48 protein-coding genes and 2 tRNA genes (2 of these 50 only partly in view) are annotated in these 57,671 nt (G+C 69.7%); 34 read left to right on the top strand and 16 right to left on the bottom strand.

Annotated elements, in window-relative coordinates; genetic code table 11:
• Positions 1–786: the 3' portion of an adenylyltransferase/sulfurtransferase MoeZ gene (moeZ, locus tag OG246_RS01510; RefSeq protein ID WP_266454646.1), read on the top strand. Its footprint begins 393 nt before the window's first position; the window shows 786 of its 1,179 coding nt (coding positions 394–1,179); the start codon falls outside the window, past its left edge; its stop codon occupies positions 784–786.
• A 98-nt stretch (positions 787–884) separates the two neighbouring features.
• Here the strand turns inward: moeZ and OG246_RS01505 are convergent, their stop codons facing one another.
• The 3 genes from OG246_RS01505 to OG246_RS01495 all read right to left on the bottom strand — a co-directional run bounded on the left by OG246_RS01505 (position 885) and on the right by OG246_RS01495 (position 7,058).
• Positions 885–2,438, bottom strand: a complete 1,554-nt coding sequence (locus OG246_RS01505) for an alpha/beta hydrolase (RefSeq protein ID WP_266454644.1) — start codon at positions 2,436–2,438, stop codon at positions 885–887.
• A gap of 115 nt (positions 2,439–2,553) precedes the next feature.
• Positions 2,554–4,098, bottom strand: a complete 1,545-nt coding sequence (locus OG246_RS01500) for an alpha/beta hydrolase (RefSeq protein WP_266454642.1) — start codon at positions 4,096–4,098, stop codon at positions 2,554–2,556.
• A gap of 134 nt (positions 4,099–4,232) precedes the next feature.
• A complete protein-coding gene (locus OG246_RS01495) occupies positions 4,233–7,058 on the bottom strand; it encodes a lysylphosphatidylglycerol synthase domain-containing protein (protein WP_266454640.1) in 2,826 nt (941 codons plus the stop codon).
• A gap of 186 nt (positions 7,059–7,244) precedes the next feature.
• Here OG246_RS01495 and OG246_RS01490 point away from each other — a divergent pair, with 186 nt between their 5' ends.
• From OG246_RS01490 to nudC, 5 genes are all read left to right on the top strand, one after another.
• Complete coding sequence (locus tag OG246_RS01490; RefSeq protein ID WP_323178272.1) at positions 7,245–7,610, top strand: MGMT family protein; 366 nt, start codon at positions 7,245–7,247, stop codon at positions 7,608–7,610.
• Positions 7,611–7,858: 248 nt separating this feature from the next.
• Positions 7,859–11,317, top strand: coding sequence for an ATP-dependent DNA helicase (locus OG246_RS01485; protein WP_266454631.1), 3,459 nt, complete (start codon positions 7,859–7,861; stop codon positions 11,315–11,317).
• Between the two features lie 180 nt (positions 11,318–11,497).
• Positions 11,498–14,998 (top strand): ATP-dependent DNA helicase, encoded by a 3,501-nt coding sequence (locus tag OG246_RS01480; RefSeq protein WP_266454628.1) that lies wholly within the window; start codon positions 11,498–11,500, stop codon positions 14,996–14,998.
• A 10-nt stretch (positions 14,999–15,008) separates the two neighbouring features.
• A complete protein-coding gene (locus OG246_RS01475) occupies positions 15,009–16,421 on the top strand; it encodes a dipeptidase (protein ID WP_266454625.1) in 1,413 nt (470 codons plus the stop codon).
• Between the two features lie 121 nt (positions 16,422–16,542).
• Positions 16,543–17,490 carry an NAD(+) diphosphatase gene (nudC, locus tag OG246_RS01470; RefSeq protein WP_266454622.1) on the top strand — a complete coding sequence of 316 codons (948 nt, stop codon included), beginning with the start codon at positions 16,543–16,545 and terminating at the stop codon, positions 17,488–17,490.
• Positions 17,491–17,533: 43 nt separating this feature from the next.
• Here the strand turns inward: nudC and OG246_RS01465 are convergent, their stop codons facing one another.
• On the bottom strand, positions 17,534–17,776 hold the full coding sequence (locus OG246_RS01465; RefSeq protein ID WP_266454614.1) for a mycoredoxin: 243 nt from the start codon (positions 17,774–17,776) through the stop codon (positions 17,534–17,536).
• Positions 17,777–17,961: 185 nt separating this feature from the next.
• Here OG246_RS01465 and OG246_RS01460 point away from each other — a divergent pair, with 185 nt between their 5' ends.
• The 5 genes from OG246_RS01460 (at position 17,962) to OG246_RS01440 (ending at position 21,858) form a co-directional block, all read left to right on the top strand.
• Complete coding sequence (locus OG246_RS01460; RefSeq protein ID WP_266454611.1) at positions 17,962–20,160, top strand: ATP-dependent DNA helicase UvrD2; 2,199 nt, start codon at positions 17,962–17,964, stop codon at positions 20,158–20,160.
• A 162-nt stretch (positions 20,161–20,322) separates the two neighbouring features.
• The gene (locus OG246_RS01455) at positions 20,323–20,649 is read left to right on the top strand and encodes a hypothetical protein (protein WP_266454608.1); all 327 of its coding nucleotides are present in this window, start codon (positions 20,323–20,325) and stop codon (positions 20,647–20,649) included.
• Between the two features lie 174 nt (positions 20,650–20,823).
• Positions 20,824–21,192 carry a WhiB family transcriptional regulator gene (locus tag OG246_RS01450; protein WP_266454605.1) on the top strand — a complete coding sequence of 123 codons (369 nt, stop codon included), beginning with the start codon at positions 20,824–20,826 and terminating at the stop codon, positions 21,190–21,192.
• A complete protein-coding gene (locus OG246_RS01445) occupies positions 21,189–21,512 on the top strand; it encodes a hypothetical protein (protein ID WP_266454602.1) in 324 nt (107 codons plus the stop codon). The genes OG246_RS01450 and OG246_RS01445 overlap by 4 nt, the downstream gene beginning before the upstream one ends.
• Before the next feature lie 121 nt (positions 21,513–21,633).
• Complete coding sequence (locus OG246_RS01440; protein WP_266454599.1) at positions 21,634–21,858, top strand: hypothetical protein; 225 nt, start codon at positions 21,634–21,636, stop codon at positions 21,856–21,858.
• Positions 21,859–21,869: 11 nt separating this feature from the next.
• Here the strand turns inward: OG246_RS01440 and OG246_RS01435 are convergent, their stop codons facing one another.
• Together OG246_RS01435 and OG246_RS01430 are read right to left on the bottom strand one after the other, a co-directional pair.
• On the bottom strand, positions 21,870–23,234 hold the full coding sequence (locus OG246_RS01435) for an AarF/ABC1/UbiB kinase family protein (protein ID WP_266454597.1): 1,365 nt from the start codon (positions 23,232–23,234) through the stop codon (positions 21,870–21,872).
• Positions 23,227–24,408, bottom strand: coding sequence for a TOMM precursor leader peptide-binding protein (locus OG246_RS01430; RefSeq protein ID WP_266454594.1), 1,182 nt, complete (start codon positions 24,406–24,408; stop codon positions 23,227–23,229). The genes OG246_RS01435 and OG246_RS01430 overlap by 8 nt, the downstream gene beginning before the upstream one ends.
• A gap of 218 nt (positions 24,409–24,626) precedes the next feature.
• On the opposite strand from OG246_RS01430, the gene OG246_RS01425 reads away from it, so the two are divergent.
• From OG246_RS01425 to OG246_RS01410, 4 genes are all read left to right on the top strand, one after another.
• Positions 24,627–25,223, top strand: coding sequence for a M48 family metallopeptidase (locus tag OG246_RS01425; RefSeq protein ID WP_266454591.1), 597 nt, complete (start codon positions 24,627–24,629; stop codon positions 25,221–25,223).
• Positions 25,224–25,368: 145 nt separating this feature from the next.
• Positions 25,369–27,087, top strand: a complete 1,719-nt coding sequence (locus tag OG246_RS01420; protein ID WP_266454588.1) for a TerD family protein — start codon at positions 25,369–25,371, stop codon at positions 27,085–27,087.
• Positions 27,088–27,098: 11 nt separating this feature from the next.
• Positions 27,099–27,779 (top strand): AIM24 family protein, encoded by a 681-nt coding sequence (locus OG246_RS01415; protein ID WP_266454585.1) that lies wholly within the window; start codon positions 27,099–27,101, stop codon positions 27,777–27,779.
• Positions 27,780–27,795: 16 nt separating this feature from the next.
• Positions 27,796–28,551 carry an AIM24 family protein gene (locus OG246_RS01410; protein WP_266454582.1) on the top strand — a complete coding sequence of 252 codons (756 nt, stop codon included), beginning with the start codon at positions 27,796–27,798 and terminating at the stop codon, positions 28,549–28,551.
• Positions 28,552–28,608: 57 nt separating this feature from the next.
• Here the strand turns inward: OG246_RS01410 and OG246_RS01405 are convergent, their stop codons facing one another.
• Together OG246_RS01405 and OG246_RS01400 are read right to left on the bottom strand one after the other, a co-directional pair.
• Positions 28,609–29,130: an NUDIX hydrolase gene (locus OG246_RS01405; protein WP_266454580.1), complete on the bottom strand. Its 522-nt coding sequence runs from the start codon at positions 29,128–29,130 to the stop codon at positions 28,609–28,611.
• The gene (locus OG246_RS01400) at positions 29,127–30,584 is read right to left on the bottom strand and encodes a zinc-dependent metalloprotease (RefSeq protein WP_266454577.1); all 1,458 of its coding nucleotides are present in this window, start codon (positions 30,582–30,584) and stop codon (positions 29,127–29,129) included. Before OG246_RS01400 ends, OG246_RS01405 begins: the two co-directional genes overlap by 4 nt.
• A 194-nt stretch (positions 30,585–30,778) precedes the next feature.
• On the opposite strand from OG246_RS01400, the gene OG246_RS01395 reads away from it, so the two are divergent.
• From OG246_RS01395 to OG246_RS01380, 4 genes are all read left to right on the top strand, one after another.
• Complete coding sequence (locus tag OG246_RS01395) at positions 30,779–31,891, top strand: SDR family oxidoreductase (RefSeq protein WP_266454574.1); 1,113 nt, start codon at positions 30,779–30,781, stop codon at positions 31,889–31,891.
• A 425-nt stretch (positions 31,892–32,316) separates the two neighbouring features.
• Complete coding sequence (locus OG246_RS01390; RefSeq protein ID WP_266463756.1) at positions 32,317–32,778, top strand: molybdenum cofactor biosynthesis protein MoaE; 462 nt, start codon at positions 32,317–32,319, stop codon at positions 32,776–32,778.
• A gap of 137 nt (positions 32,779–32,915) precedes the next feature.
• Complete coding sequence (locus OG246_RS01385; protein WP_266464373.1) at positions 32,916–33,155, top strand: hypothetical protein; 240 nt, start codon at positions 32,916–32,918, stop codon at positions 33,153–33,155.
• 86 nt (positions 33,156–33,241) lie between these two features.
• Positions 33,242–34,336 carry a PDZ domain-containing protein gene (locus OG246_RS01380; protein WP_266454572.1) on the top strand — a complete coding sequence of 365 codons (1,095 nt, stop codon included), beginning with the start codon at positions 33,242–33,244 and terminating at the stop codon, positions 34,334–34,336.
• 20 nt (positions 34,337–34,356) lie between these two features.
• On the opposite strand, the gene OG246_RS01375 is transcribed toward OG246_RS01380, so the two are convergent.
• A complete protein-coding gene (locus OG246_RS01375; protein WP_266454570.1) occupies positions 34,357–34,899 on the bottom strand; it encodes a PPA1309 family protein in 543 nt (180 codons plus the stop codon).
• A gap of 164 nt (positions 34,900–35,063) precedes the next feature.
• Between OG246_RS01375 and OG246_RS01370 the strand changes: the two genes are divergently transcribed.
• The 4 genes from OG246_RS01370 (at position 35,064) to OG246_RS01355 (ending at position 40,392) form a co-directional block, all read left to right on the top strand.
• Positions 35,064–37,997, top strand: a complete 2,934-nt coding sequence (locus OG246_RS01370) for a UPF0182 family protein (protein ID WP_266463753.1) — start codon at positions 35,064–35,066, stop codon at positions 37,995–37,997.
• A gap of 43 nt (positions 37,998–38,040) precedes the next feature.
• Positions 38,041–38,114, top strand: a tRNA-Met gene (locus tag OG246_RS01365).
• Positions 38,115–38,343: 229 nt separating this feature from the next.
• Complete coding sequence (locus OG246_RS01360; protein ID WP_266454567.1) at positions 38,344–40,158, top strand: sel1 repeat family protein; 1,815 nt, start codon at positions 38,344–38,346, stop codon at positions 40,156–40,158.
• Between the two features lie 160 nt (positions 40,159–40,318).
• Positions 40,319–40,392, top strand: a tRNA-Met gene (locus tag OG246_RS01355).
• 108 nt (positions 40,393–40,500) lie between these two features.
• Here the strand turns inward: OG246_RS01355 and OG246_RS01350 are convergent.
• A complete protein-coding gene (locus tag OG246_RS01350; protein WP_266454565.1) occupies positions 40,501–40,917 on the bottom strand; it encodes a Fur family transcriptional regulator in 417 nt (138 codons plus the stop codon).
• A 125-nt stretch (positions 40,918–41,042) separates the two neighbouring features.
• Between OG246_RS01350 and OG246_RS01345 the strand changes: the two genes are divergently transcribed.
• Entirely contained in the window at positions 41,043–42,512 is a 1,470-nt protein-coding gene (locus OG246_RS01345) for a catalase (protein WP_323178271.1), read from the top strand.
• A gap of 105 nt (positions 42,513–42,617) precedes the next feature.
• Here the strand turns inward: OG246_RS01345 and OG246_RS01340 are convergent, their stop codons facing one another.
• Both OG246_RS01340 and hisN read right to left on the bottom strand, forming a co-directional pair.
• Positions 42,618–43,016 (bottom strand): cyclic nucleotide-binding/CBS domain-containing protein, encoded by a 399-nt coding sequence (locus tag OG246_RS01340; RefSeq protein ID WP_266454559.1) that lies wholly within the window; start codon positions 43,014–43,016, stop codon positions 42,618–42,620.
• Positions 43,017–43,220: 204 nt separating this feature from the next.
• A complete protein-coding gene (gene hisN, locus OG246_RS01335) occupies positions 43,221–44,021 on the bottom strand; it encodes a histidinol-phosphatase (RefSeq protein WP_266454557.1) in 801 nt (266 codons plus the stop codon).
• 453 nt (positions 44,022–44,474) lie between these two features.
• Here hisN and OG246_RS01330 point away from each other — a divergent pair, with 453 nt between their 5' ends.
• Positions 44,475–45,104: a TetR/AcrR family transcriptional regulator gene (locus OG246_RS01330; RefSeq protein ID WP_266454554.1), complete on the top strand. Its 630-nt coding sequence runs from the start codon at positions 44,475–44,477 to the stop codon at positions 45,102–45,104.
• Positions 45,105–45,107: 3 nt separating this feature from the next.
• Here OG246_RS01330 and OG246_RS01325 read toward each other — a convergent pair whose 3' ends face one another.
• The 4 genes from OG246_RS01325 to OG246_RS01310 all read right to left on the bottom strand — a co-directional run bounded on the left by OG246_RS01325 (position 45,108) and on the right by OG246_RS01310 (position 48,759).
• The gene (locus tag OG246_RS01325; RefSeq protein WP_266454551.1) at positions 45,108–45,431 is read right to left on the bottom strand and encodes a multidrug efflux SMR transporter; all 324 of its coding nucleotides are present in this window, start codon (positions 45,429–45,431) and stop codon (positions 45,108–45,110) included.
• A 148-nt stretch (positions 45,432–45,579) separates the two neighbouring features.
• The gene (gene rsgA / locus OG246_RS01320) at positions 45,580–46,590 is read right to left on the bottom strand and encodes a ribosome small subunit-dependent GTPase A (RefSeq protein WP_266454548.1); all 1,011 of its coding nucleotides are present in this window, start codon (positions 46,588–46,590) and stop codon (positions 45,580–45,582) included.
• A 16-nt stretch (positions 46,591–46,606) separates the two neighbouring features.
• Positions 46,607–47,947 carry a 3-phosphoshikimate 1-carboxyvinyltransferase gene (gene aroA / locus OG246_RS01315; protein ID WP_266454545.1) on the bottom strand — a complete coding sequence of 447 codons (1,341 nt, stop codon included), beginning with the start codon at positions 47,945–47,947 and terminating at the stop codon, positions 46,607–46,609.
• An 89-nt stretch (positions 47,948–48,036) separates the two neighbouring features.
• Positions 48,037–48,759, bottom strand: coding sequence for a M50 family metallopeptidase (locus OG246_RS01310; RefSeq protein WP_266454544.1), 723 nt, complete (start codon positions 48,757–48,759; stop codon positions 48,037–48,039).
• 50 nt (positions 48,760–48,809) lie between these two features.
• Between OG246_RS01310 and OG246_RS01305 the strand changes: the two genes are divergently transcribed.
• From OG246_RS01305 to cyc1, 9 genes are all read left to right on the top strand, one after another.
• Entirely contained in the window at positions 48,810–49,625 is an 816-nt protein-coding gene (locus OG246_RS01305; protein WP_266454542.1) for an SOS response-associated peptidase, read from the top strand.
• Positions 49,626–49,817: 192 nt separating this feature from the next.
• The gene (locus tag OG246_RS01300; protein ID WP_266454540.1) at positions 49,818–50,444 is read left to right on the top strand and encodes an alpha/beta family hydrolase; all 627 of its coding nucleotides are present in this window, start codon (positions 49,818–49,820) and stop codon (positions 50,442–50,444) included.
• 258 nt (positions 50,445–50,702) lie between these two features.
• A complete protein-coding gene (sigR, locus tag OG246_RS01295; protein ID WP_266454537.1) occupies positions 50,703–51,386 on the top strand; it encodes an RNA polymerase sigma factor SigR in 684 nt (227 codons plus the stop codon).
• Positions 51,383–51,685 (top strand): mycothiol system anti-sigma-R factor, encoded by a 303-nt coding sequence (rsrA, locus tag OG246_RS01290; protein WP_266454534.1) that lies wholly within the window; start codon positions 51,383–51,385, stop codon positions 51,683–51,685. Before sigR ends, rsrA begins: the two co-directional genes overlap by 4 nt.
• A gap of 164 nt (positions 51,686–51,849) precedes the next feature.
• A complete protein-coding gene (locus tag OG246_RS01285; protein WP_266454531.1) occupies positions 51,850–53,238 on the top strand; it encodes an HD domain-containing phosphohydrolase in 1,389 nt (462 codons plus the stop codon).
• A complete protein-coding gene (locus OG246_RS01280) occupies positions 53,235–54,482 on the top strand; it encodes an HD-GYP domain-containing protein (RefSeq protein WP_266454528.1) in 1,248 nt (415 codons plus the stop codon). The genes OG246_RS01285 and OG246_RS01280 overlap by 4 nt, the downstream gene beginning before the upstream one ends.
• Before the next feature lie 165 nt (positions 54,483–54,647).
• Positions 54,648–55,628, top strand: a complete 981-nt coding sequence (locus tag OG246_RS01275) for a hypothetical protein (RefSeq protein ID WP_266454525.1) — start codon at positions 54,648–54,650, stop codon at positions 55,626–55,628.
• A 148-nt stretch (positions 55,629–55,776) separates the two neighbouring features.
• Positions 55,777–56,427 carry a peptide deformylase gene (def, locus tag OG246_RS01270; RefSeq protein WP_266454522.1) on the top strand — a complete coding sequence of 217 codons (651 nt, stop codon included), beginning with the start codon at positions 55,777–55,779 and terminating at the stop codon, positions 56,425–56,427.
• 364 nt (positions 56,428–56,791) lie between these two features.
• Positions 56,792–57,671 carry the 5' portion of an epi-isozizaene synthase gene (cyc1, locus tag OG246_RS01265; protein WP_266454519.1) on the top strand. It continues 206 nt past the right edge of the window, so the window shows 880 of its 1,086 coding nt (coding positions 1–880); the start codon lies at positions 56,792–56,794; its stop codon lies off the right edge, out of view.

Here is a 57,671-nt window from a genome sequence, read left to right as displayed (position 1 = left end):
GACCTGATCGTCGACGGCACGGACAACTTCGCGACCCGGTACCTGGTCAACGACGCGGCCGTCCTCCTCAACAAGCCGTACGTATGGGGTTCGATCTACCGCTTCGACGGCCAGGCCTCGGTCTTCTGGTCCGAGCACGGCCCCTGCTACCGCTGCCTCTACCCGGAGCCCCCGCCGCCGGGCATGGTCCCCTCCTGCGCCGAGGGCGGCGTCCTGGGTGTGCTGTGCGCGTCCATCGGCTCCATCCAGGTCAACGAGGCGATCAAGCTCCTCGCAGGCATCGGCGATCCCCTCGTCGGCCGCCTGATGATCTACGACGCCCTGGAGATGCAGTACCGCCAGGTCAAGGTCCGCAAGGACCCGAACTGCGCGGTCTGCGGTGAGAACCCGACCGTCACCGAGCTCATCGACTACGAGGCCTTCTGCGGCGTCGTGTCCGAGGAGGCCCAGGAGGCGGCCGCCGGCTCGACGATCACTCCCAAGCAGCTCAAGGAGTGGATCGACGACGGCGAGAACATCGAGATCATCGACGTCCGCGAGATCAACGAGTACGAGATCGTCTCGATCCCCGGCGCCAAGCTGATCCCGAAGAACGAGTTCCTCATGGGCACCGCCCTGGAGACTCTCCCGCAGGACAAGAAAATCGTCCTGCACTGCAAGACGGGTGTCCGCAGTGCGGAAGTTCTCGCGGTCCTGAAGTCCGCGGGCTTCGCGGACGCGGTGCACGTCGGCGGCGGCGTGATCGGCTGGGTCCACCAGATCGAGCCGGACAAGCCGGTGTACTGACCGATGCACAGGCCGGTGCATCGGCCGATGTACTGAGCAGTGGCTCCGCCGATGGCGGGGGTTCCGGGCGCCGAGGGTGCCCGGAACCCCCGCCATCGTCATGAACAGACCTTGCCGTCCTTCGGCACCGTCCCGTTCAGCAGATAGCCGTTCACCGTGGAGTCGACGCAGTCGCTCCCACTCCCGTACGCGCCATGGCCCTCGCCCTTCCAGGTGAGTTCCACTCCGACGCCCTTGCCCAGTTCGTCGGCCATCTTGCGGGCGCCCTCGTACGGCGTCGCCGGGTCCCCGGTGTTGCCGACGACCAGGACGGGGTCGGCTCCTGGCGCGCTGACCTCCGGGTTGTCGAACTGACCGGCCACCGGCCAGTCGTGGCACCAGCCCGCCGTGTCCCAGCCCAGGAAGTCGCCGAAGACGGGCGAGATCCTCTCGAACTCGGCCAGCTGCTTCTTCGTCTCCTCGGGAGTCGGCCGCTGCTTGTCGTCCAAGCACGATATGACCCGTTGCGAATGCGTCGTCGTGCCGTAGTTCCCCGAGGAGTCACGGTCGTTATAGCCGTCGGCGAGGGCCAGCAGCTCCGAACCGTCTCCGTCCTCGGCCGCGTTCAGCGCGCTGGTCAGCGTCGGCCAGCCCTGCTCGCTGTAGAGCGGCAGCACAATTCCGGTGAGCGCCAGCGACTGTGTGAGCTTGCGTCCGGAAGAGGTCGCCAGCGGATTCGCGTCGATCCTCTCCAGCAGGTCCGCGATCTTCTGGGAACCCTGCTTGGGGTCCTGGCCCGTGGACGTGAGGTAGTTGTCCAGGGCGCGCTGGAAGCCCAGGGCCTGGTTCTTGGCATGGCCCACCGTGTCGGCGCTCGGGTCGACGACGGCGTCCAGCACCAGGCGTCCCACGTTCTTCGGGAACAAGTGCGCGTACACACCGCCGAGTTCGGTGCCGTACGAGATACCGAAGTAGTGCATCTTCTGGTCGCCGAGGACCTGGCGCATCAGGTCCATGTCGCGGGCCGTGTCGGTCGTCGAGACGTGCGACAGCAGCTTGCCCGCGGCCTTCTCGCAGCCCTTGCCGAAGTCGGCGGCGTCCTCGAAGTACGCCGTCTCCTCAGCCGCGTCGTCCGGTGTGGCGTCCACCGACTCGGCGGCCTGGATCTCCTTGTCGCTGCGGCAGCGCACTCCTTCACTGGCGGCGACCCCGCGCGGGTCCCAGCTCACCAGGTCGTACCGATCGTGAAGCTGGCCGACGACACTCTCGTACGAAGGCATCGTGGAGACGCCCGATCCGCCGGGGCCACCGAAGTTGAACAGGAGTGAGCCGATGCGGTCGCCCTGGTCCCCGCTCGCCTTCGAGCGGATCAGTGCGAGGCCTATCGTCTCGCCGTCGGGTTTCGCGTAGTCCAGCGGCACCTTGAGCGTCGCGCACTGCCAGTCGCTTCCTGGCGCGGGAGAGTCCGAAGTGGCCTTGCAACGGCCCCAGTCGAGCTTCTGTGAGGTGAGTGCGGCGGGCAGCCCCGACGGCGTGGCGGAGGAGGGCGCGGCGGCCGACGGGCTGTCGCTGTTCTTTCCCTCGTTCTCGCCGTCGCCGGACGAGCCTCCGCCGCAGCCGGCCACCAGCAACGCGGCGGCGGTCGCGGCCGTCCACCGTGCGAATCGCGTCATGAGCTTCCCCCCTCGCCGTGATCCGCCGGAAGTCGCGGATCACATGCAGGCCATATTAGGCGCCGTCGAGCCGCGACCGTCGCGGCCTGTGGATAACCGTTTGACCTGCGGCTTTCTAGGAGCAGATGGTTCCGGCCGACGGGACGGTCCCCTGCAGCAGATAGCCGTTCACCGCGTCCTGCACGCACTTGTTCCCGCTGTCGTACGCACCGTGCCCCTGGCCCTTGTACGTCAGCTCGACACCGACTCCCTTGCCCAGTGCGTCCACCATCTTCTTCGCTCCCTCGTACGGCGTCGCCGGGTCGCCGGTGTTGCCGACCACGAGGATGGGCGCCGCGCCGGGAGCGCTCACGTCGGGGTGGTCGGCGGCGCCCGCCACCGCCCAGTCGGTGCAGCTGACCATGCCCCAGGCCAGATAGTCGCCGAACAGCGGCGAGGCGGCCCGGAACTCCGGAAGCTTCGACTCCACATAGTCGGCGGTGTAACGCGGTTTGTCGTCCGCGCAGTTGATGGAGATGTTCGCCGCGGTGATGTTGCTGTACTGCCCGTTCTGGTTGCGCCCGTTCATCGAGTCCGACAGCAGCATCAGCACCTTGCCGTCGCCGTCGTACGCCTGTTCAAGTCCCTCCGTCAGGTACTCCCAGAAGTCCTTCGAGTACAGGGCCTGCGCGATGCCGTTGGTCGCGGCGGTCTGGGTGAGCTGCCGCGGGAAGACGCCGGGGATCGGCTTGCTGTCGAGGTCGGCGAGCAGTTTGGCGATGCGGTCCTTGACGTCCTGCGCGGAGTCGCCGATCGGGCAGTCCTCGGTCTTCGAGGTGCAGTCGTCGGCGAAGTTGTCGAGCGCGAGCTGGAAGCCCTCGGCCTGGCCGAGAGAGCCCTGTTCCGAGGTCTGCGTCGGGTCGACGACCGCGTCGAAGACGGCACGTCCCACGTTCTTGGGGAACAAGTGTGCGTAGACGCCGCCGAGTTCGGTGCCGTACGAGATGCCGAAGTAGTACAGCTTGTCGTCGCCGAGAACCTGACGCATCAGGTCCATGTCGCGGGCCGCGTCCGTGGTCCGCAGGTGCGGGAGGGTCTTGCCGGAGTTCTTCTCACAGGCCGCGTTGAACGTCTTGGTGTTGTCCAGCAGTGCCTTCTGCTCGGCGGAGTCGTCCGGGGTGGCGTCCTGCTGGAAGTACTCATCGAGCTGGTCGTCGCTCTCGCATTCCACTCCGGCGCTGCGGCCGACCCCGCGCGGGTCGAAGCTCACCAGGTCGTAGCGGGTGCGCAGTTTCGCGTAGTCCTCGCCGAAGGCCGGCAACGTGGTGACACCGGAGCCGCCGGGACCCCCGAAGTTGAAGACGAGGGAGCCGATGCGCTTGCTCTGGTCGCCGCTCGTCTTGGCCCGGATCAGCGCGAGCTTGATCGTGTCGCCCTTGGGATCGGTCCAGTCGAGGGGTGCCTTCAAGGTGGCGCACTTCCACTTCGTACCGCGCGGCAGAGGTGAGGGAGCATCCCCGCCACCCTCGGACGCGGACGGCGCCGGGCAGTCCTTCCAGCTCAGCTTCTGGGCCGTCAGATCCTCGTCCTTGGAGTCATCGCCGCAGCCCGTCATCAAGGAGGACAACAGGACGGCGGCGACGGTCAAGGCAGCGGCGCGCAGCGGGGGAGGGTTCGGCATGCTCCCCATCCTGCGGTCGTGCGGGGCGGGACGCTCGGGGCGCGAGCCGTGTGGGTGAGGACGCGCTGTGCCGCGTACGAAAGGGCCCCTACGGTGCGCCGTGCCGCTGTGCGAGACGGCCCTGCGTGCCCGGGCTAGAGCGCGCCCTTACGCGTCAGGTGGTTGAAGAACAGCCACCCCGGCAGCACCGGAATCCACAGTGTCAGCAGCCGGTACAGGAGCACGGCGGGCGCCGCGACCTCCTTCGGGAGGCCTACGGCGATCAGGCCGACCGTGAGGGTCGCCTCGACCGCGCCGACGCCGCCGGGAGTCGGTGCCGCCGAGCCGAGCGCGTTACCGGCGAGGAAGACCACGGCCACGCTGGCGAGGCTGAGGGTGTGGGTCTCCTCGTGGCCGAACGCGCGGATCGACGCGTCCAGGCACATCACGAAGCAGGCGGTGAGCAGCAGCATGCCGCCGATGCCGGTGATCAGCTTCTGCGGCCGCTGGAGCACGTCGAGCATGCGCGGCACGACGCCCGCGAACAGCGACCTCACGCGCGTGGAGACGAATTTGCGCAGGAACGGCACCGACGTCACCACGAGGACCAGTACGGCGACGGTGAGCAGACCGGCGATGACCGTGCGGGACGGTGACAGGGAGGGTGTCTTCTCGGTGCCGGTCAGGTAGCCGAAGGAGAGCAGCATCAGGATGTGGCAGCCGAGTCCGAACAGCTGCGAGGCGCCGACGCTGGCCACCGCGAGCCCCGGCCGCACCCCGGAGCGTTGCAGGAAGCGCGTGTTCAGAGCCACACCGCCGACCGCGGCGGGTGCCACGATCTTCACGAACGAGCCCGCCACCTGTGCCGCCACGGTGCGCAGGAAGGGCACCCGCTCGGGCACGAAGCCGAGCAGGCTCATCGCCGCCGCGAAGTAGCTCAGCGCAGAGAACAGCACCGCCGCGGCGACCCAGCCCCACTCGGCGTCGTCGAAGAGGGTGCCGAATTCGATGTGGGTGAGCTGCGTCAGCAGGAAGTACGCGCCGATCGCGCCGGCGATGAAACTGAGCAGCGTGCGCGGCCGGACGCGCTCCAGGCGGACCGGTTCGACGGGTGCCTGGGGCCTGATCAGCAGCACCTGGTGGCGGATCTGGGTGAGCAGATCCTCCTCGCGGGCCTCGTCCAGCGCCTCGTCGATCGCCCGCTTCTCGGCCCGCTGCTCCGCGCGTACGGACTTCTTGGCGGGCTTTTCCAGTACGGGTGTGGTGTCTTCCTTGGTCTCCTCGGCGCGGGCGAGCCTGTCCTGCCGCGAAGCCTCAAGGACCGCGTCGCGCTCGCGCTGTGCGCGCTCCCGGGCGAGTTTTCGCAACGTCGCGCGCGTGGCGCGCGTCAGCGCGATGGGCTGGAGCATCGGCAGACAGTCGGCGACCGTGTCCGGGCCGAGTACGCCGACCGCCGAGGCCACCGCGCGCTCGGCGCCCACGCGAAGCCCCAGCGTGGTGACCAGCTGGGCGATGTCCATGCGCAGCAACAGGTCGCCGGCGGCGATCTCGCCGCCGCGCAGATCGGTGAGGATCACCGTGCCGGAACGATCCACCAGAATCGCGTCACCCGCGAGCCTGCGGTGCGCGATGCGCCGGGACTGCAGCGACTGCACCTGATGCCAGGTCTCGCGCAGGAGATCGTCGGTGATGAGTTCGTCGGGCAGCGAGTCGAGGGTGTGGCCACCGGTGTGCTCGTAGACGAGCATCACGGCGTCCGGACCCAGCTCCGAGGTCGCGATCAGCTTGGGCGCGTTGGCCCCGGCCGCGATGGCCGCGTATGCGAGCAGTGCTTCCTGCTCAAGAGCCTGGCGCAGTGACTGGAGGCTGCGGCGTGTGGTGATGCCGCGCAGCGTGAGCCGGCGCCACGCGCGGTAGAAGAAGCCCTGCGCCTGCTGCTCACGGTCGACCACCGTGACATCCAGAGGTGGGCCGTCCTCCAGGGTGACGAAGTAGCGTCTGCCGCGGTCGCCGCTCTCGGTGGACTCCGGCGCCTCCTCGCGCGCGGCCGTCACCGGGTGGAAGCCGACGTGCCGCAGGCCCGCCATCAGGGTCCGCCCGGTGGGGCGCACGTTCGGCGAGCCGACCGCGTACAACGTCCCGTACGCGACGGTCCAGCCGATCAGCACGGTCAGGATGATCGAGAACGGCGTCGTGTAGCCGGTGACCAGCATCGAGAACGCGTCGAGCATCAGCACCACCCACAGCACCGCCCGCCAGCGCGGTCTGCGGGACATGCCGACGGCCGTCATGTACGCGATGACCGGTGCGAGATAGCCGTGCACCGGGTCGGTGAGGGCGTGGATGTCGCCCGGCGAGGGCTGGGTGAGTGCTTCCTGGATCGAGTTCGGGGCGGCCTGCGCGACCCACAGGTCGGTGGCGAGTGTCACTCCGTGTGCGAGGACCGCGGCGAGGACGCCGTCGGCGATGCGCAGCCCGTCCCGTTTGATCAGCCGCTCGATCGCGAAAGCGACCGGCACCAGGAGGATCGCGATGCTCGAAGCCAGACCCGCGATCTTGATCAGCAGATCGGGTGCCTGGCCCGTGCCCTTGTTGATGTCCTGTTCGAGGCCCGATGTGGTGCCATGCGCGAACGCGGCGATGGCGAGCAGCACGGCGATCGCGAGGATCCCGACCAGGAGGCGCATCAGATCGGACGGACGGTGCACGCGCGCGGGGAGCAGCGGTTCGTCGCCCTCGACCTCGTCGTTGTGGACCTCGTCCGAGCAGTCGGTGTCTCGCTCGACCTGCAGTTTCTCGTTTTCGTACGTCTTAGTGGTGCGCTCGTCGTCCGTCGTGGTCGTGGGCTCTTCGTCGGCCTTGGAGGTGGGCTCGGCGGTCTCCTCGCCGGTGTCCTTCTCGTCGGACCCGCCGGTGTCCGGGCGTGACGAGGCCGCGGAGGTGGTCTCCGCGTTTTCGGGGTGCGCGCCCTGCTGCCTCATCGACTCTTCTTGATCTCGTATCACCGGTCACCGCCCGCACGATGGTGGCATGCCCCACCGACACACGGGGGCATCAGGGTGCAAATGCGGGGGCGCACAGTCTGCCTCACGCGCCGCCGCGGGGCGAGGGCTACCCGCGGTCGTCACCCCGTCACACTGTCGGTGGGGTGGGGCAGGATGGGGCGGATGAGCGAGGAGAGCCTTCCGGCGGACGACCTGCCGGAGTACGCGGAACGGGTCCTTGAGGTCGCCGAGCTGATCCCGCCCGGGCGCGTCATGACGTACGGGGACGTCGCCGAGTGGCTGGAGGAGGGCGGGCCGCGACAGGTGGGCCGCGTGATGGCCCTCTACGGAGGAGCGGTTCCCTGGTGGCGTGTCATACGCGCGGACGGCGTGCTGCTCCCGGGCCACGAACTCGAGGCACTGGCCCACTACCGCACTGAGGGCACCCCCCTGAAGGAGGCGAGCAGAGCCTCCGAGGGGCATCTGCCGCGAGTCGACATGAGACGGGCGCGATGGGACGGCGGCGAACGCGCGGAGAGTCACACCTGACAGCTTCCGGTATCGGACGGGCGGAGGGGGAACCTGTGGCCCGTACGGGGGAAGCGAGGCACGCCCGTGACATGCCGTACGTTCGAGGACCGGGGGACGCACGAGGCCCTCGGGAAGAAGGGGAAGCCCTCCTTCCACCGCGCTCACCGGCGTAGCGTCGACGACGCGCTTCCCTCTCACCCCGCGGCCACCGCACTCAACGCGCGGCAGTCCTCCAACCAGCACGACCACCAGGACCGGCGAACCACTTGAGCTCCTCTTCCTCCACCAGGCGCCTGTCGCACCCCCAGGTGCGACAGGGGACCCGCGGTGCGTACCGACTGGTGCGTACCCCGCCGGTCCGGGTCGATCCCCCTCGTCTGGACGCAGGACAGCGCTCGGTGGTTGACCACAAGGACGGCCCACTGCTCGTTCTCGCAGGTCCGGGCACCGGAAAGACCACCACGCTCGTCGAGTCCGTGGCCGCTCGGATCGCACGGGGCGGCGATCCGGAGCGCGTCCTGGTGCTCACCTTCAGCAGGAAGGCGGCCGTCGAGCTGCGCGACCGCATGGCGTTGCGCATAGGGGCCGCCCGCGCCCCTCAGGCGACCACCTTCCACTCCTTCTGCTACGCCCTGGTCCGTGCCCACCAGGACAGTGACCTGTTCGTGGAACCCTTGCGACTGCTGTCGGGTCCCGAACAGGACGTGGCGGTGCGCGAACTGCTCGCGGGCCAGCCCGACCTGGAGCGCCTCGGTCTCGCGCATGTGCGCTGGCCGGATGAACTGCGCGCCTGTCTGACCACACGCGGCTTCGCCGACGAGGTCCGCGCGGTCCTCGCCCGCAGCCGCGAGCTGGGCCTGAGCCCCGAGGCCCTGGACGCCTTCGCCTCACGCAGCGGCCGCCCCGACTGGGGCGCAGCGGCGGCCTTCCTCGCCGAGTACCTCGACGTTCTCGACATGCAAGGAGTCCTCGACTACGCGGAACTGGTCCACCGCGCTGTGCTGCTCGCCGGCCGCCCCGGTGTCGCCGAACGCCTGGCCGCGCAGTACGACGCCGTCTACGTGGACGAGTACCAGGACACCGACCCGGCGCAGGTACGACTGCTGAGGGCCCTCGCCGGCGGTGGCCGCACTCTCGTCGCCTTCGGCGACCCCGACCAGTCGATCTACACCTTCCGGGGCGCGGATGTGAACGGCATCCTGGACTTCCCCGACGCGTTCCCGCGCGCGGGCGGGAACCCGGCGCCGGTCGAGGTCCTCCGGACGTCCCGCCGCTCGGGCGCCGCCCTGCTCGCCGCCACCCGGCTGCTCACCCAGCGCATGCCGCTGACCCGCCTTCCGGCGGAGAAGGTCCGGGCCCACCGTGAGCTTTCCCCGGTACGGGACGGGGGCCGGACCGAGGTCTACACGTACCCGACCACCGGCACGGAACTGGACAACATCGCCGACATCCTGCGCCGCGCCCACCTCGAGGACGGCGTCCCGTGGAGCGAGATGGCCGTCCTGGTACGCGCCGGCTCCCGCACGATTCCGACGATCCGCCGTGCGCTCACCGCGGCCGGGGTGCCGCTCGACATCGACGGCGACGATCTGCCGCTGCGACACGAGCCGGCGGTGGCACCGCTGCTGACCGCGCTGCGGGCGGTGGCGCGGGCGGAGTTGGGTGCGGACGCGGACTCCCGTGCCGGCACGGACGTATCCGCTGAGGACGCCGCCGCAGGGGAGGTACCCGCTCAAGAAGACGCACCCGCCGAAGGAGCGGAAAGCGCCGACGCCCAAGAGCCCGAAGAGGCCCAAGAGGCCCAAGAGGCCCAAGAGGCCCAAGACCCGGCTGAGTCGGAACCGGAGACCCCCTGGCTCGCCATCGAGACCGCGCTCACCCTGCTCGCCTCGCCTCTCGCGAGCATGGACGCCGCCGATCTGCGGCGCCTGGGACGCGCGCTGCGGGAGGAGGAGCGCGCCGCCGGCAACCACGTACCACCGCCGTCCGACGAACTGCTCGCCCGCGCGCTGGCCGAGCCGGAGCGGTTGGTCGCGCACGACCCGGCGTACGCCCGAGGCGCCCAGCGTCTCGGTGCGCTGCTGCGGAAGGCGCGGGAGCGCCTCGCGGGCGGCGGGACGGCCGAGGAGGCCCTCTGGGACCTGTGGGAGGGCACACCGTGGCCGCAGCGTCTGGAGCGGGCCGCCAGGCGCGGCGGCGCGGCCGGGCGGAACGCTGACCGCGACCTCGACGCCGTGTGCGCGTTGTTCGCGACCGCGACGCGCGCCGAGGAGCGCACCGGCGGCCGCGGCGCCCTCAACTTCCTGGAGGAGATCGAGGCCCAGGACATCGCCGCCGACACACTCACCCGCAGGGTCGTACGCCCCGACGCCGTGCGTCTGATGACCGCGCACCGCTCCAAGGGCCTGGAGTGGCGCCTCGTCGTCGTCGCGGGCGTCCAGGAGGGCCTGTGGCCCGACCTGCGCCGCCGCGGCTCCCTGCTGGAGGCCGACCGCATCGGACGCGACGGCCTCGCCGAACCCCTGACGCCCGGAGCACTCCTCTCCGAAGAACGCCGTTTGTTCTACGTGGCCGCCACGCGCGCGCGTGAACGCCTCGTCGTCACCGCTGTGAAGGCCCCCGCCGACGACGGCGACCAGCCCTCCCGCTTCCTCACCGAACTCGGCGTCGAACCCAAGGACGTCACCGGCCGCCCGCGCCGCCCGCTGTCCGTCGCCGCGCTGGTCGCCGAGCTGCGCGCCACGACCGTCGATCCGCGCGTCTCGGACACCCTCAGGGAGGCCGCGGCCCGCCGTCTGGCCAAACTCGCCGCGCTCGGTGACGAGGACGGCCGCCCTCTGGTGCCGTCCGCGCACCCCTACCGCTGGTGGGGCCTGTACGAGCCGACCGAGAGCAAGATCCCGCTGCGCAACCGCGATCAGCCTGTCGTGCTCTCCGGGAGCGCCCTCGACCAGCTCGCCAACACCTGCGCCCTGCAGTGGTTCCTGGGGCGCGAGGTGAAGGCCGACGCGCCCGCGACCGCCGCCCAGGGCTTCGGCAACGTGGTGCACGTCCTCGCCGACGAGGTCGCCTCCGGACGCACCCCGGCAGACCTGGCCGTCCTCATGGAGCGCCTCGACTCCGTGTGGAACGCGCTCGCCTTCGACGCGCCCTGGAAGTCCGCGCAGGAGAAGGAGCACGCGCGCGTGGCGCTCGAACGCTTCCTGAAGTGGCACGTGTCGGACCGCACCGGGCGTACGCCCGTGGCCAGTGAGCACGACTTCGACGTGACCCTCGAAGCGGGCGACTACGAAGTACGCATCCGCGGCTCCATGGACCGCGTCGAGGCGGATGCCGAAGGCCGCGCCTACGTGGTCGACTTCAAGACCGGCAAGCAGGCGCCGACCGCCGCCGAGGTGGCACACCATCCGCAGCTCGCCGTCTACCAGCTCGCCATCAGCGAGGGCGCCGCCGATGACGCCTTCGACGGCGTCCGGCCCGAACCGGGCGGCGCCGAACTCGTCCAGCTGCGCCAGGGTGCCGCCAAGAAGAACGGGGGCGAGACCCTCCCCAAGGTGCAGGCGCAGGAGCCACTGGAGGGCGAGTGGGTCGGCGACCTGCTCGCCACCGCCGCGGGCAAGGTCCTCGACGAGCGGTTCTCGCCGACGACCGGGCAGCACTGCACGCACTGTGCGTTCCGGGCGTCGTGCAGCGCGCGGCCCGAGGGGCGGCACGTGGTTGAGTGACGGGGGCGCGATCGAGTGACGTGGGTGCGGTCGAGGCACGCGCGTGTGGCCGGGTGACGCCTGCGCGTCGAGTGGTGCGACGTGCGTGACGCATCGCACCACCCGTGCTGACCAGCGCATCCTTGTGCCCCACGGCCGATGTGGCCCCCACTGTCAGTGCGCGCCGCTAGCCTCTCTGACGTGCCAGCCCGTATCACCGACCCCGAACAGCTCAAAGAGCTCCTCGGCATCCCGTTCACCCCGGAGCAGACGGCCTGCATCACCGCACCGCCCGCCCCGCAGGTGATCGTGGCCGGAGCCGGTTCGGGCAAGACCACGGTGATGGCGGCACGCGTGGTGTGGCTGGTCGGCACCGGGCAGGTCGCCCCCGAGCAGGTTCTCGGCCTGACGTTCACCAACAAGGCGGCCGGCGAACTCGCCGAGCGCGTCCGCAAGGCGCTCATCAAGGCAGGCGTCACCGACCCGGACGTGATCGACCCGGACAACCCGCCCGGCGAGCCCGTCATCTCCACGTACCACGCCTTCGCGGGCCGCCTGCTGACCGACCACGGCCTGCGCATCGGGCTCGAACCGACATCCCGCCTGCTCGCCGACGCCACCCGCTACCAGCTCGCCGCCCGCGTGCTGCGCGAAGCACCGGGACCGTACCCGGCGCTGACCCGCTCCTTCCCGGACCTCGTCGGCGACCTCCTCACGCTCGACTCCGAGCTCTCCGAACACCTCGTACGCCCCGAGGACCTGCGCGCCTACGACGCCGAACTGCTGCGCTCCCTGGAGAGCGCCAAACTCACCAACGCCGACCTGCGCAAGGTTCCCGAGGCAGCGGCGGCCCGGCGCGAACTCGCCGAGCTGGTGGGCCGCTACCGCGCGGCCAAACGCGAACGTGACCTCCTCGACTTCGGCGATCAGATCGCCCTGTCGGCCACCCTGGCCCGCACCCGACCCGAGGTCGGAACCATCCTGCGCGACGAGTTCCGAGTGGTCCTGCTGGACGAGTACCAGGACACATCGGTCGCCCAACGTGTCCTGCTCGCCGGTCTCTTCGGCAGCGGCACGGGCCACCCGGTGACCGCGGTCGGCGACCCCTGCCAGGCGATCTACGGCTGGCGCGGCGCCTCCGTCGCCAACCTCGACGACTTCCCCGAGCACTTCGCGCACCCCGACGGCCGTCCAGCGACCCGCCAGGCTCTCAGCGAGAACCGCCGCAGCGGTGGCCGCCTCCTGGAACTCGCCAACGGCCTCGCGGAGCCCCTGCGCGCCATGCACGCGGGCGTGGAGGCACTCCGCCCAGCCCCCGGAGCCGAGCGCGACGGCCTGGTCCGCTGCGCGCTGTTGCGCACCCACGCCGAGGAGATCAACTGGCTCGCCGACTCCATCGCCCATCTCGTACGCACCGGAAAGGCACCCGGCGAGATCGCCGTGCTGTGCCGTACGGCGACCGACTTCGCCGAGATCCAGGGCGCGCTCGTCGCCCGCGACATCCCCGTCGAGGTGGTGGGCCTCTCCGGGCTGCTGCACCTCCCCGAGGTCGCCGATCTCGTGGCCGTCTGCGAGGTCCTCCAGGACCCAGGTGCCAACGCCTCACTCGTCCGCCTGCTCACCGGCCCGCGCTGGCGCATCGGCCCGCGCGACCTGGCCCTCCTGGGGAGGCGCGCCCGCTTTCTCGTGACCCACGCGCGCGTGGGCGCCGACGACGACCCGGACCGTCGGCTCGCCGCGGCCGTCGAGGGGGTCGACCCGGCCGAGGTGATATCGCTCGCGGACGCGCTCGACACGTTCCTGGAGATGCCCATCGAGGCCCAGGGGGACGACGACGGACTGCCCTTCTCACCCGACGCGAGGGTGCGTTTCGCGCGACTCGCCGCCGAACTGCGCGACCTGCGCCGCTCGCTCGCCGACCCGCTGATGGACGTCCTGCACCGGGTGCTCGCCGTCACCGGCCTGGAGGTCGAACTCTCCGCGTCCCCGCACGCGCTGGCCGCCCGCCGACGCGAGACGCTGTCGAACTTCCTGGACGTCGCCGCCTCCTTCGCCGCGGGCGACGGCGAGGCGACCCTGCTGGCCTTCCTCGGTTTCCTGCGCACGGCCGCGCAGTACGAGAAGGGCCTCGACAACGCCCTCCCGGGCGGCGAGAACACCGTCAAGGTGCTCACCGCGCACAAGTCCAAGGGCCTGGAATGGGACGTCGTCGTGGTCCCCGGCCTCGTCACCGGCACCTTTCCCAGCACCCAGGGCCGCGAGAAATGGACTGCCCAGGGCAAGGTCCTGCCGCACGAACTGCGCGGGGACGCCGACACGCTGCCCGACATCGGCGCCTGGGACACCAGGGGCATCAAAGCCTTCCACGAGGCGATGAAGGACCACCAGCACACCGAGGAACTCCGCCTCGGCTACGTCACCTTCACCCGCCCCCGCTCCCTCCTGATCGGCTCCGGCCACTGGTGGGGCCCCTCCCAGAAGAAGCCGCGCGGGCCCTCGGACTTCCTGCACGCCCTGCACGACCACTGCGCGGCCGGACACGGCGAGATCGAGGCCTGGGCGGACGAGCCGGCCGAGGACGACGAGAACCCCGCCCTCCACGAGGCGTCCGCCGACCGCGCGTGGCCGCTCCCGCTCGACGACGCGGCACTCGCCCGCCGCCGCGCGGCCGCGGAGACCGTACTCGCCCACCTGGAGCGGGTCGCGTCCCACGAGGACGCCCATCCAGGGGCCGCCCACGACTCGTCCTCCTACGAGGACCCCGAGTGGCCGCCTCCGCCGGAGGACGAAGAACCGCCGGACCTCCCCGCGGACGACGGCGCCGACTGGGACTCCTGGACGGCGGACCGCCCGACGGTCCCGCATCAGGCACCGGCCCCCGAGGCTCGTCCTCACCCCGAGGACCCGATGCGCCTCACCCCCGAGGAATCCCGCACGCTCGCCTCCTGGGACCGCGACCTGGACGCGCTCACCGGAGAGCTCCTGCGTGCCCGCGCCGGTGTCACGGACGTACCTCTGCCGTCGTCGCTCACCGCGTCGCAGGTGCTGCGCCTGACCGCCGACCCGGACGGCTTCGCGCAGGAGCTGGCGCGCCCCATGCCGCGCCCTCCGCAGCCCGCCGCGCGCCGCGGGACCCGCTTCCACGCATGGGTGGAATCCCGCTTCGAAGAGCTTCGGCTGCCCATGCTCGATCCGGAGGAGCTGCCCGGCAGCGAGGCCGAGATCGCCGACGAGCGTGACCTTGAGGCCCTCAAGGACTCCTTCGAACGCACGCCTTACGCGCACCGCACTCCCTACCGCGTCGAGGTCCCCTTCCAGCTCGCCATTGCCGGACGCGTCGTGCGCGGTCGTATCGACGCGGTCTACAGGGAGGCCGACGGGGACGCGGGGTACCGGCAGGGCGACGAGGACGCGGGACACGGACAGGGTGACGGCAGGACGTACGAGATCGTCGACTGGAAGACCAACCGCAGCCGCACCGCGGACCCGCTCCAGCTCGCGATCTACCGCCTCGCCTGGGCCGAGCAGCAGGGCGTGCCCCTGGAGTCGGTCAAGGCAGCGTTCCTGTACGTCCGTAGCGGCGAGGTGGTCCGACCCGACGGCCTTCCGGACCGGGCAGCACTGGAGCGGCTGCTCATGGAGGGCCCACAGGAAGGGGCATCCGGTGAACCACCGGACGAACACGCCTCTGTGGGCGGATAGGCTCGTGGGCATGAGCAAGCCCGTTGACAACGCCGTCAGCACCGTCCGCGCGTACATCCAGGAGCACCGCGCCGCGTTCCTCGACGACCTCGCGGAGTGGCTGCGGATCCCCTCGGTGTCGGCCCAGCCCGACCACGCGGCGGACGTACGGCGCAGCGCCGACTGGCTTGCCGCCAAGCTTCAGGAGACCGGCTTCCCGACCACCGAGGTCTGGGCCACGGCAGGCGCGCCCGCCGTGTTCGCCGAGTGGCCCTCCGAGGACCCCGAAGCACCCACGGTCCTCGTCTACGGACACCACGATGTGCAGCCCGCCGCCCGCGAGGACGGCTGGGACACCGAGCCCTTCGAGCCGGTGATCCGCGGAAACCGCCTCCACGCGCGCGGGGCGGCGGACGACAAGGGCCAGGTGTTCTTCCACACACTCGGCGTCCGCGCCCACCTCGCCGCCACCGGGCGCACCGCTCCCGCCGTACACCTCAAGCTCCTCATCGAGGGCGAGGAGGAATCCGGTTCCCCGTACTTCCGGCACCTCGTCGAAGCGCACGCGGACCGACTCGCCGCCGATGCCGTGATCGTCTCCGACACCGGCATGTGGTCCGAGGACACCCCCACGGTGTGCACCGGCATGCGCGGCCTCGCCGAGTGCGAGATCGAGCTGTACGGCCCCGACCAGGACATCCACTCCGGGGCCTTCGGCGGAGCCGTGCCCAACCCGGCCACCGCGGTCGCCCGGCTCGTCGCGGCCCTGCACGACGAGCACGCGCGGGTGGCCGTGCCCGGCTTCTACGAAGGCATCATCGAACTCACCGAACGGGAGCGCGAACTCTTCGCCGAGCTGCCCTTCGACGAGGCCGAGTGGCTGCGCACGGCCAGGTCGACGGCCGCTCACGGAGAGGCCGGACACACCACCCTGGAGCGCGTCTGGGCCCGTCCGACCGCCGAGGTCAACGGCATCGGAGGCGGCTACCAAGGCCCCGGCAGCAAGACGATCGTCCCGTCCTCGGCCATGGTGAAGCTCTCCTTCAGGCTGGTCGCGGGCCAGGACCCGGACCACATCGAGAAGGCCGTACGCGCCTGGGCCGTCGAGCAGCTGCCCGCGGGGATCCGGCACGAGATCACGTTCGCCCCGGCCACGCGCCCGTGCCTCACGCCCCTGGACCATCCGGCCCTCCAGTCCGTCGCACGCGCCATGGGCCGCGCTTTCGAGCAGACCATCCGCTTCACCCGCTCGGGAGGCTCGGGACCCGCTGCCGACCTCCAGGAAGTCCTCGGCGCCCCCGTGCTGTTCCTGGGCATCTCCGTCCCGTCGGACGGCTGGCACGCCCCCAACGAGAAGGTCGAACTGGATCTCCTCCTGAAGGGCGTCGAAACCACCGCCTACCTGTGGGGCGATCTGGCCGAGAACTGGCGCGAGGCACATTGAAGAAGGCATCCAGAAGGCATCCACGAAGAAGGCGATCAACGCCCTGAACAGCCCCCGCCACACCCGCCCTGCTGAACCGCCCGCCGAAATAACCGTCACACCGGGGGAGTTGGAAGCACCCGTGACCACCTGGACCGACCACACCGCCGACCGTCCCATCTCGCTCACCGCCCCGAGCGGCATCGACCGGGCCGCCCATCACCGGCTCGACGAGGCCTGGCTCGCCGCGGCGTGGAGCCACCCCACCACCCGCGCCTTCGTGGTCTCCGGCGGCCAGGTCCTGATCGACGAGACGGCGGACGGCAACACCGAACTGGTGATGACCCCCTCCTTCGAGGCCCCGCTCACCGAGGCGCACCGCTACTTCCTGGGCACGGACGACGATGGTGTGAGCTATTTCGCACTCCAGAAGGACGCGCTCCCCGGCCGCATCGACCAGTCGGCTCGCCCGGCGGGCCTGCGCGAGGCGGGACTCCTGCTGTCACCCCGCGACGCGGGCCTCATGGTGCACGCGGTCGCCCTGGAGAACTGGCAGCGGCTGCACCGCTTCTGCTCACGCTGCGGCGAACGCACCGTCATCGCGGCGGCCGGCCACATCCGCCGCTGCCCCGCCTGCGGCGCCGAGCACTACCCGCGCACCGACCCGGCCGTGATCATGGCTGTCACGGACGACGAGGACCGCATCCTGCTCGGCCGCCAGGTGCACTGGCCCGAGGGCCGCTTCTCCACCCTCGCCGGCTTCGTCGAGCCCGGCGAGTCCATCGAGCAGTCGGTGCGCCGCGAGGTCTTCGAGGAGGCCGGCATCACGGTCGGCGCGGTGGAGTACGTCGCCAGCCAGCCCTGGCCGTTCCCCTCCAGCCTGATGCTGGGCTTCATGGCCCGCGCCCAGTCGTCCGAGATCAACGTCGACGGCGAAGAGATCGAAGAGGCCCGCTGGTTCTCCCGCGAAGACCTGCGGGCCGCCTTCGAGTCCGGGGAGGTGCTGCCTCCCTACGGGATCTCGATTGCGGCCCGACTGATCGAGCTCTGGTACGGCAAGCCCCTGCCGACGCGAGGGGCGGCCGCCTGACGCCGGCCGGACGGCCGACGCGGCGGGCGGCCGGATGCGCCGCCTAGGCGCCGATCTTCTGCTTGACCTGCGCCAGCGAAGGGTTCGTCAGCGTCGAACCGTCCGGGAAGAGAACGGTGGGAACCGTCTGGTTTCCGCCGTTCGCCTTCTCCACGAACGCCGCCGACTGCGGGTCCTGCTCGATGTTGATCTCGTTGTACGTGATGCCCTCGCGGTCCATCTGGCTCTTCAGCCGACGGCAGTAGCCGCACCACGTGGTGCTGTACATCGTCACAGTGCCCGGCATGTCGATTGCGCTCCTTTACGGCGTCGGGGTGCGTGGTCGCGTCAGTGGAACGTACGTGACCGGGCCGCCATTCCCGCGGGGGGTACCCCTGCGGGGACGCCACGCCTGCCGCATTAGTACGACTGCGGGTGCCTCCCTGTGGACAACCGACTCATCCGTCCCCGGCGACCTGGCAGCATGGCGGGGTGACAGCAGCAACGCACTCCACCCTCTTCCCGCAGGTTCCGGACACGGCCGACGCGGTGCTCGACGGGCTCGACCCCGAGCAGCGCGAGGTCGCAACCGCCCTGCACGGACCGGTGTGCGTGCTGGCGGGCGCCGGCACGGGCAAAACACGGGCGATCACCCACCGCATCGCCTATGGCGTGCGCGCCGGGATACTGCAGCCCTCCACCGTGCTGGCCGTCACGTTCACCAACCGTGCCGCGGGCGAGATGCGCGGCCGCCTCCGCCAGCTCGGCGCCGGCGGTGTCCAGGCCCGCACCTTCCACTCGGCCGCACTGCGCCAACTCCAGTACTTCTGGCCGAAAGCGGTCGGCGGCAGCCTGCCCCGGCTCGTCGACCGCAAGATCCAGCTCGTCGCCGACGCGGCGGCCGCCTGCCGGATCCGCCTCGACCGCGGCGAACTGCGGGATGTCACCGCCGAGATCGAGTGGTCCAAGGTCACTCAGACCATCCCCGCCGACTATGCGGCCGCCGCCGCGAAGGCCGGTCGTGATGCCCCCCGCAACCCAGCCGAAATCGCCCAGCTCTACGGAGCCTACGAAGACCTCAAGCGTGACCGCGCGGTCATCGACTTCGAGGACGTCCTGCTGCTGACGGTCGCCATCCTTCAGGACCGCCACGACATCGCGGAGCAGGTCCGTTCGCAGTACCAGCACTTCGTGGTCGACGAGTACCAGGACGTCAGCCCGCTGCAACAGCGTCTGCTGGACCTGTGGCTCGGTGAGCGCGACAGCCTGTGTGTCGTCGGCGACGCCAGCCAGACGATCTATTCGTTCACCGGTGCAACTCCCGACCACCTTCTCGACTTCCGCACCCGCCATCCCGGGGCCACCGTCGTCAAGCTCGTACGCGACTACCGCTCCTCGCCCCAGGTCGTCCACCTTGCCAACGGCCTGCTCGCCCAGGCTCGCGGCCGGGCCGCCGAGCACCGCCTGGAGCTGATCTCCCAGCGGTCCCCGGGCCCCGAACCCGTCTACGCCGAGTACACGGACGAGCCCGCCGAGGCCGAGGGTGCCGCCCGCCGCATCCGCGACCTCATCGCCTCCGGTGTCCCTGCGGGCGAGATCGCGATCCTCTTCCGTACGAACTCCCAGTCCGAGCTGTACGAACAAGCCCTCGCCGACGCTGGGGTGCCTTACCAGCTGCGTGGCGCCGAGCGGTTCTTCGACCGCCCCGAAGTGCGCAAGGCGGGCGCCGCACTGCGCGCCGCGGCGCGGTTCGGGGGCAACGACTCGCTCCTCGACGACGTCATCGACCTGCCCTCGCAGGTCCGCGCCGTCCTGTCGGGCGAAGGATGGACCAACCAGCCGCCCGCCGGCTCCGGCGCGGTCAGAGAGCGCTGGGAATCGTTGGCCGCCCTTGTCCACCTGGCCCACGACTTCGCCGCGGCCAAGCAGGGCGCCACCCTCGGCGACCTGGTGGCCGAGCTCGACGAGCGCGCGAGCGCGCAGCACGCGCCGACCGTCCAGGGCGTCACCCTCGCCTCCCTGCACTCCGCCAAGGGACTGGAGTGGGACGTCGTCTTCCTGGTCGCTGTCGCCGAGGGCATGATGCCGATCACCTACGCAAAGACCGACGAGCAGATCGAGGAGGAACGCCGCCTCCTCTACGTCGGCGTCACGCGCGCGAGGGAGCATCTCGGTGTCTCCTGGGCACTGTCCCGCTCACCCGGTGGCAGACCGAACCGCCGGCCCAGCCGCTTCTTGGACGGGCTGCGCCCCGGGTCCGTCATGACCGCGGGCCGGAGCAGCAGCGGCGGTGGCCCGGGAGGCATCGAGCGCGGCATCGGAAGCAGCGGTGGCACCGTCGTACGGCGGTCGGTCCGGACTCCTGCCCGCTGCAGGGTCTGCGGCCGCACTCTGACCGACGCGGGCGAGATGAAACTGATGCGCTGCGAGGACTGTCCCTCCGACATGGACGAGGGTCTCTACGAGCGGTTGCGGGAGTGGCGGGCGGTGCAGGCACAGCGCAGTGGGCAGCCCGCGTTCTGCGTCTTCACCGACAAGACCTTGATGGCGATCGCCGAGACCGTGCCCGACGACGAGGGCGAGCTGGCCAGGATCCCTGGCGTCGGAGTCCGCAAGCTGAACCGCTTCGGCACCGATGTTCTGGCCATCTGCGCAGGTCAAGATGTTGGAGGAGACGACGAAGGTGACTGATACAAACTCGTCGAAAAAATAGTTTGCGCATGCCCCAGCAATCCCCATAGGTTCTTAACACGGAACGGCGGCCTTCTCCGAGGCCCAGGTTCCGTGCTGTACTTAATAACCGTCGGACTGGTTCACCCCGGTCCCCCTAGACGCCGAGAGGAGGCGATTCCAGTGATCAGCATCACCACGAGCTTCATCAGCACCGCCAAATTGACCGATCGCTCGGTCGTCTCCACGTGCCTGCTCGGCGTCTCGAACCTGGGCACCGGTCTGTCCGGCATTCCTGCTGTCCGGCCGGCGTCCTCCGTGTCTCTCGCGGGTCTTCCCATCCGTGAGCGCAATGAGCGACCGACCCAGGCACTGGAAGCAGCAGCAGTAGTGGCAGAGGCGCGTGCCTATGCCTTTGCCGCAGCCGGTGCCGGATCCGTGAAGCAGACGAAGCAGCACCACACGATGTGGGCCTTCCGTGGGCCTGAACCCTGGAGTGATCCAGCCTGATTCTCGATCAGGCCGGCGCCTTCAGGGCCGCGGAACCCCACCCGGGATCCGCGGCCCTTCTGTTTGTCCCCGACCGGGGACGGCAGAGCGAAGGGGCCTCGGGACAAGAAAAGAACCCGGTACCAGCCGCCAACCGGCCAACCGGCCGGCACGACCAGACGAGGAAGACCAACCGTGCAACTCGAAGCGCACGCCCCGTCCGTACCGCCTTCCGAAACGATCTCCCCGCCCGGCCTCACGGAGGACTCCACCTTGATCCCGCTCACTGCGCTCACCGCGCTCGACGACGCCATCGAGAACCTCGGCGTACCCGTCCCCTGCCGTTCCTACGACCCGGAGGTCTTCTTCGCCGAGTCGCCGGCCGACGTCGAGTACGCCAAGTCCCTCTGCCGTACCTGCCCGCTGGTCGAGGCCTGCCTCGCCGGTGCCAAGGAGCGGCGTGAGCCCTGGGGCGTCTGGGGTGGCGAGCTGTTCGTCCAGGGTGTCGTCGTGGCCCGCAAGCGGCCGCGTGGCCGCCCGCGCAAGAACCCGGTCGCGGCATGAACATCCGAGGAACGATCGACCGCCCCCTGACGAACGACCCCAAGAAACAGGCCCCGATGAAGCCGTCCACCAGCGAGCCCACTGGCTCCGCGATCCCAGACTTCACCTCCACCGACGCGAACGACTCGCGTCAGAACAGGACCCGAGAGATGCAACTCATTCCAGAAGCCCTGGCTCGTGCGCATATGCACGAGCGACTGCACGAGGCCGAACGGGAACGCCGGGCCGTGCGCCTGGCGACCGCCCGCCGGATGCAGCGTCGTGCCGAGCGCGCTTCGATGCGAGCCCGGCGTGCGCTGGCCATGGCGGTCATGCAGTAGCCGAGGCAGTCGCAAGCAGTAGTCGCAAGCAGTAACTCCTCGCGGGGGTCGGTCCGTCCGGACCGGCCCCCGCGGTGCGTTGTGTCCGGCGAACCGCCGATCACGGCGATATCGTCGCCGGGTGACGAGTCTTCCCGGGGACAGTGACAGCACCGGCTCAGCGCAGCGGCCCGACGCGGCAGAGGCCCAGCACATCGTGTGCGCCCGATGCGGCACCTCGGCGGACGGCCCCCAGCCGACTTGGACCTGTTCCATGGAGAACGGCACCCGCCACTACTTCTGTGACAGCTGCGCTCGCACACATCTGAGGGCGATCGAGGGGCGGCTGGACTCCGCGTGGTGGTGAACCGCCTCTCGTCAGGCCTCGGCGGCCGTCCCCGTCCCGTCCGCCAGCTCATCCCCCGGTAGGAATCCGGGCAGCCACTCCTCCAGCTCGTCGCGCAGCCGGACCGTCGCGCCCAGTTGGCACAGGACACCGATGGTGCTCAGGGTCACGCGGTGTATCAGGAGATACGACGGGGGCAGGTTGAGCCGCTTGCCCAACTGGTAGGCGGGGGAGCGGGGGTCGCCGACCCGGGCGGCCTGGCTGCGCATCCAGCCTCGGGTGAAGGTGAACTCGTCCACCTGGGCCGGTTCGATGATGGGCAGGAGGTAGTCCAGGACCGCGTCGGGTTCGAGCTCTATGGACTCCTTGACGAAGCCCTCCTCGCAGAGCAGTTCGTAGACCGCCTCGGCCTCGCCGTCGAGGGTCATGCGGAGGGACTCGCCGATCGTCGACGGCAGGCCGCCCGGGAGGCGGTCCACCGTGCCGAAGTCCAGGACGCCGAGACGCCAGCCGTTCTTCTCGTCCGGCAGGAGACGGAAGTTGCCCGGGTGCGGATCGGCGTGCAGCAGTCCGGTGCGGGCCGGGCCCGAGAAGAGGAAACGGGCCAGCAGTTGGCCGGCACGGTCGCGCTGCTCCTGGGTGCCTTCGGAGATCACCTCCGACATGGGTATGCCGTCGATCCATTCGGTGACCAGAATCTGGTCGCACTGGTGGACCACCGCCGGTACGAGGACATCCGGGTCGCCCGCGAATTCCTCCGCATGAACGGTCTGGGCCTGCGCCTCGAGTCCGTAGTCGAGCTCCTCGGACACCCGGTCGCGCAGTTCCGCGATGAGCGGCTTGATGTCCATCCCCGGGATCAGCGGGCCGAGAAGCCTGGCGAACCGGCTGAGCTGGGTCAGATCGGAGAGCAGCGCCTCGCCCGCTCCGGGGTACTGCACCTTCACCGCGACCTCTCGGCCGTCGTGCCACACCGCGTGGTGCACCTGGCCGATCGAGGCCGCCGCGGACGGCTTGTCCTCGAACTCGAGGAACAGCTCGGACCACTCCGCGCCGAGCCGCTCCTCCAGCACGGAGTGCACGGTGCGGGTCGGCATGGGAGGCGCCGCCTCCTGGAGCTTCGTCAGCGCCGCGCGATACGGTCCCGCGACCTCTTCGGGCAGCGCCGACTCGAAGACGGACATTGCCTGCCCGAACTTCATCGCCCCGCCCTTGAGCTCACCGAGCACCTTGAACAGCTGCTCCGCCGTGCGCTGCTGCAGCTCGCGGCCCACGATCTCCGCCGACTTCCCGCCGATCCGTTTGCCGAGCCCCCACGTGGCGCGCCCGGCGAAGCCGAGTGGCAGCGCGGCGAGTTTGGCCGTACGGGTGACTGCCTTCCGGGGAAGATCAGACATGCGCCCTCCAAGTACCGGACAGCCGAGCCGCGTACGGCTGTTGCCCCGCCATTGTCTCGTGCGACTCCCCGTCCTCCGAGGCGCGCTCCCCCTTCTTACCTTTCTCCGCTGCGCCGCAGGGGCATGCGGGATGCGACCAGACCGGTCTCGAGTGCCAGTCGAAGCCCGGCACGGACGCCTCCCAGCGTGCTCCGGCGCTTGACGGCAACCCTCCGTCGAGGAAGGCCAGCGCGTGACCCGCGGCCATTCCGGCGACGCCGGCCGCCAGCGCGAGGTCGCACGCCGGGACCTGGCGCTGCTGACCGGAGCGCCACTGCGCGAGCAGGCGTGGCCAGGTCGGATCCCGGTCGACGCGCCCCTGGTCCAGACAGCCCGCGCAGCCCGTGTCGCCCGGCAGGACCAGAGGGCCCACGACACCCGTCCCCTCCACGACACCCGCGTACAGATGCGGTGTCCCCGAGGTGATCAGCGGCTCGGTCGCCGCCGGGTCGGGCGCGTGGACGGCGAGGCCGTCCCGCGGGGTGAGGATCACCAGTGACAGTCCGAGTTCCTCCCCGTCCGGGGTCGTCCGCGGGGGACGGTCCGGTGCCGCTCGGCGCACGGCGCGCCGGGCGGCTTCCTCCCGGCGCTCGCCGATGGACTCGGCGGGCAGGCCGCCCGGTGCGACGTCCCATGGCTCGACGCAGCCGCTGTCGCGGACATCGACCTCGCCGACGCCCGCGCCGGCGAGCAGCGAGGCCAGGGTTACTCCGACCCGGCCGGCGCCTCGCACCTGTACGCGCAGTGAGCGGCGGGCGGCCAGGCGTTTCATACCTTCGCCCGGTTCGGGAGCGACGAGGGAGAGGGACGCGAGGTCGGGGCGCAGCCGGTCGAGGACAGCCTTCTTCTTACGCAAGGCATCCGCAGCCGGGCCGCCTCCCGTCGTGTCGTCCAGCAGACCGGACCGGGCCAGCCGCTCCAGCAGTCCGTCGACATGGCCGTCGGGGAACCCCATCCTGCGCCCCTCGTCGCGCAGGAGCGGCAGCCCGCGTGTCCCGTTGAGGAGATCGAGGAAGCTGCCCGTCGCCGTGTCCACCGGGCCAAGGACTATGGCGTGCGCGGGTGCCATTCCGAACTGGACGGTGTTGAGATCTCGCCAGCCACGCCGAAGCGCGGGCTTCACGATCGGATGCATGACCTACCCCCGTAGTCCGTGGAACGTCCCCGTGTGTCGGCGGGTGTGGGTCCCGCTTCGCCGACCGAATGCCAGCATGCCCTTCGCGGCCCGGGGGTGCCGAAAGTTATCCACAGGCGGCGGTATACGTCGTACAAATCAAGCGCACAGGGTGCGGATCGGCATCGAACCGTCCCGGGGACGGGACTTCCCCCATGTGCAGCGGGTAACGTCGGGGCGTGCCCGCCGACCCACTGCACCGCGCCGGAAACCCACAGCGCAGTACGACGAGCCCGCCGCCGAGCGGCTCGGGGGCGAGCGCGATCGAGGTCCGCAGGAGCGCGCGACGGCGCAGAACGGTCTCCGCGTACCGCGAGGGCGATCGCACCGTTGTGCTCATCCCCGCCCGGATGTCCGAGGCGGAGGAACAACGCTGGGTGACCGTCATGCTCGACAAACTGGCCGCCCAGGAGAAGAAACGGGTGCCCGGCGACGCCGAGCTGACCGAGCGCGCCGCACGTCTGTCGGGTCAGTACTTCGACGGCCGGGCCCGGCCCACCTCGGTCCGCTGGGTCACCAACCAGAACACGCGCTGGGGCTCGTGCACCCCGTCCGAGGGCAGCATCCGGCTGTCGCACCGGCTGCAGGGCATGCCCGAGTACGTCGTCGACTACGTCCTCGTCCATGAACTCGCGCACCTGCTCGTGCCAGGTCACGGGCCCCGCTTCTGGCGGCTCCTGGAGGCGTATCCGCGTACGGAGCGTGCGCGCGGCTACCTCGAAGGGGTGGTGGCCGCCGACCGGCTGCCCCATCCGCCCGTCGAACGCGACGAGTAGGTGCGGTCCGCCCGCACCGCAGGCGGTCCGCCTGTACGGAAGGGGCGGTTGTGTACCGGGTCTGTACCGGCTTCCTCCACTGTCGGCGTTTGCCGTTAGCCTGACGCGACGTACTTGCATTCGGGATGGGGGACGGTCGTTACGCATGGCCAGGGAATTCCAACGCGGCCACAAGGCCAAGATCAGTGACCTCACCGCGGGCACCGATCTGTACGTAGGTGTGCAGATCGCCGGCCCCGGACTGACCTTCGACATCAGTTGCTTCGGCCTGGACGCCGACGAACGGCTCTCGGACGACCAGTACTTCGTCTTCTTCAACCAGCCGAAGTCCCCTGAGGAGTCCATTCAGCTCCTCGGTGCCCAGGCGGGTGACACGGAGTCCTTCCGTGTCACGCTCGACCGGATCCCGGCGCAGATCCAGAAACTGTCGTTCACGGCGACACTCGACGGTGCCGGGCAGATGTCCCAGATCGCTCCCGGATATCTCCGCATCGTCGCGGGCGGCGAAGAGGTGGCCCGGTACTCGTTCAGCGGCGGGGAGTTCTCCACGGAGCGTGCCGTGATGCTGGGCGACTTCTACTTGAAGGACGTCTGGCGGTTCGCCGCCGTGGGACAGGGCTTCGACGGCGGGCTCGACGCGCTGCTGAAGAACTTCGGCGGCGAGGTGGCCGAGGAGGAGCCCGCCGCGCAGCAGCCGCAGGCCGCCGCCGCGCCGTCCTTCGCACCGCCGGCCCAGGCCACCGCGCCCCCTGCGTTCGGCGCGCCGTCCGCACCCGCGCCCGCCCCGGCACCCGCGCCGGGGCCCGCCGCGCAGGGCTTCGCGCCGCCGGCGCGAACCACACCGCCTCCCGCCCCGGCGCCCGCGCCCTCGGTGCACGCCGCGCCGACCATCGTCGCGCCCCTGCACACTCCGCCTGGCGGAAGCGTGCCGCCCCCGGGCCCCGCACCGTACGCCCAGCCTCCGGGGCAGCCCGGTCCGCCGCCGGGCTACGGTCAGCAGCCTCCCGGCCAGACGGCTCCCCTGCCGCCCGGTTACGGCCAGCAGGCCCCGCCGGCGCCTCCGGGTTACGGCCAGCAGGCCCCCACCGCACCCCCCGGCTACGGTCAGCAGCCGCCGTACGGCCAGGTCCCGGGCCAGATTCCGGGCCAGCCGGGCGCACCCTCCCCGTACGGCGTTCCCCAGGGAGCCCCGCAGGGTGCTGCCGGTGTGTCGGCCGCGTTGCAGGCCTTCAAGGAGACGCCCACCGGTCAGCGCTGGACCCAGCAGAACAAGAAGATGGTCCGCGTCGACCTCGGCGCGGGTGGTGATCAGGCCGTCCTGGCGCGTCAGGGCAGCATGGTGCTCTACCAGGGCAAGGTCGACTTCAGTTACAAGGGCGCGGGCTTCGCCGGGCGGATCGTGGGCAACGCGACCGGCCAGGAGATGCAGCTGATGCGCTGTTCGGGTCGCGGCCAGGTGTTCCTCGCCGAGAACGGCGCCCATGTGCACCCCATCGAACTCCAGGGCGACGGGATCTGTGTGTCCGCCGAGAGCGTCCTCGCCTTCGACGAGACGCTTCAGTACGAGGTCCGCAGGATCGAGGGGCACGGCATCCCCGGGGGCGCGCTCTTCACGATGCAGTTCCAGGGGACCGGCACGATCGTCGTGAAGACGCATGGCGCGCCCGTCGTGCTGCCCGTCACGCCCACGACGTTCGCCGACTGCAACGCGGTCGTCGCCTGGTCCGCGGCCTCCCAGGTGATCGTCTCCAGCCAGGTGCGGATGCGCCGGAACGCCTACCCCGGCGACACCGGCGAGAGCGTGAACCTCCAGTTCCGCGGCGCGCCCGGCAATTTCATCGTCGTCCAGCCGTACGAGGTCTGAGGGAGCCCGTCATGAACCAGCCACTCTCGGGCTTCGCCCCGGCACCTGTCACTGCCCGCATGGAGAACCACGGCAACCACATGCTGAAGGTCGCCATGCAGACCGGAAACGACCTCCTCGCGCGCGTGGGGTCGATGGTCGCCTACGAAGGGTTCGTCCAGTACGAGCCCAACCCGCCCGCCGTACGCCAGATCGCCCGCGACTGGGCCACCGGTGAGGGCGCGCCCTTGATGAAGGCCTCCGGCGACGGCCTGCTCTACCTCGCCGACTACGGGGCGAACGTCGTCGTCATCAACCTCAACGGGGACGCGATCTCCGTCAACGCGACCAACCTGCTCGCCTTCGACGCCCATCTGACGTGGGGCGTCGAGCGGGTCAAGGGGCTCGCCAAGTTCGCCGGACAGGGCCTGTGGAACACCAAGATCTCCGGGCAGGGCTGGGTCGCGCTGACCTCCCGTGGCAAGCCGATCGTCGTGGACTGCGGCGGCGGTGAGGACGAGACGTACGTCGACCCGGACGCGCTCGTCGCCTGGTCCCCGAACCTCAAGGTGAAGGGCAAGCGCAGCTTCAAGGCGCAGTCGCTGATCGGACGCGGCAGCGGCGAGGCGTTCCAGATGGCGTTCTCGGGGACGGGCATCGTCGTCGTCCAGCCCAGCGAGGACAGCACCGACCGTCTCCGAGTCCGGGGCTGAGGGGGAGCAGGACATCATGCAGAGCCCGCTTTTCGGCTACAACGAACAGCAGACCCAGGATCGCTACAGCCTGCAGAACTCGCAGATGCTGCGCGTCGTCCTGGAGGGTCACGACGACATCCTCGCGCGCAAGGGCACCATGGTCGCGTACCAGGGGCTCGTCGAGTTCGACGCCGAGTACCAGAACAGCGGCCAGCAGCGGTCGCGTGCGTACACCGGCGAGGGCCTCGACCTGATGCGCTGCCATGGGCAGGGGACGGTCTACCTGGCGAACCTCGCCCAGCACGTGCACGTGGTCGACGTGGACCAGGACGGTCTCACCGTCGACAGCAGCTACGTGCTGGCGATGGACTCCTCGCTGCACCACGAGGTCATCGCCGTGGACAGCCAGTACGGCATCTCCGGCTCCGGCAAGTACCAGCTCAACATCACGGGGCGCGGCAAGGTCGCGCTGATGACCTCCGGGATGCCGCTGCTGATGCAGGTCACGCCGGACAAGTACGTCAACTGCGACGCCGACGCGATCGTGGCCTGGTCCACGAGCCTGCGTGTGCAGATGCAGGCCCAGACCCACTCCTCCGGAGTGTTTCGGCGCCGTGGCAACACGGGCGAAGGCTGGGAACTCAGCTTCCTGGGACAGGGCTACGCACTCGTCCAGCCGAGTGAACTGTTGCCGCCGCAGAACGCCGTGATCGGCCAGGGGGTGCGTGCCCAGTACGGCATGGGGCAGCAGGGCGTGCACGCGCAGAACCAGGGCAACGCCTGGAGCTGAGCGCCAGGGAAGTGAACGTGTAAGGGGCGACCGCCGTTGCGGTCGCCCCTTACATGTTCACAGCCGTGCGCGGGTCGCTTCCAGGAGTCGCAGGACCGACTCGTCGGCCACGCCCGCGACCTCGTCGTACGCGAACCAGCGCAGGTCGAGCGACTCGTCGCTGATCTCCTGCACGGCTCCCGGTGCCGCCACGACCGCGTACTGGACGTCGAAGTGGCAGTGGCACGGCGGCGGGATCGGATGCCGGTCAAGGCGCACCGGACCGCCCGGCAGCAGACTGAGACCCGTGATGCCCGACTCCTCCGTCGCCTCACGCAGAGCCGCGACCTCCAGCGTGGCGTCCGCCGGCTCGCAGTGACCACCCATCTGGAGCCACATGCGCAGCTTCTTGTGGAGGGTCAGCAGTACGCGGCCCTGCTCGGGATCGATCACGAGGGCGCTCGCCGTGATGTGCCCGGCCGTGCAGGCCTTCCACATGCCGTCCGGATGTGCGGCCAGATGGTCCAGGTACGCCTGGCGCAGCTCTTCCTGGTCCTCGTAGCTCTTGAGTACGAGGACCGCGTCGTCGTACAGGCTCACTCGGAGTCGTCGCCCTTTTCGTCGCCCTTTTCGTCGTTCTTCTTCAGATTCGGCTTGTCGCCGGAACCGGAACCGGAATCGGAGCCGCTCGCCGCCTCGCCGAGCATCTTGTCGATCTCCGAGAAGTCCAGCTGCTCGCGGTGCACGAAGCCGTCCGGGTCGTCCAGGTCGGACGCCGTCGGGAGCATGTCCGGGTGGGCCCACAGGCCGTCCCGGCCGTCGACCCCGCGCGCGTCGGTGAGCGAGGCCCACAGGCGCGAGGCGTCCCTCAGGCGGCGCGGGCGCAACTCCAGGCCGATCAGCGTGGCGAAGGTCTGCTCGGCGGGGCCGCCCGAGGCGCGACGGCGGCGCAGCGTCTCACGCAGCGCGTCGGCGGACGTGAGGCGCGGCTTGGCGGCCGCGTGCACGACCGCGTCCACCCAGCCCTCGACGAGCGCGAGAGCCGTCTCCAGACGGGCCAGCGCGGCCTTCTGCTCCGGAGTGTCCTCCGGCTGGAACATGCCCTGCTGGAGTGCGTTCTGGAGCTCCTCCGGGTTCTGCGGGTCGAACTGGCCGACCACGTCCTCCAGCTTGGCCGTGTCGACCTTGATGCCGCGTGCGTAGCCCTCGACCGCGCCGAACAGGTGCGAGCGCAGCCACGGCACGTGCGCGAAGAGGCGCTGGTGGGCGGCCTCGCGCAGGGCGAGATAGAGCCGCACCTCCTCCTGGGGGACGCTCAGGTCCTTGCCGAACGACTCGATGTTCAGCGGCAGCAGCGCGGCCTTGCCGGCCGGGCCGAGCGGCAGGCCGATGTCGCTGGAACCGACGACCTCGCCCGCGAGCACGCCCACGGCCTGGCCGATCTGCGTGCCGAACATGGCGCCGCCCATGGAGCGCATCATGCCGATGAGCGGGCCCGCCATGGCCTGCATCTCCTCAGGCAGGACATCGCCCATGGCCGCGCCGACACGCTCGGCGACCGGGTCGACGAGCTCTTTCCACACGGGCAGGGTCGCCTCGACCCACTCCGCGCGGCTCCAGGCCACGGCGGAGCCCGCGCCGGACGGCAGGGAGGTCGCGTCGTCCAGCCACAGGTCGGCCAGACGGACGGCCTCCTCGACCGCGGTGCGCTCGGCGGGGCCGATGCTCGCGTCCTTGATGCCGTCAGAGGTGCCCTGGGAGACCGTCTGGCGGGCGATCTGCTTGGCCATGTCCCAATTCACCGGCCCGCCCTCGTACGAGAGCATCTGGCCCAGCTGCTGGAACGCGGCGCCCAGGTCGTTGGGGTTCATGGAACCGAACATTGCTGCGAGCGGATTGTCGGCGCCGGGGCCGCCGGCTCCGGGGAATCCCCCGAAACCGAACGGGTTGGCCGGTCCCTGACCACCGCCGCTCTCCTGGTCCTTCTTCTTGCCCTCGTCGCCGTTCTCCGGCTCCTCCGGCGGAAGGCCGAATCCGAATGGGGTGTCACTCACGGGATTCCTCGGCTGGTAAGGCCGCCGGTACTTTCCGACGGCGGCTTGCCCGACAACACACCACCCAGCGTAGACACCCCAGCCCGATCGGGCCTCGGTGCTTCGCCGACTCTCCGCCTGCGGCAGGATGGATGCCACCTGGTACGCACGCGTCACGCGCGTCCGTTACTGAAGACAACCGCTGGAGACGCCCGGTGAGTTCCCCAGATCCGCAGGTTCGCGCAGCGCGAAACCACTCAACCAGCCCGCCCGCGCGCGGGCCCGTCGTCGCGGTCACCGGCGCCGCGTCCGGCGTGGGCGCGCTGCTCACCGAGCGGCTCGCCGCCAGCGAGGAGATCAAGCAGGTCATCGCCATCGACGAGCGGCGCGGAGAGTGCGCCGCCGCCCAGTGGCACATCCTCGACGTCCGCGACCCGGTGATCGCCGAGAAACTGCGCGGCGCGGACGTCGTCGTACACCTTGCGCTCGACCTCGATCTCGAGTCGGACGCGGCGGCGCGGACGGCGTACAACGTCCGGGGGACGCAGACCGTGCTCACGGCTGCCGCCGCGGCCGGGGTGCACCGGGTCGTGCTGTGCACGTCCGCGATGGTCTACGGAGCACTGCCGGACAACGAACTGCCCCTCTCCGAAGACGCCGAATTGCGGGCGACGGCCGAGGCCACGGGCGTGGGTGACCTGCTGGAGATCGAGCGGCTCGCCCGGCGGGCGCCGCGCGCGCATCCGGGACTCAATGTCACCGTCGTACGGCCCGCTGTGCTGGTCGGCGGCACCGATACGGCTCTGACCAGGTACTTTGAGTCGCCGCGGCTGCTTGTGGTGGCGGGGTCGCGGCCCGCGTGGCAGTTCTGTCACGTCGAGGACCTGTGTAGTGCTCTGGAGTACGCCGTCGTGGAGAAGGTCGAGGGCGAGCTGGCCGTCGGGTGCGACGGGTGGCTGGAGCAGGAGGAGGTCGAGGAGCTGAGCGGGATCCGGCGGATGGAGTTGCCGTCCGCGGTCGCTCTTGGGGCGGCTGCTCGGCTGCACCGGATCGGGCTCACTCCTTCGCCTGCCGGCGATCTGGCGTACACGATGTATCCCTGGGTCGTGAGCGGGAGCCGGCTGCATGACGCCGGGTGGCGGCCCCAGTGGACCAACGAGGAGGTCCTCGCGGAGCTGCTGGAGGAGGTTGCCGGGCGGCACACCGTGGTCGGGCGGCGGCTTGGGCGCAAGGATGCGACTGCGGCGGGGGCCGCGGGGGCGACGGTTGCGCTGTTGGGGGCGGCTGCGGTGGTGCGGCGGGCGCGGAAGGCTCGGCGGCGGATCTGAGTGGCGGTACCGGGCTTTGTGGGTTCGCGGCGCCCGCGCGCCTGACGTCCCGTGTGTGTGACCGGCACCCGGCGCCCGTGCTGGCGTAGAGGCGTGTTTTCGCCCCCTCCGCCCCTACCCGTCCCGTATCTGGGGGCTCCGCCCCCAGACCCCCGGTCGCCCGAAGGGCTCGTCCTCAAACGCCGGACGGGCTGAAACCACCGCCCCCACGGGTGGGTGGGGGATCGGGACGGTATGGGCTCCTCCTCACGCGCCGGACGGGCTGAAACCCCAGCTCGGACGGGTGGGTGGGGGATCGGGACGGTATGGGCTCGTCCTCAAACGGCGGACGGGCTGGATTGTCGGAGGCTCCTCCAAAGGGGTACGCCCTGTGCCGGGTGAAAACGGTATTCCGTGGTGTCGGTGGGGTGCGGCACGATGGGGTTATGGCACCTACCTTTGACCATCCCGGTGAGCAGGGCGCGCAGGATCCTATTCGGCTGCTTGCGGTTCGTGAGGAGCCGTTGTCTCTCGATGAGGTCTTTCGGGCCGTGGGGGACGACGCCGCCGGGGGGACGGCGCTGTTCGTGGGGACGGTGCGGAATCATGACGGGGGCGCCGACGTCGATGAGCTGGGGTATTCGTGTCACCCCAGTGCCGAGGCGGAGATGCGGCGGGTCGCCGAGAAGGTGGTCGCCGAGTACCCGGTGCGTGCGCTGGCCGCTGTTCACCGGATCGGGGATCTGAGTGTCGGGGATCTCGCTGTCGTCGTCGCCGTGTCGTGCCCGCATCGGGGTGAGGCGTTCGAGGCGTGCCGAAAGCTCATCGACGACCTGAAGCACGAAGTGCCGATCTGGAAGCATCAGAAGTTCTCGGACGGTACGGAGGAGTGGGTGGGGGCCTGCTGAGGGCCGACCCGATCGTCCGCCTGGCCTCCTTCCGCCCTCCGGTTGCGTAACCGCCCCCCTGGCGTGAGCGTTGACACTGCTGATGGTTAATCTGCTGATCAGTCAGTTGCGGTCGCTCATGGGGTTGGGAGGTCGGCATGGCGGCGCTCGCCTGGTTGCTGATTCCGCTTTTGGCTGCGATCGGTGCCGGACTGTGGGGTAGTTGGGCCAGCCGGAACCGCAAGACCGCGGGAGACGGCATCGAGCTCGACGGCTACGCGCGTTTCCGCGCGGCCATGGAAAGGCCCGAGGCCGTGGACAGGTACGAGGATGTGCAGAGCCCCGGAGTCGCGAAGCGTTCCGTGGCCCTGGAGAAGTCCGCTTCCGACGCCGTCTGACGCCCCGGGGCTCACAGGTCGAGGACAGGGCCCCGTACGGACGGCCCCGACGGTGCGTTGACAGCACCGTCCCGTAATGTCGTGGCATGCCACGCCGCACCGCGACGATGCTCGCCTCCACCCTGATCCTGATCGCGCTCCTCTGCGCGGGAGTGTTCATCAAAGTGCCGTACTCGGAGATGTCGCCGGGCCCGACCGTGAACACGCTGGGCGATCACGACGGCGAGCCGGTGCTGCAGATCACCGGGCACAAGACCTACCCGGCCACCGGGAATCTCAATATGACGACCGTCCGGGTCACCAGCGCCGACTACAACATGAACCTCGTGGAAGCGGTCTACGGCTGGCTGGCGCACGACAACAAGGTGGTCCCGCACGACACGCTCTACCCCGACGGAAAGACGGAGGAGCAGTCGACGCAGGAGAACGCCGAGGAGTTCAGCCAGTCCCAGGAGAGCGCCAAGGTCGCGGCGCTCAAGGAGCTGAAGATCCCGGTGCAGTCCTGGGTGATCGTCTCCACGGTCGTCAAGGACTCCCCGGCCGAGGGCGAGCTGCACGCCGGAGACGTGATCAAGGCCGTCGACGGTACGGCGGTGAAGGCGCCCGGTGACGTCGCGGACCTGGTCACCAAGCACAAGCCGGGCGAGAAGGTCGTCTTCACCATCGTGCCCGCCAAGGCCCAGGCCGCCGCCGAGAAGGAGAACAAGACGGCGACCGAGACCGAGGACATCACGATCACCACCAAGAAGTCCGACGACGACGGTGAGGAGCGTGCCATCGTCGGCATCTCCGCCGGGACCGACCACACCTTCCCGTTCACCATCGACATCAAGCTCGCGGATGTCGGCGGACCGAGCGCGGGGCTGATGTTCGCGCTCGGCATCGTGGACAAGCTCACCCCGGGCAACCTCACCGGCGGCAAGTTCGTGGCCGGCACCGGCACCATCGACGACGCAGGCAAGGTCGGCCCGATCGGCGGCATCGAGATGAAGACCGTCGGCGCGCGGGAGAAGGGCGCCCAGTACTTCCTGACGCCCGCGGACAACTGCGCGGCCGCCGCGAAGGACACCCCCGAGGGGCTCACGCTCGTCAAGGTCAACACCATGGACGACGCGATGAGCGCCCTCAAGGACATCAGCTCCGGCAAGACTTCCGACCTGCCGAAGTGCACTACCAAGTAGTCACCGGCTGATCCGAAGTACTAGTCCGCGAACGTCGCCGACAGCGCCTCCGCCAGTCCCGGCACCAGGCCCGAACCCGTGAGCACCTCCGTCGGGGCGTCCTTCTCGCGCAGGCGCAGCGCGGAGTCGCGGGTGCCGTCGCGGAGCACGCCGACCGTCATGCGTACCTCCTGACGGTCCGGGTGCTCGGCGACCCACTTCGTGAGCTTCTTCTGGCTGAGGCCCTCCGGGACGGAGGCCTCGGCGGACGGCGGCAGCATCAGCCGCTCCACGGTGAGCGCGCAGCCGACCACGGCGTCCGGCCAGGCGATGGTGCCGAGGAACTCGTCCAGCGGCTTGTTGGCAGGGACCTCGTCCTGCTCGATGGGGGTGAGACCGGTGGTCTCCGGCTCGTCCTGCAGGCCGAGCTGGGCCGCGAGGCCGGGCTCCTGGGCCCGCAGCCGTGCGGTGTCTACGAGGGCGAAGAGGCGAGCGGGCTGGTCCCAGCCGAGGCCGGAGGCGTACTCGTCGATCTCGAGTACGGCCCGGGTGAGCGGGCTCGCTGCCATGGGAGTGTTGGACATGGTCACAATCCTGCCTCGTTAGTCCCCGGAAACGGGAACCGAGTAAAGCGTGAGTAAGTTGCATAGATGAGGCTCCACGATCACGGAGCCTGACGAATGGTCCACGATCACGGGGACCTGACGGACCAACAGCGAACTTCGAGGTGCGCACCTTGGCTTTCCAGATGCCGGACCGCGGCGGAGGCCCGACGGGGCCACGGATCAGAGTGGGCCGACCGTCCCGGCGTGTCCGGACCCTGCTCATGACACTGGGCGTGCTGGCCGCACTGGCCATGGCCTTCGTCATGTTCGCGGGGTTCTGGACGGACTGGCTCTGGTACCGATCGGTTCACTATTCGTCGGTGTTCACGACCACGCTGTGGACCAAGATCGGGCTCTTCTTCGTCTTCGGTCTGCTCATGGCGGCCTCGGTCGGCGTGAACATCTGGCTGGCGCACCGGCTGCGCCCGCCGCTGAGCGCCATGTCGATGGAGCAGCAGAGCCTCGACCGGTACCGGATGGGGATCGCGCCGTACAAGAGGTGGCTGCTGCTCGGCATCACCTCCCTGGTGGGGCTGATCGCCGGCGCGTCCGCCTCGGGCCAGTGGCGCACGTGGCTGATGTGGGTGAACGGGGTTCCCTTCAACCAGAAGGACCCCCAGTTCGGCCTCGACATCTCCTTCTACACCTTCGACCTGCCCTGGTACCGCTTCCTGCTCGGCTTCGGCTTCGCGGCCACCGTGCTCTCGCTGATCGCCGCCGCGCTCACGCACTACCTGTACGGGGGGCTGCGGATCACCAGCCCCGGGGCGCGTGCCACGGCAGCCGCCACGGGGCATCTCTCGGTGCTGCTGGGTCTCTTCGTCGCGCTGAAGGCGGTCGCCTACTGGCTCGACCGGTACGGACTCGCCGTCAAGTCCAGTGACTTCAAGGCGACCGACAACTGGACGGGCCTCAGGTACGTCGACGCCAACGCGTATCTGCCGGCCAAGACGATCCTGTTCTGCATCGCCGTCATCTGCGCGCTGCTGTTCTTCGCCACCCTGTGGCGGCGCACCTGGCAGCTGCCCGTCATCGGCTTCGGCCTGATGGTGCTCTCCGCGATCCTCATCGGGGGCCTGTACCCGGCGATCGTCCAGAAGTTCCAGGTCCAGCCGAACGAGCAGGCCAAGGAAGCGCCGTACGTCGCGAAGAACCTCAAGGCGACCCGGGAGGCCTACGGGATCCAGGACACCGAGGTCACGGATTACGCGGGTACGAGCGCGACCAAGGACACGACCAAGCTGCGCGAGGACGCCGACACCACGGCGAGCATCCGCCTGCTGGACCCGAACATCGTCTCGCCGGCGTTCCAGCAGTTGCAGCAGATGAAGAACTACTACGCGTTCCCGACCAACCTGGACGTCGACCGGTACACCGCGGACGGCACGGACCAGGACACGGTCATCGGCCTGCGCGAGCTGAACCTCGCCGGCATTCCGAAGAACAACTGGATCAACGACCACTTCCGTTACACCCACGGATACGGAGTGGTCGCCGCCAAGGGGACCACGGCGACCTCCGGCGGCCAGCCGCTCTTCACCGAGTCCGACCTGCCTTCCAAGGGCGACCTCGGCACGTACGAGCAGCGGGTCTACTACGGCGAGAAGACCACGCAGTACTCGATCGTCGGCGGTCCCCAGAAGGAGATCGACTACTCGGACGACGACGGCGAGAAGACCACCAGCTACACGGGCAAGAGCGGGGTCAACCTCTCGAACCCGATAAACCGGGCCGCGTACGCGGTGGCCTTCAGTGAACCGCAGATCCTCTACTCGGGCGCGATCGGTGAGGGTTCGCGGATCCTCTACAACCGCACGCCCAAGGACCGTGTCGAGGCGGTGGCCCCCTGGCTGACCATCGACGGCGACGCCTACCCGGCCGTGGTCGACGGGAAGATCCAGTGGATCGTCGACGCGTACACGACCACCAACGGCTATCCGTACGCCTCCCGCACCACTCTGGGCGACACGACGGCCGACTCGCTGACCGCGACCAACAACCAGCGCGCGGTGGTGGCCCAGCAGAACCAGGTCAACTACATCCGCAACTCGGTGAAGGCGACCGTCGACGCGTACACCGGTGAGGTCAAGCTCTACCAGTGGGACACCGAGGACCCGGTCCTGAAGACCTGGATGAAGGCGTTCCCGAACACGGTCGAGCCCAAGACCGACATCTCGACCGACCTGATGGCCCATCTCCGCTACCCGCAGGACCTGTTCAAGGTCCAGCGCGAGCTGCTGACCCGCTATCACGTGAAGGACGCGAACACCTTCCTCAGCGGCAGCGAGGTGTGGCAGGTGCCGGACGACCCGACCAACAAGTCGGGCGACGCGGTGCCGCCGTACTACCTGAGCATGGAGATGCCCGGAGAGACGGCGCAGGCGTTCTCGCTGACGACGACGCTCACGCCGAACGGCCGGGACAACCTGAGCGCCTTCATGTCGGTCAACGCCGAGGCGGGCACCCCTGACTACGGCAAGATCAGAATTCTGAAACTGCCGACCAGCGAACCCGTCGACGGGCCCAAACAGGTCCAGAGCCAGTTCAACTCCCAACCGACCATCGCCGAGTCCATCAGACTTCTGCAGGGCGGCGACTCGGAAGTCGAGTACGGCAACCTGCTGACTGTGCCACTCGACGGAGGACTGCTCTATGTGGAGCCGGTCTACGTACGCGGTGGTGGACTCAAGTTCCCGCTGCTGCGCAAGGTGTTGGTGAGCTACGGAGGCAAGACCGCCTTCGAGAACACGCTCGACGCGGCGCTCAACAAGGTCCTGGGGACAGAGGGTTCGACCACCGAGCCACCACCCGAGGACACCACGGAGCCACCACCGACGTCGACCAATCCGACGGTCCAGGAAGCGCTCAACGACGCCCAGAAGGCCTTCGACGAAGGCCAGGAAGCCCTCAAGAAGGGCGACTGGGAGGCGTACGGCACGGCGCAGAAGGATCTTGAGGAAGCGCTGCAGCGGGCCGAGGACGCCCAGGCCAAGGCCAACAAGACCAGTGGTGGCAGCGGCAGCAGCGCCAGCCCGAGCACGAGTCCGAGCACCAGCGCGAGCCCGAGCAGCGGCTAGGTCAGGGCCCACCCCGCGCCGTGGTACGGTTGCAACACAACGGCGCGGGGTGGAGCAGCTCGGTAGCTCGCTGGGCTCATAACCCAGAGGTCGCAGGTTCAAATCCTGTCCCCGCTACTGAAAGTCGAAGGCCCGGATCCTGATCAAGGATCCGGGCCTTCGACGTGTGCGACAACGCGCGAGGCTTCGGCGGTGACCTGGCGACTCCTGTGAAGTGCTGCTCCAAACGGGGGGAGTTGGGAAATCTGTGTTTGACTTGTCTCTCTGTGGGCATGTCGACAAAACGCTGAAGTGACCTCACTGGCTGCGGTATACCAGGTGTACCCAGGTTGCAGGTGGTGCGACGATGGACGTTATGGGGGACAAGGCAACTCTGTTGGATACAGGGCGTTTTGCGCAGCCTCCCGACCGGGACGAAACCGGCGAGGCTGTGGAGGAAGCGCGCCAGCGGCTCGCGGCGGAAGCCGGCGATGTCGAGGCGATGAGCGTCCTCGGAGCGATGCTGCTGCGCCGCGGTGATCTCGACGGAGCCGAGCCGCAGCTGCGTGCTGCCACCGCAGCCGGTGATCGCGCCGCAGCCAACAATCTGGGTGTCCTCCTGCATCAGCGCGGGTACGCCGAGGACGCCGCCGGATGGTGGCGGATCGCCGCCGTCGCGGGCTCCGCGGCTGCCGCGCACGCGCTCGGCCGGTACCACCGCGAGCGCGGCGACGAGCCCGCCGCCGAGTACTGGCTGCGTCAGTCCGCAGAGCAGGGGCACGCCCTGGGCGCGTACGCGCTCGCGGATCTGCTGGAGCACCGCGCCGACGTCGGCGCGGAGCAGTGGATGCGGGCCGCCGCCGAGCGCGGGCACCGCGAGGCCGCGTACCGGCTTGCGCGGGCCCTCGACCGCAAGGTTGTGGACTCGGGCGAGGCCAGGGCCGACAACGGTGTCATCGGCGCCGGCGGTGAAGAGGCCGAGCAGTGGTACCGGCAGGCCGCCGCGCGCGGGCACCGGCGTGCCGCCCTGCATCTCGGGGCGATCCTGGAGAAGCGCGGTCAGCTCAAGGAGGCGGGGCGCTGGTATCTGACGTCCGCCAAGGACGGCGAGGCTCGGGCCGCGTGTGCGCTCGGGTTCCTGCTGCGGGACGCCGGCGACACCGACAGCGCCGCCGTGTGGTGGCTGAGGGCCGCCCAGGACGGCGACGGGAACGCGGCGAACGCCCTGGGCGCGCTGCACGCCGAGCGCGGCGAGACGCAGACCGCCGAGCGTTGGTACCGGGCCGCGATGGACGCCGGTGATGTGAACGGGGCGTACAACCTCGGGCTGCTCTGCGCAGAGCAGGGGCGGACCGCGCAGGCCGAGCAGTGGTACCGGCGTGCCGCGTACGCCGGTCATCGCGAGGCGGCGAACGCGCTCGCCATCCTGCTGCTGCAGGTCGGCGACGCGGCTGGGGCCCAGCCGTGGTTCTCCAAGGCCGCGGAGGCCGGCAGCGTGGACGCCGCGTTCAATCTCGGGATCCTGCACGCCGGGCGGGGCACCGAGGACGACGACGCGGCGGCGCTGCGGTGGTACGAGCGTGCCGCGGCCGCCGGGCACACCGAGGCGGCGCTTCAGGTGGCCATCGCGCGGTTGCGGGACGGGGACGAGCGGGATGCCGAGCGGCATCTGCGGTCCGCGGCGGGGGGCGGCAGCGCCGAGGCGGCGTACCGGCTCGCCGCCGTGCTCGACGCGCGTCGGCCGCCGGCGCCCGCGCACGAGCTGGGGGAGCCCACGCAGGAGAAGAGCGAGTGCGAGGAGTGGTACGAGCGGGCGGCGTCCCAGGGGCACCGGAGGGCGCAGGTGCGGGTCGGGATGCTGGCCGCCGCGCGGGGCGATGTGGTGGAGGCGGCTCGGTGGTACCGCGAGGCGGCGGAGGCCGGGTCGCGGAACGGGGCGTTCAATCTCGGGCTGCTGCTCGCCCGGGAGGGGAGTGAGCCGGAGGCTGCCGTGTGGTGGGCTCGGGCGGCTGACGCTGGGCATGGGCGGGCGGCGCTTCGGCTCGCGCTTGTGTATGCGCGTGGGGGGGAGCTTGCGGAGGGGCAGCGGTGGGCCGACCGGGCCGTTTCTCTTGGGCCCGCTGAGGTTTCCGAGCGGGCGGCTCGGTTGCGGGATGCGTTGCGGGAGGAACTGTCGGCGTGAGGGGGATTTTCTTCGCCCCCTCCGCCCCTTCCCGTCCCGTTTCTGGGGGCTGCGCCCTCAGGCCCCCTCCTGTCGCGCTTCGCGCTCGTCCTCAAACGCCGGACGGGCTGAAAGGGATTTGCGCTGGTCCGCAAGGGTGACGTACTGTTCAGTTCAACGGCGCGGGGTGGAGCAGCTCGGTAGCTCGCTGGGCTCATAACCCAGAGGTCGCAGGTTCAAATCCTGTCCCCGCTACTGAAGACCGAAGGCCCGGAACCAATGGTTCCGGGCCTTCGGTGTGTTTGCCTTCGGGTGAGCCGCGTTGCGCGCGAGGCGGTCAGCGCGCGAGGGCGCGCGAGGCGGTCAGGCCGTCGCGCAGTTCGGGCAGACGCCTCTGTAGGTGACCTCGACGTCCGAGACCGTGAAGCCGAAGCGCTCCGAGTCGGGGAGGTCGGTGAGCGGGTTGCCGCCCGGGTGGACGTCGCGGATCGTGCCGCACTGGGCGCAGACCAGGTGGTGGTGCGGACGGTGCGCGTTCGGGTCGTACCGCTTGGCGCGCTTGTCGGTCGCGACTTCCAGTACCTCGCCGAGTGAGACCAGCTCGCCCAAGGTGTTGTAGACGGTCGCCCGGGAGATCTCGGGCAGTTTGACGACTGCGCGTGCGTGCACCTCGTCGGCCGTCAGATGGACGTGGTCGCCGTCGAGGACCTCGGCCACTACGCGCCGCTGCGCGGTCATCCGCCATCCGCGTCCGCGCAGTCGTTCCAGCAGGTCGCTCATACGAACCAGCCTAACAGTAAGAGGAACAGATCCCGAACAGGTGTGACTTTGGAGCTGTCCTTGACTTGGACTTAGTCCAATGTAGGATCGAGACCGGCATTGGCCGAGGGACAGAACTTGCACGAATGACGCAGGAGGCGCACGTGACGCAGGGACCGCTTACGACGGAGGCCGGTGCGCCGGTCGCCGACAATCAGAACAGCGAGACCGCGGGCGTCGGCGGACCCGTCCTCGTCCAGGACCAGGCGCTGCTCGAGAAGCTCGCGCACTTCAACCGCGAGCGCATCCCGGAGCGCATCGTCCATGCGCGGGGCGCCGGTGCGTACGGCACCTTCACGCTGACCCGTGACGTCTCGCAGTGGACCCGCGCGAAGTTCCTCTCCGAGGTCGGCAAGCAGACCGAGACCTTCCTGCGGTTCTCGACCGTGGCCGGCAACCTCGGTTCCGCGGACGCGGTCCGTGACCCCCGCGGCTTCGCGCTGAAGTTCTACACCGAAGAGGGCAACTACGACCTCGTCGGCAACAACACCCCGGTGTTCTTCATCAAGGACGCCATCAAGTTCCCCGACTTCATCCACACGCAGAAGCGCGACCCGTACACCGGATCGCAGGAAGCCGACAACGTGTGGGACTTCTGGGGGCTTTCGCCCGAGTCCACGCACCAGGTGACCTGGCTCTTCGGTGACCGTGGAATCCCGGCGACGCTGCGTCACATGAACGGCTACGGGTCCCACACCTACCAGTGGAACAACGAGGCCGGTGAGGTCTTCTGGGTCAAGTACCACTTCAAGACCGATCAGGGGATCGAGAACCTGACCTCGGAAGAGGCCGCGAAGCTCGCCGGTGAGGACCCCGACTCGCACCAGCGCGATCTGCGCGAGGCCATCGAGCGCGGTGACTTCCCGTCCTGGACCGTGCAGGTGCAGATCATGCCGGCGGCGGAGGCCGCGAACTATCGCTTCAACCCGTTCGACCTCACCAAGGTGTGGCCGCACGAGGACTATCCGCCGGTCGAGATCGGGAAGCTCGAGCTCAACCGCAACCCGGAGAACATCTTCGCCGAGGTCGAGCAGAGCATCTTCTCTCCGGCTCACTTCGTGCCGGGTATCGGGCCCTCGCCCGACAAGATGCTTCAGGGGCGGCTGTTCGCCTACGGCGACGCCCACCGCTATCGCGTCGGCATCAACGCCGACCACCTGCCGGTGAACCGTCCGCACGCCACCGAGGCGCGCACCAACTCGCGGGACGGCTTCCTGTACGACGGGCGCCACAAGGGTGCGAAGAACTACGAGCCCAACTCGTTCGGCGGGCCCGTCCAGACCGACCGGCCGCTGTGGGTGTCCACCCCGGTCTCCGGTGGAACCGGCAACCATGAGGCGCCGGTTCACTCCGAGGACGACGACTTCGTGCAGGCGGGGAATCTGTACCGGCTGTTCTCCGAGGAGGAGAAGGTCCGGCTGATCGAGAACCTGGCGGGGTTCATCGCCAAGGTCTCCCGTGACGACATCGCCGAGCGTGCGATCGACAACTTCCGCCAGGCGGATGGTGACTTCGGCAAGCGGCTGGCAGTCGCGGTCCAGGCCCTGCGCGGCTGACAACCAGCACTGGAACGCTTGTCGTTGAGGGCGGGCCGGGTCTCCTGAGTCATCAGGGGCCCGGCCCGTTCGTTTACGGGTGTGAGGCTGTAAGGGGCTTGGGGTTCAGACCTGCGCCGGTGCGCGGCGGTGCGTTGGTGCCCAGCAGCGGATGATGTCGCGGACCGAGACGATGCCGACCGGGCCCGTTCCGTCGAGCACGATCAGGTGGCGGAAGCCGCCGTGCGACATGGCTGTCGCGGCTTCCTCCAGGGTCCAGGCGGGGGCCGCGAAGACGACGTCGGTGGTGGTGTGGCTGCCTGCGGTCTCGGTGTCCGGGTTCTGGCCGAGAGCCACCGAGTTGAGGATGTCGCGCTCAGTGAGGATTCCGAGTCCGCTGGCGTCCTCGTCGAGGACGACGGCCGCGCCGATGCGGCGCGCGGACATCAGGCGGGCCGCCTGGCGGAGGGTGTGTGCCGGGCCGATGGTGAGGACCACCGTGCTCATGGCGTCGCGGACGAGCATGGGCTGGAGCCACCTCCTTGGTGAACCGCTTGGCCTGGCGCGGTGCCGGTCCCGGGCGGTGCCGGGGCCCTGGCGAGGCGTCAAGAGAAGTGATTCACAAATTCACAAGTGGGGGGACTCTCAGAGTCGCAGGTAAAAGGAGGGTCAACAAGGGGGCGCGTGCGGTGAGTTCGGGGCGCCTCGGGGTTACTCAGGAGTCTCGCTTCAGTACCGCTGGTTCAGGTATCCCAGCAGTTCGTCGTGGAGGATGCCGTTCGACGCGGCCGCGTTGCCGCTGTGCGGGCCCGGGCGGCCGTCGAGGCCGGTGAACGAGCCGCCCGCCTCGGTCACGATGATCGCGTTCGCCGCCATGTCCCAGAGCGACAGCTCGGGTTCGGCGCAGATGTCGACCGAGCCCTCGGCGACCATCATGTACGGCCAGAAGTCGCCGTAGCCGCGGGTGCGCCAGACGACCTTCGTGAGGTCGAGGAAGCCGTCCAGGCGGCCCTGGTCCTCCCAGCCGCTGAGGGAGGAGTACGCGAAGGAGGCATCCGACATGTGCGAGACCTGGGAGACCCGGAGTGGGGACGCCGAGGTGAGGCTGCGGCCCGTGAACGCGCCGTGGCCCTTCGCGGCCCACCAGCGGCGGCCCAGGGCGGGGGCGGAGACCACGCCGACGACCGGCTGGTAGCCGCCCTCGGCCGCCTCCATCAGGGAGATGAGGGTGGCCCAGACGGGCACGCCTCGTACGTAGTTCTTGGTGCCGTCGATCGGGTCGATGACCCAGCGGCGGGGGCCCGTGCCCTCGATGCCGTACTCCTCGCCGAGGATCGCGTCGCGCGGCCTTGCCCGCTGGAGCTGGCCGCGGATGAGTTCCTCGGCGGCCTTGTCCGCTTCGCTCACGGGGGTCATGTCCGGCTTGGTCTCGACCTTCAGGTCGAGCGCCTTGAACCGGGCCATCGTCGCGGCGTCGGCGGCGTCCGCCAGGACGTGGGCGAGACGCAGGTCATCGTGATAGTCGGGCATGAGCGAACCGTATCTGCCTGTTCCGGGGGAGGGCTACATGGCCTGTAGATCTTCGGGTGGGGGGCTGTGGGGGCGGTCGCCTTGCGCCATGGGTGGGTCGGGGCCGTGCCGGAGCATCCGTCCTCGGTCTGGCGCGGAATCGGTTGCTCAGGAAGCGGGCGGTGTTGACGCGCCAGCCGCTGCGGGCGGACGTTCCGGCACGTCCCCTTCGGTGAATTGGCGGGTGCGGGTGCGTGGGGGCCCGCCTTTGATGTGTCCACCCATCGCCGTCCACCCATCGCCTTCGGCGTACACACGCCCACGCCTTCGCCTTGGCGCACTGTGTGGGGGCGCGTGGTCGGCTGGGGTGCGTGCGGTGGGGGCGTGCGCCCCTTGGTGCCGCCGCGAACCCTTGACAGTGAACCTGTGCGCGTCAAATCTGAGCTGCGGAGCGGATCGGCTCAGGGAGGCGATATGCCTGCAGCTCGGGAATCCCTTTTGGATGCTGCCTATACGGCGCTCGCGCGTCGTGCTTGGTCGGCGGTGCGGATGGTCGATGTGGCCGCCGTGGCCGGGGTGTCGCGTCAGACGCTCTACAACGAGTTCGGGAGTAAGGACGGGCTCGCGCGTGCCCTCGTACGGCGGGAGGCGGATGCCTATCTCGCGGGGGTCGAGCGGGCGTTGGGCGCTCATGCGGACGCTCGTGAGCGGTTGGTCGCCACTGCCGAGTGGACCGCTTCGGCGGCGCGGAGCAACGTACTTGTGCGGGCGATGCTGACCGGGTGCTGGAGTGAGCGGCTGCCCTCGCCGACGCTCTCGGCGGTGCCCTCGTCGTCCGCTGTGCCCGCGCAGCGGCGGGCGGACGGGCCGCTGCCCTCGCCCGCCGACTTCGTGGCGCTGGTCCGTGACCGGGCCGTCGTGGCGATGTCCCCCTCGAAGGCGGAGAGCGGCGAGCTCGCCCGCACCTGCGAACTCGTTGTCCGTCTCGCGCTGTCCTGCGTGGCCGCGCCGCCCGGAGAGGGTGGGGTCACTGATTTGGTGAAGGCCGCGCTCGCTTCGCCGCATCGCGGCTCAGGAGTTCCTGGTTCTCGGGAAGTGATCTGAAGGCTAGTGGCTCGAGCCTGACAGTTGCAGGCCGATTACTCCTGCGATCACGAAGCTGATCGAAATGATCTTCAGGGTGGATACCAGGTCGCCCAGGAAGATCATGCCGTAGATCGCGGTTCCCGCTGCGCCGATGCCGGTCCACACCGCGTAGGCGGGGCCGACGTCGAGCTTCTTGAGGGAGAGGGTCAGCAGGCCGAAGCTGCCCAGCGCGAAGATGCAGAACGCCACCGTGGGCCAGAGTCTGGTGAAGCCGTGTGAGAGCTTCAGGCAGACGGCGAAGCCGGTTTCGAGCAGTCCTGCCACAACGACCAGCAGCCATGCCATGGCTTGTCCTCCCGCGTCCGAACGTCGACTGCTTGGTCTGGTGTGTGGTTCAGGTCAGGGGCTTTCCCGGGTCACTCGGTGCGATTATGCATTTACCGGCGCGGGACGGGCGCAAACAACGCGGAGGTCGTAGGGGGAACAAGAGGTGTCAGTCGCCCTCGTGGCGCTCTCTCGTCGAGAGCAGTCGGCGCAGGGAGTAGAGGCGGGCGGGGTCCGCGTGGCCGTCGGCCACCCACTGGTCCAGTGCGCAGTCCGGCTCGTCGTGACTGCACGCGCGCGGGCAGCCCTCGGTGCCGGGTTCGAGGTCGGGGAAGGCCTTGATGACGCGGGACGGGTCCACGTGGTGCAGGCCGAAGGAGCGGAGGCCTGGGGTGTCGATGACCCAGCCCGCGGCTTCGGGTAGGGGGATCGCTCGTGCCGAGGTGGTGGTGTGCCGGCCGCGGCCTGTCACGGCGTTGACATGGCCCGTGGTGCGGCGGCGGTCCCGTGAGACCAGTGCGTTGACCAGGGTCGTCTTGCCTACGCCGGAGTGGCCGATGAAGGCCGTGATCTTGTTGTTGAGTTGCTCGCGTACGCGGTCCACCGCCTGGCCGTCCTCGAACTCCTCGCGGGTTGTGACGACGTACGGGATGTCCAAGTCGCCGTACAGCTCCAGGAGTTTGTCCGGCGGGGCGAGGTCCGACTTCGTCAGGACCAGGAGGGGTTCCAGGCCGCCGTCGTACGCCGCCACCAGGCAGCGGTCGATCAGACGTGGGCGTGGCTCGGGGTCGGCGAGGGCCGTGACGATGGCGAGCTGGTCGGCGTTGGCGACGACCACGCGCTCGTACGGGTCGTCGTCGTCCGCCGTGCGGCGCAGGACCGAGGTGCGCGGCTCGATGCGGACGATGCGGGCCAGGGTGTCCTTGTCACCGGACAGGTCGCCGATGATGGCGACACGGTCACCGACCACCGCCGCCTTGCGGCCCAGTTCGCGGGCCTTCACGGCCATCACCACACGGTCCTCGACGAGGCAGGTGAGCCGTCCCCGGTCGACGGTGAGGACCATGCCTTCGGCTGCGTCCTCGTGCTTGGGGCGGATGTTCGTACGCGGACGGTTGCCCTTGCGGTTCGGGCGGGTGCGGATGTCGTCCTCGTCGGGGTTCTTGCCGTAACGGCGCATGATCGTGATCCGCCCGTCAGTTCCCGAGCATTCCGGTCCACAGATCGGGGAAGTCCGGGAGGGTCTTCGCCGTCGTCGCCACGTTCTCGATCTGTACGCCCTCCACCGCCAGGCCGATGATCGCGCCGGCGGTCGCCATGCGGTGGTCGTCGTACGTGTGGAAGATGCCGCCGTGCAGCCGGCGCGGGCGGATGTGCAGCCCGTCGGCGGTCTCGGTGACGTCGCCGCCGAGTTCGTTGATCTCCTTGGTGAGCGCGGCCAGGCGGTCCGTCTCGTGCAGGCGGAGGTGGGACACGCCGCGGAGGGTGGAGGAGGAGTCGGCGAGGGCCGCCACCGCGGCGATGCCGGGGGTCAGCTCGCCGACCTCGCTCAGGTCCACGTCGATGCCGTGGACCGAGCCCGAGCCGGTGAACTCCAGGCCCGCCTCGGTCAGTTCGCAGGAACCGCCCATTTCGGTGAAGATCGCACGCAACTGGTCACCGGGCTGGGTGGTGCGGGACGGCCAGTCCGGGATGACGACCTTGCCGCCGGTCACCAGGGCCGCGGCCAGGAACGGCTGCGCGTTGGACAGGTCCGGCTCGACGGTCAGGTCGCGGCCGAGCAGGGCGCCCGGCGTGACCCGCCAGACGTTGGGCTCGCCGCCCGACTCCGGGGTGTCCACCTGGGCGCCGACCGCGCGCAGCATGTCGACCGTCATCCGGATGTGGGGCAGGGAGGGGAGCGAGGAGCCGGTGTGGCGGACCTCCACCCCCTGATTGAAGCGCGGGCCGGAGAGGAGGAGGGCCGAGACGAACTGGGAGGACGAGGACGCGTCGATCTCCACCGGGCCGCCGTCCAGGGCGCCGCCGCCGTGCACAGTGAGAGGCAGTGCGCCGCGGGCGTCGTCGTCGATCCGGGCGCCCAGCAGGCGCAGCGCGTCGATCACACCGTTCAAGGGGCGCTCGTACGAACGCGGGTCGCCGTCGAAACGGATGGGGCCGTCGGCGAGCGCGGCGACCGGGGGAAGGAAACGCATCACCGTGCCGGCGTTGCCGACATCGACCGTGGCCGGGCCGTGCAGGCCCGAGGGGATGACCCGCCAGGCCTCGCCCGAGGCGTCCGGGCCCGCGGCGACCGTGGAGCTGGACGACACCGTCTCCTCGATGCCCACGCCCATCGCGCGCAGCGCGCCCGCCATCAGCAGCGTGTCGCGGGAGCGGAGCGGGCGGCGCAGCCAGCCGGGCTCCGAGGCGAGGGCCGCGAGGACCAGCGCCCGGTTGGTGACCGACTTGGACCCCGGTACGTGGACCGTCGCGTCGACGGCTCCGCTCGCGTGCGGGGCGGGCCATAGGGCGGTGTGGGCGGGGTTAACGGTCATGAGCCCCACTTTAGTGGCGGTTCGCTCCGCCGGGTTTGGCCGGGGAACGGCCCCGCGTCGCTGAATACCGTCCATTGGGTTCCCGGGCGTCACACCTCCAGGAGCCAGCGGCCCCCGCCTATCAAGGAGCACAGGGACACCGCGTGGAACAGGAACAGCCACAGTCCGGCCGGGACGTGGGTCAGCCGGGACAGCTGGTCCGCGTCCGAGTCGCCGGCGCCGCCGCGGCTCCGCTTGGCCTGGAGTTCGAAGGCCGGGCGGACTCCGCCGACCAGCAGGAACCACACCACCGCGTACGCGAACGCCGCCTGGACCTGGGGGCCGGCGAGCCAGGACACCACCACGAAGGTGCCGCCGGTGAGGAGCACCGTGAGCGCCCCGTACGCGTTGCGGATCATCACCAGCATCGCCACCAGCAGGGCCGTGGCCAGCCACAGCAGCGCGGTGATGTGGCCCGCGGCGAGCAGCGCTGCGCCGCCGAGGCCAAGGAGCGGGGGAGCGGTGTAGCCCGAGGCAGCGGTGAGGATCATGCCGAGGCCGGTCGGTTTGCCGCGGCTCACCGTGAGGCCGCTGGTGTCGGAGTGCAGTCGTATGCCACTGAGGCTGCGCCCGGTGAGCAGCGCGACCAGGCCGTGGCCGCCCTCGTGCGCGATGGTGATGGCGTTGCGGGAGAGCCGCCAGACGCCGTGCGGGACGGTCACGGCGAGGGCCGCGACGAGGGTGGCGATCACCACCCACAGGTCGGGGTCCGGCTGGCTTCCGAAGACCTGGTCCCAGAGACCTGACAGCGAGGTGGCTGCGGTGCTGTCCATTGTCGGCGGTGGCTCCCTCTGGTGTCGTGGAATCTGGCAGTGTGGCACGTATGTGCGGACGGTATGCAGCGAGTCGTGGCCCCGAGGATCTCGCAGGAATCTTTGAAGTCGAGAAGTGGGAGCCGGAGGAGGCTCTGGCCCCCGATTTCAACGTGGCACCCACCAAAGAGGTCTACGCGGTCCTCGACCGTCCCGTTAAGGACGCCGCCGATCCGCGACCGGTTCGCCAGCTGCGCACACTCAAGTGGGGGCTCGTTCCGTCCTGGGCCAAGACGCCCGAGGGCGGGGCTCGGATGATCAACGCGCGTGCGGAGACCGTGCATGAGAAGCCCTCGTACCGGCGGGCCTTTGCCGCCCGGCGGTGCGTCATCCCTGCCGACGGCTACTACGAGTGGGTCACCGGTGTCGGTGAGCGGGATCTTGAGGTCGAGGGGAAGAAGAAGCGGGCTCGTAAGCAGCCGTATTTCGTGACGCCGGCGGACGGGTCTGTGTTCGCCATGGCCGGGCTGTACGAGTTCTGGCGGGATCGGACGCTTCCCGATGAGCATCCGCTGGCGTGGTGGGTGACGTGTTCCGTCATTACGACTGAGGCGGAGACCACGCCGCTTGCGGTTGCCCCCGGCGATGGGCCGCATGCTTTGGCCGACATTCATCCCCGGATGCCTTTGATGCTTGCGCCGGATCGGTGGGATGCGTGGCTGGATCCCTCGCGGACCGATGTCGAGGATCTGCGGTCTTTGCTCGCTCCGCCTCCGGCGGGGTTGATGCGGGCGTATCCCGTTTCCACTGCCGTGAGCAATGTGCGGAACAACGGGCCCGAGTTGCTCAAGGAGCTGGAGGGGCCGGAGGAAGGGACCTTGTTCTGACCGGGTGCCCGGGGTGGGGGCTGGGGTCGGGGTGGGTCGCGTGGCCCGGCGCTTGCGGGGTGCCGCTGTGCCCACCCGTGCCGCCCCTAGCGGCACGCATGCCCACAGCTACGACCGACGGGTGGGTGGGCTGCCGCCCCTCGCGGCACGCATGCCCACAGCTGGGTGAGTAAGAAGGCAGACTCTTGTGGTGTGATCGAGATTATTGAGACCGATGCTGGTGTGGCTCGCGTCACCTGGTATCCAGCCTCTGCTGCGCGGCTTGTTCTTGCCCTCAGTCATGGGGCCGGTGGGGGGATCGAGGCGCGCGATCTTCAGGCGCTGGCGGCGGTGTTGCCGGCGCATGGCGTGAGTGTCGCGCTTGTTGAGCAGCCTTGGCGGGTGGCCGGGAAGAAGGTGGCTCCCGCGCCGAAGACGCTCGATGTGGGGTGGCGGGGGGTGTGGCCCGCGGTCGCCGCGGGCGGGCTTCCGGTGGTTGCCGGTGGGCGTAGTGCCGGGGCTCGGGCGGCCTGTCGTACGGCCGTGGAGCTGGGCGCCGCTGCCGTGCTCGCACTCAGTTTTCCGCTGCATCCGCCGGGCCGGCCCGAGAAGTCGCGCGCCGAGGAGCTGCTCGGCTCCGGGGTGCCCACTCTCGTCGTACAGGGCGGAAACGATCCGTTCGGGAAGCCCGAGGAGTTCCCCGAGGGGTCGTACGAGATCATCGAGGTGCCGTACGGCGATCATGGTTTCGCCGTTCCGAAACGGGCGCCGCTCGGGCAGGACGAGGCTCTGAAGATCGTCACTGACGGTGTTGTGAAGTGGACCTCGTCACTCGCGTAACGCCCGGGAATGTTGAGCGGCGGACCTCTGTTGTGCGAGTACAGACAGCACGGAGCGTGTGCTGGACCGTTAGCACGAGAGGAAGTCCGCCGCATGGGTTCGACCATCTGCCCGAGCCGTAACAGCAGCGCTGACCTGGACTGGACGGTGCTGCACGCGGGTAAGACCGTGCCTATTCGGGCGGCGGCGGGTGTGGATGTTCGTCTATCCTCCGATTCCAGTGGGACCGGTCTCGGTCTCGCTACGTCGCTGGAGGAGGTGGGTCCGGTCACTGGGACCGACGCAGGGACCGAACACGGCCAGGCGGAGCAGCCCGAGGGCCAGGGCACGAGCACGGAGTCGTCCGCCGAGCGCAGCCTGCGCTTCGAGCGGGACGCGCTCGAATTCCTCGACCAGATGTACTCGGCCGCGCTGCGCATGACGCGCAATCCGGCCGACGCCGAGGACCTGGTGCAGGAGACGTACGCGAAGGCGTACGCGTCCTTCCACCAGTTCCGCGAGGGCACCAACCTCAAGGCATGGCTCTACCGCATCCTCACGAACACCTTCATCAACTCGTACCGCAAGAAGCAGCGCGAGCCTCAGCGCAGTGCGGCCGAGGAGATCGAGGACTGGCAGCTGGCGCGTGCCGAGTCGCACATGTCGACCGGACTGCGCTCCGCCGAGTCGCAGGCGCTTGATCACCTGCCCGACTCGGACGTCAAGTCGGCGCTGCAGGCGATCCCCGAGGAATTCCGGATCGCCGTCTATCTCGCGGACGTAGAGGGCTTTGCGTACAAGGAGATCGCGGACATCATGGGGACACCCATCGGCACGGTGATGTCCCGGCTGCACCGGGGCCGTCGCCAACTGCGCGGCATGCTCGAGGACTACGCGCGTGACCGCGGGCTGGTTCCGGCCGGTGCCGGAGAGTCGAACGAAGCGAAAGGCTCGGGCTCATGAGCTGCGGAGAGCCGCACGAGACGGACTGCAGTGAGGTACTCGACCACCTCTACGAGTTCCTCGACCACGAGATGCCGGACGCGGACTGCACCAAGTTCGAAGTTCACTTCGAGGAGTGCTCTCCGTGCCTGGAGAAGTACGGGCTCGAGCAGGCCGTGAAGAAGCTGGTCAAGCGGTGCTGCGGTCAGGACGATGTGCCGACCGATCTGCGCGCCAAGGTCATGGGGCGCATCGACCTGATCCGGTCGGGGCAGGTCGTGCCCGAGCATGACGTGGCAGCGACTCCGCAGGAGTCCTGAACCCCCGTCCTGAACCCGGGTCCGGCATCCCGCAGGATCGTCCGGTTATCACCCGAACGTGCTAATCCGTGGGCTCTGAGCCCACGGATTCGGCCGTTGGTGTCCCTGTGCCGTCCCCGCCGTCCTAGGCTCCGGAATCCTGGAGTCGGGGAGGGGACGAGGAGATGGGGTCGGTGCCGGCGTCGGCCCGTGCGTACGTGGCCTGTGTCGTTCTCGGTGCCCTGGTCTGTCTCGCCCCGCTGCCGACCGTCCGGGTCCCGTGGTGGATCGTCGCTCTGCTCGCCGTGCTGTACGCCGGGTGCGAGCGGATCACCCTTCCGCGTGGTCCCAGGGCCGCGGGTGCCCCCGGCCGCGAGGTCCCCAGAGGGATGGGCACCTTCCTCCCCGTGCTGCTGGCCGGGGCCTTTCTGCTGCCGCCCCCGGCCGCCGCGCTCGTCGCGCTGCCGGGGGCGCTGCTCGCCCGGGTCGAGCAGCGGCCGCGGTGGCTGCGGCGGATCTGGCGGGCGGCGCAGCTCGCCGTCGCGGTCTGGGCGGCCTCCCGGGTGCACTGGGCGCTCGGCGGCCGGGACGCCGTGGTCGCGCCCGACTTTCCGTACGCGCTCGTGCCCGCCGGGGCCGCGGTACTGACCTTCTGCCTCGTGCAGACCGTCCTCGACGGCGGGATTCTCGCGCTGGCCGAGCGGGTGCCGGTGCGTGGCGCCTGGCGCGGGCTCTTTCCGCGCTCGCTCGCGCCCGTCGCCGTGCACGGGCTCGCCGGGCTGATGATGGCGGTGCTGTGGCGCAGTCCGTACGGGCCTGTCGCCGCGCTGCTCGTGCTGTTGCCGATGTACGTGTCCTGCTGGGTGTTCGCCCAGTACCACCGGGAACGGGCCGCCCACCAGGCCACCATTCGCGCACTCGTCCAGGCCGTCGACATCAAGGACGGGTACACGCGCGGGCACAGTGAGCGGGTCGGGCAGGCCTCGATGATGATCGCGCGTGAACTCGGCATGGACGACGAGCGTGTCGAGGTGCTGCGGTTCGCCGGGATCCTGCATGACGTGGGGAAACTGGGGGTTCCTACGCGGCTGTTGCGGAAGGACGGGCCGCTGACCCCCGAGGAGCGGCGGGTCATCGAGCTGCATCCCGAGTACGGGCACGAGATGGTGCGGGGGATCGGGTTTCTGGGCGAGGCCCGGTCGGCGATCCTGCATCACCATGAGCGGCTGGACGGGAGCGGATATCCGTACGGGCTGGTGGGGGCGCAGATCCCGGAGTTCGCCCGGGTGGTGGCTGTCGCGGACGCCTTCGACGCGATGACGTCCACGCGGTCCTATCGGCGGGCCCGGCCGGTGCCGGCCGCCCTTGAGGAGCTCGAGCGGTGTTCGGGGGCGCAGTTCGATCCGGAGATGGTGGGGGCGTTGACGCTTGCGCTGGCTCGGTATGGGTGGCATCCCGCCGTTACGGCTGACAGCAGCCCGCCGCTTCGCGGCGGTGTTCGCCCGCCCGCTCCGCCACCCGTTTCCAGTCGGCTGGAAGGGCACCCGACAAACGCAGGCAGGAGGGGCCCGTGAGTCTCCGTCGCCCCCCACTCGCCCTCACCCTCGTCCGTGCCTTCGCCCTTCTCCTCGCCCTCGTTTCCCTTGCCGTCACCCTCTGGGCCGGTCTCGAAGACCGCCGTGTCGCCCTCGCCTTCGGTCTCCTCATAGCGGTGGGCGAGCTCACCCGCTGGAGCGGTGCCGAGGAGCGGGAGTCCGCTCCGCTCGGGGCCGCGGGGGCGCTGGCGTACGCGCTGCTCGGGGAGAACGCGGGGCAGGCGACGCACCACGGGGCGTTTCAGGTGGTCGCGGTGGTTGTGGCGGCCGGGCTGCTGGGGTGTGTGCCGCATGTGGCCAGGGGGCGTGGGCCGACCGTCGACCACCTCACACGGCGGGTGCTGACCGTCGGGTTCGCCGCCGTGTGTTTCCAACCTCTGTACAACCAGGGGGAGTTCCTGGAGTGGGGCGGTCCCGCGTACGCCCTGTTGCTGGTCGCGCTGCTGGTGCTCACCGCGCTGTGCGATGCCGTGCTCGCGGCGGCGATGGCGCACTCCCGGACCCGGTGGCCGTTCGGGCCGCTGCTGCGGGACGAGCTGCGGGCGTCGCTGGGCATCGGGTCGGCCGTGTGTGCGACGGGGGCCGTGATGGCGCTGGCCGTCGCGGTGGTCGGGCTCTGGGCGCTGCCCGTGTTCTCGCTGCCGTTGCTGCTCACGCAGCTGTCCTTCCGGCGGTATGCCGCCGTGCGCGTGACGTATCGGCAGACCATCGCCTCGCTGGCCCGGGCCACCGAGATAGCGGGATACACGCCTGCCGGGCATGCCCGGCGGGTGGCCGTGCTCAGCCAGGCCGTCGGGCGGGAGCTGGGCCTTTCGGAGCCGGATCTGACCGTGTTGGAGTACGCGGCGCTGATGCACGACATCGGACAGCTCAGCCTTCTCGACCCGGTTCCGGCCGGGGCCACCGCCGTACTCCCGGCGGACGAACAGCGGCGGATAGCCCTCCTCGGGGGAGCCGTCGTACGCCAGACCGGGGTCGACGCGGAGGTGGCGGTGGTGGTGGAGCGGCAGGCGGATCCGTACCGGGAGCAGCCGGTCACCGCACGGATTGTGCGGGCCGTGAACGCGTACGAGGAGATGGCCAGGGAAGCAGGGCCGGGAGGGCCGCTGACGGCACTCGAGAAGCTGCGCCTGGGGACGGCCCGCGACTATCAGCCCGAGGTCGTGGAGTCGCTGGCCAGGGTGCTGTTGCGGGGCGGCCTTAGCCTGCCCCAGGCTGGGTAACCCATGGGTAATGAGCGGCCGTCCGACGGTACGTGGTTGGATGCGAGGAAGAGGGTGTTCGGGGGCATGGGCAGGCCCAGGGCCGCGTTGTCCTCCAAGGACTCTTCAGGGAACTTTTCAAGGGACCGGCAGGCGGGAATCGCAAGGAACTGGCAGGCGGGAATCGTGAGGATCTTCGGCAAGGGACGACACCGGCCCTCCGCCTCATGGCGGCAGGCCACCGACCGTGCGTTCACGCTGATCGGCGACGGACGGTACGAGGACGCGGGCGCGCTGCTGACGCGTGCCGCGGACCTGGAGCCGTGGCTGTCCGAGTCCTGGTTCAACCTGGCGCTGCTGCACAAGTTCCGGCACGACTGGGAGCAGGCGCGGGCGGCGGGGCTCAGGGCCGTGGCTCTCCTCGACCGGGAGACCGGCGCACCTGACTGGTGGAACGTCGGGATCGCCGCCACCGCCCTCCAGGACTGGCCGCTGGCCCGCCGTTCCTGGCAGGCGTATGGGCTGCGGGTCCCCGGCGGGGCCGCCGTCTCCGGTGAACCGGTGGGCATGGACCTCGGCAGCGCGGCCGTACGGCTGTCTCCGGAAGGTGAGGCCGAGGTCGTGTGGGGGCGGCGGCTCGACCCCGCCCGCATCGAGGTGCTGTCCATTCCGCTGCCGTCCTCGGGGCGGCGCTGGGGTGAGGTCGTACTGCACGACGGGGTGCCGCACGGGGAGCGGACCACCGCCGCCGGGCACGCCTACCCCGTGTTCGACGAGATCGAGCTGTGGGCGCCGTCGCCGGTGCCTACCTGGGTGGTCCTGCTCGAAGCGGCCACCGAGGACGACCGGGACGCGCTGGAGCAGCTCGCCGCCGACGCCGGGTTCGCCGCGGAGGACTGGTCGTCGTCCGTGCGGCTGCTGTGCCGGATGTGCTCCGAGTCGCGGATGCCGTCGGACGAGGGCGACGGGGAGCATCTTGACCCCCACGATCACAGTGAGCCCGGCCACCCGGGGCCGCTTGGCCATCGCACCGACGGGCAGCTGTGGGTGCCCGAGCGGGAGTGCGGGTTGGCTGCGCCGGCTTCGCTGGTGAGGGGGCTGCTGGACGGGTGGGTTGCGGACAGCCCTGACTCCAGGGACTGGCGGGATCTCGAAGAGGTTTGCTAGGTGCGTGGACCGCTGCGGGCCGTCGTGGCTGGTCGCGCCCACGCGGCGGAGCCGCATGTCAGACACAGCCCCGCGCCGCCTGAGGCGCGTTCCCCGTACCCTGTATCAGCATCACACCCCCCGTTTTCCAGGAAGGCGTACGTCCGTCATGGCGCAGCAGGACACCGATCAGCAGCACGTGGGCGTGCTCCCCGTGGACGACGAGGGCTTCGTCATCGACATCGAGGACTGCGAGGAGCGCGAGGCGGCCTATCGCGAGCGCGGTACCTCGCGGCCGATCACCGTCGTCGGGAATCCGGTGCTGCACAAGGAGTGCAAGGACGTCACCGACTTCGGCGACGAGCTGGCGCAGTTGGTCGCCGACATGTTCGCCAGCCAGCACACCGCCGAGGGCGTGGGCCTGGCCGCCAACCAGATCGGCGTCGACCTGAAGGTCTTCGTGTACGACTGCCCCGACGACGACGGCAAGCGGCACACGGGCGTGGTCTGCAACCCCGTGCTCGTCGAGCTGCCCGCCGAGCAGCGCCGCCTGGACGACAGCAACGAGGGCTGCCTCTCCGTACCGACCGCGTACGCGCCGCTCGCCCGCCCCGACTACGCCGAGGTCACCGGGCAGGACGAGAAGGGCAACCCCATCAAGGTGCGCGGCACCGGCTACTTCTCACGCTGCCTCCAGCACGAGACGGATCACCTGTACGGCTACCTGTACATCGACCGGCTCTCCAAGCGTGAGCGCAAGGACGCGCTGCGGCAGATGGCCGAGAACGAGCCCCGCTACCCGATCGTGGCGAACGACTGACGACACGTCGTGACCGATGTCCGAGCGGGCACGTTGAACGACTGAGACAGAAAATGACAGGTGTGGCTCGCGGTCTCTCGTGAGGCACCTCCTCGAACCTCCTTGTACGGCGCCTGGTCAGGAACCTCCTGACCAGGCGCCGTTCGTATGTGCGTCGCACGTTCGATCCCATGTGCTCATTGAGTGATCCAGATTCAGTCATACAAGGGGAGATTCTCGGCATCTTAGGGTAGTGAGTGGAGCAAATCCGTTCCCAGAACGGTCAGTTGTGGTGCTGAATGGGAAGTGCGGGGATACGCAACGGCGCACGCCCGGCACAGCGGGAGGGGCGTGACGTCAACAGGCGGCTGAGAGGGGTTTGTTCGTGCATGCTTTCGCGCAGAGCACTTCTTCGACACCAACAGCGGTCGCGGTTCCACCGGCGCTCTCTCTCCCGGTGATCGAGGCTGAGTTTCCCCGTCAACTCCACCCGTATTGGCCCCGGCTACAGGAGAACACCAGGGCCTGGCTCCTCGAAAAGCGGCTTATGCCGCCCGACAAGGTCGAGGAATATGCCGACGGCCTGTGCTACACCGACCTCATGGCGGGCTACTACATTGGCGCCCCCGACGAGGTCATGCAGGCGATAGCGGACTACAGTGCGTGGTTCTTCGTCTGGGACGACCGCCACGACCGTGATGTCATCCACGGCAGGCCCGGCGCCTGGCGGAGGCTCAGGTTCCAGTTGCATGCGGCCCTCGACTCGCCGAGAAACCACCTGCACCACGAGGATCCCCTGGTCGCGGCGTTCGCGGACAGCATGGTGCGGCTGTACTCGTTCCTCGGCACGAAGTGGAACGAGCGTTTCGCACTCCACTTCCACGCGGTGATCGAGGCGTACGACCGGGAGTTCCGGAACCGGACCTCCGGCACCGTCCCGACGGTCGCGGAATATCTCGAACTCCGTCGGCTGACGTTCGCGCACTGGATCTGGACCGACCTTCTGGAACCCAGTGCGGGGTACGAACTCCCCGCCTCGGTGCGGAATCACCCCGCATATCGGAAGGCGGCGCTGCTCAGCCAGGAATTCGCCGCCTGGTACAACGATCTGTGCTCGCTCCCCAAGGAAATCGCGGGCGATGAGGTCCACAATCTCGGAATCAGTCTCATTCACCACGAGGGGCTGACTCTCGAAGAGGCCGTCACGGAAGTCCGGCGGCGCGTCGAGGAATGCATCAGTGAATTCTCGATCGCCGAAAGGGACA

It is taken from the genome of Streptomyces sp. NBC_00620 (assembly GCF_026341825.1).
Classification (GTDB): domain Bacteria; phylum Actinomycetota; class Actinomycetes; order Streptomycetales; family Streptomycetaceae; genus Streptomyces.
The sequence above is the reverse complement of the archived record's forward strand: the minus strand, read 5'-3'. Positions and strand labels throughout refer to the sequence as shown.

What these genes read in the sequence shown, in the direction of transcription:
- OG246_RS01310 (WP_266454544.1), bottom strand. Translation starts at nt 48,759, where the DNA reads ATGGACAGCACCGCAGCCACCTCGCTGTCAGGTCTCTGGGACCAGGTC.
- OG246_RS01495 (WP_266454640.1), bottom strand. Translation starts at nt 7,058, where the DNA reads ATGAGGCAGCAGGGCGCGCACCCCGAAAACGCGGAGACCACCTCCGCG.
- OG246_RS01330 (WP_266454554.1), top strand. Translation starts at nt 44,475, where the DNA reads ATGCCTGCAGCTCGGGAATCCCTTTTGGATGCTGCCTATACGGCGCTC.
- OG246_RS01350 (WP_266454565.1), bottom strand. Translation starts at nt 40,917, where the DNA reads ATGAGCGACCTGCTGGAACGACTGCGCGGACGCGGATGGCGGATGACC.
- OG246_RS01360 (WP_266454567.1), top strand. Translation starts at nt 38,344, where the DNA reads ATGGACGTTATGGGGGACAAGGCAACTCTGTTGGATACAGGGCGTTTT.
- OG246_RS01465 (WP_266454614.1), bottom strand. Translation starts at nt 17,776, where the DNA reads ATGCCGGGCACTGTGACGATGTACAGCACCACGTGGTGCGGCTACTGC.
- OG246_RS01340 (WP_266454559.1), bottom strand. Translation starts at nt 43,016, where the DNA reads ATGCTCGTCCGCGACGCCATGAGCACGGTGGTCCTCACCATCGGCCCG.
- def (WP_266454522.1), top strand. Translation starts at nt 55,777, where the DNA reads ATGGCGCAGCAGGACACCGATCAGCAGCACGTGGGCGTGCTCCCCGTG.
- OG246_RS01390 (WP_266463756.1), top strand. Translation starts at nt 32,317, where the DNA reads ATGGCACCTACCTTTGACCATCCCGGTGAGCAGGGCGCGCAGGATCCT.
- OG246_RS01375 (WP_266454570.1), bottom strand. Translation starts at nt 34,899, where the DNA reads ATGTCCAACACTCCCATGGCAGCGAGCCCGCTCACCCGGGCCGTACTC.
- OG246_RS01325 (WP_266454551.1), bottom strand. Translation starts at nt 45,431, where the DNA reads ATGGCATGGCTGCTGGTCGTTGTGGCAGGACTGCTCGAAACCGGCTTC.
- OG246_RS01285 (WP_266454531.1), top strand. Translation starts at nt 51,850, where the DNA reads ATGGGGTCGGTGCCGGCGTCGGCCCGTGCGTACGTGGCCTGTGTCGTT.
- OG246_RS01475 (WP_266454625.1), top strand. Translation starts at nt 15,009, where the DNA reads ATGAGCAAGCCCGTTGACAACGCCGTCAGCACCGTCCGCGCGTACATC.
- OG246_RS01500 (WP_266454642.1), bottom strand. Translation starts at nt 4,098, where the DNA reads ATGCCGAACCCTCCCCCGCTGCGCGCCGCTGCCTTGACCGTCGCCGCC.
- aroA (WP_266454545.1), bottom strand. Translation starts at nt 47,947, where the DNA reads ATGACCGTTAACCCCGCCCACACCGCCCTATGGCCCGCCCCGCACGCG.
- OG246_RS01380 (WP_266454572.1), top strand. Translation starts at nt 33,242, where the DNA reads ATGCCACGCCGCACCGCGACGATGCTCGCCTCCACCCTGATCCTGATC.
- rsgA (WP_266454548.1), bottom strand. Translation starts at nt 46,590, where the DNA reads ATGCGCCGTTACGGCAAGAACCCCGACGAGGACGACATCCGCACCCGC.
- hisN (WP_266454557.1), bottom strand. Translation starts at nt 44,021, where the DNA reads ATGCCCGACTATCACGATGACCTGCGTCTCGCCCACGTCCTGGCGGAC.
- OG246_RS01505 (WP_266454644.1), bottom strand. Translation starts at nt 2,438, where the DNA reads ATGACGCGATTCGCACGGTGGACGGCCGCGACCGCCGCCGCGTTGCTG.
- OG246_RS01370 (WP_266463753.1), top strand. Translation starts at nt 35,064, where the DNA reads ATGCCGGACCGCGGCGGAGGCCCGACGGGGCCACGGATCAGAGTGGGC.
- OG246_RS01345 (WP_323178271.1), top strand. Translation starts at nt 41,043, where the DNA reads ATGACGCAGGAGGCGCACGTGACGCAGGGACCGCTTACGACGGAGGCC.
- rsrA (WP_266454534.1), top strand. Translation starts at nt 51,383, where the DNA reads ATGAGCTGCGGAGAGCCGCACGAGACGGACTGCAGTGAGGTACTCGAC.
- OG246_RS01385 (WP_266464373.1), top strand. Translation starts at nt 32,916, where the DNA reads ATGGCGGCGCTCGCCTGGTTGCTGATTCCGCTTTTGGCTGCGATCGGT.
- OG246_RS01445 (WP_266454602.1), top strand. Translation starts at nt 21,189, where the DNA reads ATGAACATCCGAGGAACGATCGACCGCCCCCTGACGAACGACCCCAAG.
- OG246_RS01415 (WP_266454585.1), top strand. Translation starts at nt 27,099, where the DNA reads ATGAACCAGCCACTCTCGGGCTTCGCCCCGGCACCTGTCACTGCCCGC.
- OG246_RS01435 (WP_266454597.1), bottom strand. Translation starts at nt 23,234, where the DNA reads ATGTCTGATCTTCCCCGGAAGGCAGTCACCCGTACGGCCAAACTCGCC.
- OG246_RS01410 (WP_266454582.1), top strand. Translation starts at nt 27,796, where the DNA reads ATGCAGAGCCCGCTTTTCGGCTACAACGAACAGCAGACCCAGGATCGC.
- OG246_RS01490 (WP_323178272.1), top strand. Translation starts at nt 7,245, where the DNA reads ATGAGCGAGGAGAGCCTTCCGGCGGACGACCTGCCGGAGTACGCGGAA.
- OG246_RS01420 (WP_266454588.1), top strand. Translation starts at nt 25,369, where the DNA reads ATGGCCAGGGAATTCCAACGCGGCCACAAGGCCAAGATCAGTGACCTC.
- OG246_RS01305 (WP_266454542.1), top strand. Translation starts at nt 48,810, where the DNA reads ATGTGCGGACGGTATGCAGCGAGTCGTGGCCCCGAGGATCTCGCAGGA.
- OG246_RS01430 (WP_266454594.1), bottom strand. Translation starts at nt 24,408, where the DNA reads ATGCATCCGATCGTGAAGCCCGCGCTTCGGCGTGGCTGGCGAGATCTC.